This is a genomic window from Burkholderia sp. Tr-20390 (genome assembly GCF_017104595.1).
Lineage (GTDB): Bacteria > Pseudomonadota > Gammaproteobacteria > Burkholderiales > Burkholderiaceae > Burkholderia.
In genome coordinates, this window is sequence record NZ_JAAGPC010000010.1 from 1 (window position 1) to 56215 (window position 56215).

Annotated in this window: 56 protein-coding genes and 1 pseudogene (1 of these 57 cut by a window edge); 29 read left to right on the top strand and 28 right to left on the bottom strand. The window is 63.0% G+C overall.

All coding sequences use genetic code 11. The features are described from left to right. The 3 genes from G3N98_RS05065 to G3N98_RS05075 all read left to right on the top strand — a co-directional run. Window positions 1-886 (top strand): AAA family ATPase (locus tag G3N98_RS05065; RefSeq protein WP_206147469.1); only part of this gene is annotated, 886 nt, incomplete at its 5' end. Window positions 887-890: 4 nt separating this feature from the next. Beyond that, the gene (locus tag G3N98_RS05070; protein ID WP_206147470.1) at window positions 891-2606 is read left to right on the top strand and encodes a cobalamin biosynthesis protein CobT; all 1716 of its coding nucleotides are present in this window, start codon (window positions 891-893) and stop codon (window positions 2604-2606) included. Window positions 2607-2863: 257 nt separating this feature from the next. Then, window positions 2864-3985, top strand: coding sequence for an alpha/beta fold hydrolase (locus tag G3N98_RS05075; RefSeq protein WP_206147471.1), 1122 nt, complete (start codon window positions 2864-2866; stop codon window positions 3983-3985). Window positions 3986-4013: 28 nt separating this feature from the next. On the opposite strand, the gene G3N98_RS05080 is transcribed toward G3N98_RS05075, so the two are convergent. The 4 genes from G3N98_RS05080 to G3N98_RS05095 form a co-directional block, all read right to left on the bottom strand. Further along, window positions 4014-5783, bottom strand: coding sequence for a histidine kinase (locus G3N98_RS05080; RefSeq protein WP_206147472.1), 1770 nt, complete (start codon window positions 5781-5783; stop codon window positions 4014-4016). 80 nt (window positions 5784-5863) lie between these two features. Further along, a complete protein-coding gene (locus tag G3N98_RS05085) occupies window positions 5864-7285 on the bottom strand; it encodes an HD domain-containing phosphohydrolase (RefSeq protein ID WP_206147473.1) in 1422 nt (473 codons plus the stop codon). 112 nt (window positions 7286-7397) lie between these two features. Continuing rightward, window positions 7398-7847 (bottom strand): GNAT family N-acetyltransferase, encoded by a 450-nt coding sequence (locus tag G3N98_RS05090; RefSeq protein ID WP_175239701.1) that lies wholly within the window; start codon window positions 7845-7847, stop codon window positions 7398-7400. Between the two features lie 91 nt (window positions 7848-7938). Continuing rightward, window positions 7939-8490: a hypothetical protein gene (locus G3N98_RS05095; RefSeq protein ID WP_241025753.1), complete on the bottom strand. Its 552-nt coding sequence runs from the start codon at window positions 8488-8490 to the stop codon at window positions 7939-7941. Between the two features lie 191 nt (window positions 8491-8681). Here G3N98_RS05095 and G3N98_RS05100 point away from each other — a divergent pair, with 191 nt between their 5' ends. After that, window positions 8682-9305, top strand: a complete 624-nt coding sequence (locus G3N98_RS05100; RefSeq protein WP_206147474.1) for an ATP-binding cassette domain-containing protein — start codon at window positions 8682-8684, stop codon at window positions 9303-9305. Window positions 9306-9550: 245 nt separating this feature from the next. Here the strand turns inward: G3N98_RS05100 and pntB are convergent, their stop codons facing one another. From pntB to G3N98_RS05120, 4 genes are all read right to left on the bottom strand, one after another. Then, the gene (pntB, locus tag G3N98_RS05105) at window positions 9551-10963 is read right to left on the bottom strand and encodes a Re/Si-specific NAD(P)(+) transhydrogenase subunit beta (RefSeq protein WP_206147475.1); all 1413 of its coding nucleotides are present in this window, start codon (window positions 10961-10963) and stop codon (window positions 9551-9553) included. A 13-nt stretch (window positions 10964-10976) separates the two neighbouring features. Further along, on the bottom strand, window positions 10977-12569 hold the full coding sequence (locus G3N98_RS05110; protein ID WP_206147476.1) for a Re/Si-specific NAD(P)(+) transhydrogenase subunit alpha: 1593 nt from the start codon (window positions 12567-12569) through the stop codon (window positions 10977-10979). Between the two features lie 631 nt (window positions 12570-13200). Then, complete coding sequence (locus tag G3N98_RS05115; protein ID WP_206136773.1) at window positions 13201-14004, bottom strand: lipid II flippase Amj family protein; 804 nt, start codon at window positions 14002-14004, stop codon at window positions 13201-13203. A 99-nt stretch (window positions 14005-14103) separates the two neighbouring features. Continuing rightward, the gene (locus G3N98_RS05120) at window positions 14104-15009 is read right to left on the bottom strand and encodes a LysR substrate-binding domain-containing protein (RefSeq protein WP_206147477.1); all 906 of its coding nucleotides are present in this window, start codon (window positions 15007-15009) and stop codon (window positions 14104-14106) included. A 166-nt stretch (window positions 15010-15175) separates the two neighbouring features. On the opposite strand from G3N98_RS05120, the gene G3N98_RS05125 reads away from it, so the two are divergent. The 6 genes from G3N98_RS05125 to G3N98_RS05150 all read left to right on the top strand — a co-directional run bounded on the left by G3N98_RS05125 (window position 15176) and on the right by G3N98_RS05150 (window position 19492). Then, window positions 15176-15718: a sugar ABC transporter gene (locus tag G3N98_RS05125; RefSeq protein ID WP_206147478.1), complete on the top strand. Its 543-nt coding sequence runs from the start codon at window positions 15176-15178 to the stop codon at window positions 15716-15718. Window positions 15719-15724: 6 nt separating this feature from the next. Beyond that, window positions 15725-16051 (top strand): hypothetical protein, encoded by a 327-nt coding sequence (locus G3N98_RS05130; RefSeq protein ID WP_206147479.1) that lies wholly within the window; start codon window positions 15725-15727, stop codon window positions 16049-16051. A gap of 18 nt (window positions 16052-16069) precedes the next feature. Beyond that, window positions 16070-16915 carry an MBL fold metallo-hydrolase gene (locus tag G3N98_RS05135; RefSeq protein ID WP_175239710.1) on the top strand — a complete coding sequence of 282 codons (846 nt, stop codon included), beginning with the start codon at window positions 16070-16072 and terminating at the stop codon, window positions 16913-16915. A 215-nt stretch (window positions 16916-17130) separates the two neighbouring features. Further along, the gene (locus tag G3N98_RS05140; RefSeq protein WP_206147480.1) at window positions 17131-17877 is read left to right on the top strand and encodes a glucose 1-dehydrogenase; all 747 of its coding nucleotides are present in this window, start codon (window positions 17131-17133) and stop codon (window positions 17875-17877) included. Window positions 17878-18030: 153 nt separating this feature from the next. Next, complete coding sequence (locus tag G3N98_RS05145) at window positions 18031-18885, top strand: DJ-1/PfpI family protein (protein WP_175239712.1); 855 nt, start codon at window positions 18031-18033, stop codon at window positions 18883-18885. 124 nt (window positions 18886-19009) lie between these two features. After that, window positions 19010-19492, top strand: a complete 483-nt coding sequence (locus G3N98_RS05150) for an SgcJ/EcaC family oxidoreductase (protein WP_089429761.1) — start codon at window positions 19010-19012, stop codon at window positions 19490-19492. Window positions 19493-19592: 100 nt separating this feature from the next. Here the strand turns inward: G3N98_RS05150 and G3N98_RS05155 are convergent, their stop codons facing one another. Together G3N98_RS05155 and G3N98_RS05160 are read right to left on the bottom strand one after the other, a co-directional pair. Further along, window positions 19593-20540, bottom strand: coding sequence for a GlxA family transcriptional regulator (locus G3N98_RS05155; protein ID WP_206147481.1), 948 nt, complete (start codon window positions 20538-20540; stop codon window positions 19593-19595). A gap of 163 nt (window positions 20541-20703) precedes the next feature. Continuing rightward, window positions 20704-21687: an AraC family transcriptional regulator gene (locus G3N98_RS05160; RefSeq protein WP_206147482.1), complete on the bottom strand. Its 984-nt coding sequence runs from the start codon at window positions 21685-21687 to the stop codon at window positions 20704-20706. A 206-nt stretch (window positions 21688-21893) separates the two neighbouring features. Here G3N98_RS05160 and G3N98_RS05165 point away from each other — a divergent pair, with 206 nt between their 5' ends. After that, window positions 21894-22730: an alpha/beta hydrolase gene (locus tag G3N98_RS05165; RefSeq protein WP_206147483.1), complete on the top strand. Its 837-nt coding sequence runs from the start codon at window positions 21894-21896 to the stop codon at window positions 22728-22730. 381 nt (window positions 22731-23111) lie between these two features. Here G3N98_RS05165 and G3N98_RS05170 read toward each other — a convergent pair whose 3' ends face one another. The 4 genes from G3N98_RS05170 to G3N98_RS05185 all read right to left on the bottom strand — a co-directional run bounded on the left by G3N98_RS05170 (window position 23112) and on the right by G3N98_RS05185 (window position 25901). Next, a complete protein-coding gene (locus tag G3N98_RS05170) occupies window positions 23112-23660 on the bottom strand; it encodes a glutathione peroxidase (RefSeq protein ID WP_206147484.1) in 549 nt (182 codons plus the stop codon). A gap of 306 nt (window positions 23661-23966) precedes the next feature. Further along, complete coding sequence (locus G3N98_RS05175) at window positions 23967-24293, bottom strand: EthD family reductase (RefSeq protein ID WP_089430128.1); 327 nt, start codon at window positions 24291-24293, stop codon at window positions 23967-23969. Window positions 24294-24638: 345 nt separating this feature from the next. Next, window positions 24639-24971, bottom strand: coding sequence for a barstar family protein (locus G3N98_RS05180; protein WP_206147485.1), 333 nt, complete (start codon window positions 24969-24971; stop codon window positions 24639-24641). Window positions 24972-25601: 630 nt separating this feature from the next. Next, a complete protein-coding gene (locus G3N98_RS05185) occupies window positions 25602-25901 on the bottom strand; it encodes a hypothetical protein (protein WP_206147486.1) in 300 nt (99 codons plus the stop codon). A 671-nt stretch (window positions 25902-26572) separates the two neighbouring features. Between G3N98_RS05185 and G3N98_RS05190 the strand changes: the two genes are divergently transcribed. Further along, window positions 26573-27073, top strand: coding sequence for a hypothetical protein (locus tag G3N98_RS05190; RefSeq protein WP_206147487.1), 501 nt, complete (start codon window positions 26573-26575; stop codon window positions 27071-27073). Window positions 27074-27335: 262 nt separating this feature from the next. Here the strand turns inward: G3N98_RS05190 and G3N98_RS05195 are convergent, their stop codons facing one another. Together G3N98_RS05195 and G3N98_RS05200 are read right to left on the bottom strand one after the other, a co-directional pair. Then, window positions 27336-29060, bottom strand: a complete 1725-nt coding sequence (locus G3N98_RS05195) for an ABC-F family ATP-binding cassette domain-containing protein (protein WP_206147488.1) — start codon at window positions 29058-29060, stop codon at window positions 27336-27338. Between the two features lie 543 nt (window positions 29061-29603). Continuing rightward, window positions 29604-30068, bottom strand: a complete 465-nt coding sequence (locus G3N98_RS05200) for a GNAT family N-acetyltransferase (RefSeq protein ID WP_206147489.1) — start codon at window positions 30066-30068, stop codon at window positions 29604-29606. A gap of 150 nt (window positions 30069-30218) precedes the next feature. On the opposite strand from G3N98_RS05200, the gene G3N98_RS05205 reads away from it, so the two are divergent. The 3 genes from G3N98_RS05205 (at window position 30219) to G3N98_RS05215 (ending at window position 32685) form a co-directional block, all read left to right on the top strand. Beyond that, on the top strand, window positions 30219-30881 hold the full coding sequence (locus tag G3N98_RS05205) for a GntR family transcriptional regulator (protein ID WP_089429767.1): 663 nt from the start codon (window positions 30219-30221) through the stop codon (window positions 30879-30881). Then, window positions 30865-32106, top strand: a complete 1242-nt coding sequence (locus tag G3N98_RS05210; protein ID WP_175239722.1) for a dicarboxylate/amino acid:cation symporter — start codon at window positions 30865-30867, stop codon at window positions 32104-32106. Before G3N98_RS05205 ends, G3N98_RS05210 begins: the two co-directional genes overlap by 17 nt. Before the next feature lie 174 nt (window positions 32107-32280). Then, a complete protein-coding gene (locus tag G3N98_RS05215; protein ID WP_089476242.1) occupies window positions 32281-32685 on the top strand; it encodes a hypothetical protein in 405 nt (134 codons plus the stop codon). A 386-nt stretch (window positions 32686-33071) separates the two neighbouring features. On the opposite strand, the gene G3N98_RS05220 is transcribed toward G3N98_RS05215, so the two are convergent. Then, complete coding sequence (locus G3N98_RS05220) at window positions 33072-33386, bottom strand: hypothetical protein (protein WP_089476243.1); 315 nt, start codon at window positions 33384-33386, stop codon at window positions 33072-33074. Between the two features lie 202 nt (window positions 33387-33588). Between G3N98_RS05220 and G3N98_RS05225 the strand changes: the two genes are divergently transcribed. Next, a complete protein-coding gene (locus G3N98_RS05225) occupies window positions 33589-33804 on the top strand; it encodes a hypothetical protein (protein WP_089476521.1) in 216 nt (71 codons plus the stop codon). Window positions 33805-34355: 551 nt separating this feature from the next. Here the strand turns inward: G3N98_RS05225 and G3N98_RS05230 are convergent. Then, window positions 34356-34622: a hypothetical protein gene (locus G3N98_RS05230; protein ID WP_206147490.1), complete on the bottom strand. Its 267-nt coding sequence runs from the start codon at window positions 34620-34622 to the stop codon at window positions 34356-34358. A 140-nt stretch (window positions 34623-34762) separates the two neighbouring features. Here G3N98_RS05230 and G3N98_RS05235 point away from each other — a divergent pair, with 140 nt between their 5' ends. The 4 genes from G3N98_RS05235 to G3N98_RS05250 all read left to right on the top strand — a co-directional run bounded on the left by G3N98_RS05235 (window position 34763) and on the right by G3N98_RS05250 (window position 37598). Beyond that, a complete protein-coding gene (locus G3N98_RS05235; RefSeq protein ID WP_206147491.1) occupies window positions 34763-35059 on the top strand; it encodes a hypothetical protein in 297 nt (98 codons plus the stop codon). 167 nt (window positions 35060-35226) lie between these two features. Beyond that, a complete protein-coding gene (locus G3N98_RS05240) occupies window positions 35227-35751 on the top strand; it encodes a PAAR domain-containing protein (RefSeq protein ID WP_206147492.1) in 525 nt (174 codons plus the stop codon). Beyond that, a complete protein-coding gene (locus G3N98_RS05245; protein ID WP_206147493.1) occupies window positions 35748-36476 on the top strand; it encodes a VRR-NUC domain-containing protein in 729 nt (242 codons plus the stop codon). The genes G3N98_RS05240 and G3N98_RS05245 overlap by 4 nt, the downstream gene beginning before the upstream one ends. A gap of 9 nt (window positions 36477-36485) precedes the next feature. Then, on the top strand, window positions 36486-37598 hold the full coding sequence (locus G3N98_RS05250; protein ID WP_206147494.1) for a DUF3396 domain-containing protein: 1113 nt from the start codon (window positions 36486-36488) through the stop codon (window positions 37596-37598). A 170-nt stretch (window positions 37599-37768) separates the two neighbouring features. Here G3N98_RS05250 and G3N98_RS05255 read toward each other — a convergent pair whose 3' ends face one another. Further along, on the bottom strand, window positions 37769-38446 hold the full coding sequence (locus G3N98_RS05255) for a hypothetical protein (RefSeq protein ID WP_206147495.1): 678 nt from the start codon (window positions 38444-38446) through the stop codon (window positions 37769-37771). A 1319-nt stretch (window positions 38447-39765) separates the two neighbouring features. Between G3N98_RS05255 and pstS the strand changes: the two genes are divergently transcribed. Together pstS and G3N98_RS05265 are read left to right on the top strand one after the other, a co-directional pair. Then, window positions 39766-40773, top strand: a complete 1008-nt coding sequence (gene pstS, locus G3N98_RS05260; protein ID WP_206147520.1) for a phosphate ABC transporter substrate-binding protein PstS — start codon at window positions 39766-39768, stop codon at window positions 40771-40773. Window positions 40774-40928: 155 nt separating this feature from the next. Further along, window positions 40929-41357 carry a hypothetical protein gene (locus G3N98_RS05265; RefSeq protein ID WP_144025266.1) on the top strand — a complete coding sequence of 143 codons (429 nt, stop codon included), beginning with the start codon at window positions 40929-40931 and terminating at the stop codon, window positions 41355-41357. Here G3N98_RS05265 and G3N98_RS05270 read toward each other — a convergent pair. From G3N98_RS05270 to G3N98_RS05295, 6 genes are all read right to left on the bottom strand, one after another. Then, on the bottom strand, window positions 41338-41937 hold the full coding sequence (locus G3N98_RS05270) for a DJ-1/PfpI family protein (protein WP_089429772.1): 600 nt from the start codon (window positions 41935-41937) through the stop codon (window positions 41338-41340). The two genes, G3N98_RS05265 and G3N98_RS05270, sit on opposite strands and share 20 nt — an antisense overlap. Before the next feature lie 218 nt (window positions 41938-42155). Then, a complete protein-coding gene (locus tag G3N98_RS05275) occupies window positions 42156-42569 on the bottom strand; it encodes a hypothetical protein (protein WP_206147496.1) in 414 nt (137 codons plus the stop codon). Between the two features lie 457 nt (window positions 42570-43026). Then, window positions 43027-44763: a P-loop NTPase fold protein gene (locus tag G3N98_RS05280; protein WP_206147497.1), complete on the bottom strand. Its 1737-nt coding sequence runs from the start codon at window positions 44761-44763 to the stop codon at window positions 43027-43029. A gap of 436 nt (window positions 44764-45199) precedes the next feature. Continuing rightward, window positions 45200-45490, bottom strand: a complete 291-nt coding sequence (locus G3N98_RS05285; RefSeq protein WP_206147498.1) for a hypothetical protein — start codon at window positions 45488-45490, stop codon at window positions 45200-45202. Window positions 45491-45549: 59 nt separating this feature from the next. Beyond that, window positions 45550-45876 (bottom strand): hypothetical protein, encoded by a 327-nt coding sequence (locus G3N98_RS05290; protein WP_206147499.1) that lies wholly within the window; start codon window positions 45874-45876, stop codon window positions 45550-45552. Window positions 45877-46175: 299 nt separating this feature from the next. After that, window positions 46176-46559, bottom strand: coding sequence for an ATP-dependent protease (locus G3N98_RS05295; RefSeq protein WP_175240651.1), 384 nt, complete (start codon window positions 46557-46559; stop codon window positions 46176-46178). Between the two features lie 111 nt (window positions 46560-46670). Between G3N98_RS05295 and G3N98_RS05300 the strand changes: the two genes are divergently transcribed. After that, window positions 46671-47111 (top strand): hypothetical protein, encoded by a 441-nt coding sequence (locus tag G3N98_RS05300; protein ID WP_241025754.1) that lies wholly within the window; start codon window positions 46671-46673, stop codon window positions 47109-47111. A gap of 373 nt (window positions 47112-47484) precedes the next feature. On the opposite strand, the gene G3N98_RS05305 is transcribed toward G3N98_RS05300, so the two are convergent. Then, window positions 47485-48930 carry a DEAD/DEAH box helicase gene (locus G3N98_RS05305; RefSeq protein WP_175240650.1) on the bottom strand — a complete coding sequence of 482 codons (1446 nt, stop codon included), beginning with the start codon at window positions 48928-48930 and terminating at the stop codon, window positions 47485-47487. 380 nt (window positions 48931-49310) lie between these two features. Here G3N98_RS05305 and G3N98_RS05310 point away from each other — a divergent pair, with 380 nt between their 5' ends. After that, on the top strand, window positions 49311-50045 hold the full coding sequence (locus G3N98_RS05310; RefSeq protein ID WP_206147500.1) for an ABC transporter substrate-binding protein: 735 nt from the start codon (window positions 49311-49313) through the stop codon (window positions 50043-50045). 214 nt (window positions 50046-50259) lie between these two features. Here the strand turns inward: G3N98_RS05310 and G3N98_RS05315 are convergent, their stop codons facing one another. Then, window positions 50260-50904, bottom strand: a complete 645-nt coding sequence (locus G3N98_RS05315; RefSeq protein WP_089476248.1) for a carbonic anhydrase — start codon at window positions 50902-50904, stop codon at window positions 50260-50262. Window positions 50905-51268: 364 nt separating this feature from the next. On the opposite strand from G3N98_RS05315, the gene G3N98_RS05320 reads away from it, so the two are divergent. Continuing rightward, a complete protein-coding gene (locus G3N98_RS05320; RefSeq protein WP_089476249.1) occupies window positions 51269-52060 on the top strand; it encodes an MHYT domain-containing protein in 792 nt (263 codons plus the stop codon). A gap of 163 nt (window positions 52061-52223) precedes the next feature. Here the strand turns inward: G3N98_RS05320 and G3N98_RS05325 are convergent, their stop codons facing one another. Then, on the bottom strand, window positions 52224-53153 hold the full coding sequence (locus G3N98_RS05325) for a LysR substrate-binding domain-containing protein (RefSeq protein ID WP_175240648.1): 930 nt from the start codon (window positions 53151-53153) through the stop codon (window positions 52224-52226). Window positions 53154-53265: 112 nt separating this feature from the next. On the opposite strand from G3N98_RS05325, the gene G3N98_RS05330 reads away from it, so the two are divergent. From G3N98_RS05330 to G3N98_RS05345, 4 genes and pseudogenes are all read left to right on the top strand, one after another. Next, the gene (locus tag G3N98_RS05330) at window positions 53266-54438 is read left to right on the top strand and encodes an acyl-CoA dehydrogenase family protein (RefSeq protein WP_175240647.1); all 1173 of its coding nucleotides are present in this window, start codon (window positions 53266-53268) and stop codon (window positions 54436-54438) included. 39 nt (window positions 54439-54477) lie between these two features. After that, a pseudogene (locus G3N98_RS05335) lies at window positions 54478-54684 on the top strand (FAD-binding protein); the annotation flags it as partial. Window positions 54685-54760: 76 nt separating this feature from the next. After that, entirely contained in the window at window positions 54761-55624 is an 864-nt protein-coding gene (locus G3N98_RS05340; protein WP_206147501.1) for a MaoC family dehydratase N-terminal domain-containing protein, read from the top strand. Window positions 55625-55634: 10 nt separating this feature from the next. Next, window positions 55635-56215, top strand: the 5' portion of a protein-coding gene (locus G3N98_RS05345) for a CaiB/BaiF CoA-transferase family protein (protein ID WP_206147502.1). It continues 619 nt past the right edge of the window; only the first 581 of its 1200 coding nucleotides appear in the window; it begins with the start codon at window positions 55635-55637; the stop codon falls past the right edge of the window.

Here is a 56215-nt window from a genome sequence, read left to right on the forward strand (position 1 = left end):
TGGTGACGCGGCGCACGTCGTGCAGGTGGGCGGCGTGCCGATGCCGCGCGGCCCGGGCGGGCCGCTCGTGCCGCCGTTGAACCCGGCCTACCTGTTCACCGCACGCGTGACGAACGTGCTGGAAGACATCGTCGAGAACCGGCGCATCCTGCTGATCGGCCACACCGGCACGGGCAAGACCAGCCTCATCGAGCAGGCCGCCGCGCTGGCCGGCCATGGCGTGCTGCGCTCGAACATGAACGGGCAGACGACGGTCGGCGACTTCGTCGGGTTCTGGACCGTCAAGGGCGGCGAGACGATCTGGGTCGACGGCGTGCTGCCGACCGCGATGCGTGAAGGGCTGTGGCTCATCGTCGACGAGATCGACTTCGCGGAACCGGCGATCCTCGCGGTGCTGACCGCCGTGCTCGAACCGGCCGGCCGCTTGTTGCTGAAGGAGAAAGGCAACGAGATCGTCGTCCCGCATCCGTCGTTCCGCCTGTTCGCGACGGCCAATGCGGTGGGCGCGATGGGGCAGTTCCGCCATCTGTACCAGGGCGCCAACGTGATGAACGAGGCGTTTCTCGACCGCTGGCGCGTCTACCGCCTCGACTACCTGCCGCCGCCCGACGAGGCGCGCGTGCTGCAGCGCACGTTCGGCCCGGCCATGACCGCGGCGATGGCCGACACGCTCGCGGCCATCGCGGCCGACTGCCGCGCCGCGTTCGTCCGCGAGGATCTGGCCAGCGCGTTCTCGACGCGGCGCCTGATCGACTGGGCCGAGCTGATGCTGCGCACCGGCGATCCCGAATCGGCCGCCGGCCCGACGATCTATGCGAAGGTCGGCGCGGAAGACGCCGACCTGATCCGCAGCATCATTCGCCACTACATCGACGTCGAGGCCTGACGCGATGGACCGGGACGACGACGCGCGGTCGCTCCACCTGACCCGGCTGGCCCGCACGCTCACGCAACGGCACGGCATCGAGGTGCGGTTCGCGCGCCACGGGCCGGTCGCGCAGCACGACTTGCTGGTATTGCCCGACACGCTGCTCACCGGCGCCGGCGACGCCGATGTCGACGACGATGCGATCACCGGCCTCGTCGATCTCTATGCAGCGCGCACCCGCTTCGGTGCGATCGATGACATTGCCGCACTGTCGTCGCCCGCGGTGCGGGCCATCGCGCAGGCGATCGACGACCGGCGCGCGGCCGGCTGCCTCGCTGCGATCTATCCCGGCGCGACGACGTTCCTGCGGCGGATGCGCGCGGCGACGGCCGCCGACACGCTCCGCCGGTGGCCTCGCATGGCATGGCGCGACAGGCTGGTGTGGCGCATCGAACGGGCGCTGTGGGACGAACCGCCGCCTTCCATCGAGCGCATGCCGTCGCTCGACGCGACGATGGCTGCATCGGGCGATCTCGTCGACGCAGCGCGTGCAGCCACATCGACCGCCGACAGCATCCGCGCCGCGCACCGGATCGTCGAACGCGTGCGCGCGCTGGCGTCGGCCGGTGCGAACAACATGATGTTCACGGCCGATCCGGGCAGCACGATCGACAGCGACAGCATCGCCGCCGAATTCGAGTCGGACGGCCAGCACGCGCCGGACGACTCCCGTGCGCCCGTTTCCGCCGAATCGGGCGCCGGGGCGATCGCCGACACGGCATCGTCCACCGAAGCACCGACGCCGGCCGATGCGATGCCCGGCACGATCCGCCTGTCCGCGGACAACCGGCCGCTGCTGTCGGTCCCGCTGACCACCGCGTTCGACACGGTGACGGACTTCACCGGCAACGGCGAACCGGCGCGCTGGCACCGCCTGCGAAGCGCGGCCCGCGCGCAGACCGAGCCGCTCAAGCTGAAACTCGAACGCGCGTTGAAAGTGGACGAGCAGACGCGCTGGAAACGCGAACAGGAACGCGGCGAGCTCGACCGGATGTCGCTCGCCCGCCTCGTCACGTCGCCCGGCTATCGCACGCCATTCCGCGTCCGGCGCGCCGCACCCGGGCGCGACGCGGCTGTGAGCCTGCTGATCGATTGCAGCGGGTCGATGGCCGGCAGGAAGATCGAACTCGCCACACTGTGCGCGGCAGCGCTGTGCGATGCGCTGACGCAGCTCGGCTTCGCATGCGAAGTGCTCGGCTACAGCTCCGTCGAGGATGCCGCGATGCGCGCGCACTACCAGCGCTGGATCGACGCGGGCCGCGACACGTTCGGCTATAACCGGTTCGTCGAACGGCTCGACCTGCGCGTCTACAAGCGGTTCGATTCCGACAATCCGAGCGGCCTCGCGTGCATCGAATGCGGCCACGAGAATCCCGACGGCGAGGCGTTGAGCTGGGCCGCCGAGCGGCTGCTGGCGAAGCGGGCGCAGCGACGAATCCTGATGGTGCTGTCGGACGGCTATCCGGCCACCGGCGACGGCAACCCGGCGATCCTGCGCACCGACCTGCGCGCCCGCGTCGATGCGCTGCGCGAGCGGCGCGTCGAACTGATTGGTGTCGGGATCCTCGACGATGCGGTGGAAACCTTCTATCCGGTCAGCAGCGTGGTCGAGCATCTGCACGAGCTGCCGGGCGCGGCGTTCGGTGTATTGAGCGATACACTGCTGGATCGGCGCTAGCCTCGCACGCGACAGGGTCGAAGCACACTTCGATTCGCCGGCGCGTCACATCGGACGGTTAGCATCGCCGATGGCCGACTCGAATCGCCACGCTTACGCAGCATCCCGCGTTCCGTTGCATTCGACCGGCCGACCGGTTTCGATGTGCACGCGGCCGGCAGCACGATCCTTGCTCCGCGCCCCCTTTCGATTGTCAACGCGACGGCGGAGTCGGCCGCGTCTTCCTGCCACGGTCGGCCGCCGGCACGAAACTGCACATGCCCAGGAAAAAAACCAGCCTCTGGTTGCGTCCCCTCGAACTGCTCTCCGTCGCCGCCGGCGCGCGCCCGACGAAGCGCACGAGCAAGCCGCGACCGGCCGCCAAGCGAGCGGTCAAGCCGGTCGCCCGGCCAGCCGTCACCGTGCGTCCCGCCCGACGCACCGGCACCGGCACCGGCACCGGCACCGCGCATCCCGCTCGCGCCCCGGCGGACAAGGCGCCCGGCACGTGGCTCCGCTCGTTTCATTCCGCCGGCCCGAGCGCCGGCCGCTACGTGAACCACCTTGCCTACGCGCTATATCTCCCCGCCGCACCGGCGACCACAGCCGGCATGCCGGTCGTCGTCATGCTGCACGGCTGCAAGCAGAGTGCCGAATCGTTTGCCGCGGGCACGCGCATGTGCCGTCTCGCCGAACGCTCGGGGTTCGCCGTGCTGTTTCCCGAACAGGCCAAGACCGCGCATGCGCACCGCTGCTGGCACTGGCATGGCGACGCGACGGAGTCGGAAGCCGCGGCCGTCACGTCGCTGGTCGACGCCATCGTGCGACAGCACGGCTTCGACCGCGACCGGATCTACCTGGCCGGCATGTCCGCCGGAGCCGGGCTCGCCGCGGCACTGGCGATCCGGTATCCCGACCGCTTCGCGGCCGTCGGCCTGCACTCCGGCCCGGCCATCGCCCCGCCGTCGTCCGCGTTGGCGGCGATGAACCTGATGCGTCGCGGCCTGCGCGACGACCCGATACGCGCGGTCGATGCGTGCGCCGACGTCGCGTCCTATCCCGGCATGCCGGCCCTCGTCATGCACGGTGCACTCGATACGGTCGTGACCGACCGTAACGCGACGCAGCTCGGCATCGCGTTCGCGCGGCTCAACCGGCTCGTCGACGAGCACGGCGCGATACGGGTGGGCGAGCAGCGCACGTATGCGCGCGACGATGCCGACTACGTCGACTATCTCAAGGCCGGGCGTCTCGTCGTCCGGGTCTGCATCGTCCGCCGGCTGCCACATGCGTGGAGCGGCGGCGACCCGCGCGAACCGTTTCATTCCGCCACGGGGCCGGACGCCACCGCGATGTTCTGGCATTTCTTTCGTCGCCAACACCGCAAGCGGCTGCGCTGACGCGTAACCACCGCGCCGGCCCGTGGCATCACGCCCGGTGCGCCAACTCCGCCGTGTTCTCTCGATCGCCGGCGCGCCGTATCGGTATCCGGACGCAGAACGTCGTGCCCCGCCCGGGCTCGCTCGTCACGTCGATGGTGCCGCGATGGCGCTTGACGATGCCATGCGAGACCGACAAGCCCAGCCCCGTGCCCTGCCCGACCGGCTTCGTCGTGAAGAACGGATCGAAGATCCGCCGGACGACGTCGGGCGTCATCCCCGTCCCGGTGTCGCTGATCGCGATCGACACCTGCTCGCCGTCGCTCGACGTGCGGATCGTGATCACGCCGCGCTCGGGAATCGCGTGCGCCGCGTTCACCAGCAGGTTCATGAACACCTGGTTCAACTGCGACGGCAGGCATTCGACCTGCGGCACCTCACCGTAATCGCGCACGATGTCGGCCTTGTACTTGAGTTCGTTGTGGACGACGTTGAGCGTGCTTTCCAGGCCCGCGCGGAGATCGACCACGCTCCACTCGTCGCTGGCCGGACGCGAGAAATCGCGCAGGTCCTGCACGATGCGCCGCACGCGCAGCGCGCCGTCGATCGATTCGTCGATCAGCGTCCCGATCTCGCCGCGCACGTAGTCGAGGTCCGCCGCGCGACCCGTCGCCGCCAGCGCGTCGCGCGCGGCCGGGTCGAGCTGCGGCAGCGCGGCTTCATGCGCGGCGATCACGTCCAGAAGGCTACGCACCCATGTCTTCAACGTGTTGAGGTTCGCACTGACGAAGCCGATCGGATTGTTGATCTCGTGCGCGACACCGGCCGCGAGCTGACCGATCGACGCGAGCTTTTCCGACTGCAGCAGCTGCACGTGGGTTTCCTCGAGCACGTGCAGCAGGCGCCGCTGCTCGTCCTTCTCCTGTTCGAGCCGCGCCTGCGCGGCCTTGCGTTCGTCGATCTCGGTCGCCATGTTCTCGCGCGTGCGCTGCAGCATCGCCGTCGTCTGCTCGTAGCGGTGCAGCGCGCGTTCCAGTTCGACGGTGCGCAAGCGCACGAGCCGCTCGAGCGTGTCGGTCATCCCGCGCAGGAAGGTTGTGCGCGCATCGAATCGGGTCAGCAACAGCGTGACGACCAGGGTTCCCGTCGTGAACAGCGTGACCGTCGTCGCGAGCCAGGGCGTATCGACCCCGTTCGCGGCCCCGCACCGCGCGTCCGGCGCGAAATGCGCGGCCGCCATCGCCGTGTAGTGCATGCCGGTGATGCCGACACCCATGATGAAAGCCGCACCGACCCGCTGGGCGGTCGCATGGCGCGCCTGCTGCACGCGCAACGCCTGCGCGATCCAGAGCGCGGCCGTCGACGCGATCACCGCGATGCCGATCGACGCGGCGAACAGTGCGGCATCGTAGCGGATGCCGGGTTCCATGCGCATCGCGGCCATCCCCGCGTAATGCATGCCGGCGATCCCGGCGCCCATCAGCGCGCCGCCCACGAGCAGCCGCCGCCAGCCCAGCCGTGCGCGCGTGACGACCGTCAGCGCGAAGTACGACACGAGCACGGCAATCGCCAGCGACGCGCCCGTATCCGGCCATGCGTAGCCGAGCGGAATCGGCAGCGAAAACGCGAGCATGCCGACGAAATGCATCGACCAGATGCCGGTGCCCATGGCCACCGCGCCGCCGCCCAGCCACGCACGCTTGAGCTTCGGGTTGTCGAGCAGCGAAATGAAGGCGGCCAGGTCGAGTGTCGTATAGGACGCCAGCGTCGCGATCGCGAGCGACAGCAGGACGAGCGGGAGATGGTAGGTGCCGTACATGATCGAGCGCCCGGATCGAGGTGAGTGCGTTGCCGCGGCGCGCAGTCGTGCACCGCGGCCATCAGGCCGCGCGGCCGGGCTCAGGCCGGCGCCGCGCCTGCATTCGGCGCGCTCTGCGCCGGCTTCGCCGCAGTCTGGCCGGCCAGCACGAGGATGTCGAACGACGTGCCCTCGCGCGTCTCGAAGCGGCGCACGAGCTCGATCTGGTGCGCCGACATCACGCTGCCCTTGGTCATCAGCAGCACGCCGCGATGCGTGCGCAGATCGTCGGCGAGCTGCATCCCTTCGCGCAGCTGCGCGGACTTGATCTCCGCGACGGACGCCGCGATGCCGAGGCTCGCCGGGTCCCGCATCAGTTCGGTCAGGCCGTCGACGATCCGCGGGTCGTAACGCACGCCGGCCTGCGAGCGCAACGCGTCGAGCGCCTGCTCGACCGAATGCGGCGCGCCGATGTCGCCATTGCGCAGCCCTTCGAAGTCACGCGCGATCGCCAGGATTCGCGAGCCGAGCGGGATCGTGTCGCCCGCCAGGCCGTCCGGCGTGCCGCGTCCGTTGAAGCGCTCGTACTGGTGCAGCACGATCGACGCGACCTTGTGCAGTTGCGCGACCGGTGTCAGCACCATCTGCGCGCGCAGCGGATGCTGCAGGAACAGGCCGTGCTCTTCCGCCGTCATCTTCGCGAGCGGCTTGCGCAGCAATTCGTCCGGCAGCGACAACTTGCCGATGCCGTGCAGCAGCCCCGCGAAATAGACGTCCTGCGCATGCAGCTCGCTCATCCCGGACGCCAGCGCGAGCCGCCGCGCGATCTCGCCGACCCGCATCGCGTGACCGCTGGCCGACCCGCAGCGTATCTCGATCATGCTCGCGCAGACCTGGACCATCGCGGTGAAGCTGCTTTTCAGGTCGCGTTGCGCGGCTTCGAGGAACATCACGGTCTGGCCGAGCTCCTCCGTGCGTGCGCGCACCTGCGTTTCGAGTTCCGTGTTGAAACGGCGCAGCGCTTCGTTCTGCGCTTCCGTCAGCGCGGCCAGCCGGGCCGCTTCGCGCCGCAAGTGCCGCTGCTCCAGTGCGTGTTCGATGGTCAGCAGCAGGTCGTGATCGTCCCACGGCTTGTTCAGGTAGCGATAGACGCCGCCGTCGTTGACGGCCTGCACGACCGACGCGATCTCCGCATAGCCGGTCAGCAGGATGCGCATCGTGTCCGGGTAGAGCGCCCGTGCGCGGGCCAGGAACTCCGCGCCGCTCATGCCCGGCATCCGCATGTCGGACACGATCAGGTCGACTTCGGTCGACGCCAGGATCTCGAGGGCCGCCTCGCCGCTTTCCGCGGTCAGGATCGCGTAGCCGGCGGGACGGAACACGCGCCTGAGCGCCGACAGCACGCTCGGCTCGTCGTCGACCAGCAGGATCGTCGGTACGCCACCCGCATCGTCGGATGTCGCTGCCGCCCCGGTCGTTTCAGGCGATACCGCATTCGGTCCGTTTGTTGCAGATGTCGTCATGATTGGCCTCGGATCATGTATTTGTATTCTCTCTGCATCATCGGCATGCGCCGCGCATTCCGTATCCGGGAAAACGCTGACGCGCTCACCCGGATCACACCGCGGATGCGATCTACACCGTCGCCGAACCCGGTGCGCGCACGTAGTAGATGTCCCACTCCGCTTCGTCGGCCTGCACGAAGCCGTGCCGGGCATAGAAACGGTTCGAATCGCTGCCGCGCAGCGCGCCGACGCGAACGGGCACCTGCTGCGAATCGGCGTCGGCAAAGATCTTGCGCAGCACCGCCGCGCCGATCCCCTTTCCCTGATGCTCGGGCACGATGTACAGATGGTCGAGCAGCCAGTGATCCTCTTGCGGCCGGACCACGAAAAAGCCTGCGTTCTCGCCGTCGACTTCGATCAAGCGGCATCGCGCCGGATCGAACGACGCGAGAAACCGGTCGCGCGCACGCTGGGGATCGAAGCGGCCGATGCGCTCGAGGCTGTCGCGCATCGCGGCGATGCGGATGGCGACCAGCATCTCGGCGTCGGATCGGGTGGCGAGGGGAAAGGTCAGGTTCATTGGCAAGTTGTGCTCATGCGGAGAAACGCCCGGCATCCCGGCGTGGGCGTCGAAGCCTGCTCGCGACGCCGGCCGGCACGAACCACGCGCGTCAGGGCGTCTCGATGCCGTCTGCCCGCGTCGCCAGGAATCGCAGGTACTTGCCGTCCTCGTCCTCGAACAGTTCCGGCCCGCCGCTCGCATAGGCGCGCATCAGTTCGTCGGCCGCGCGATCGAGATCGCCCAGCTCGAACTGGCACTGACCGAGCCTCAGGTGCAGGAACGGGTTGCCGATCGCGTTGGGGAAATGCATCGACTGGGCGAGATTGTCGCGTCCGGCCGCGTAGTTCTCTTGATGGAAATTCACGTCGCCGATGGCGGCCATCAACCAGGTGCCGGCTTCCCAGTTGGTCTTGGGTTCGGGAAGCAGGTCGAATCCCGCCCAGAATTTCTCGAGCGCGCCTTCGTAGTCGCCGTCTTCCATCAACGCATCGCCCGCGTCGCTCAGCGCGCCGATCCGTTCGTACAGCGCGTTGTCCAGTTCTGCCATGTCGAGTCCCTGTTCCTGAGTTGAAGTCGGCCCGGTGCGGCCAGTGGTTGCGATACGATCGCGGTGATTGTTTGCAGTTTTGCCGCCCTGATCGCTGATCCGGCCGGCATTCATCCAGCATACTCGAGCTGCATGACGCGCGTGCCTCGACTTTCGGCGCACCGTCGTCTGCCCGGGCGCGTCGCTTGCCGCATTACACTATCTGCCGCCACGCTACGCGTCCCGACAATCCGTGTTGCCAGGCCTGCCGCTGACCATGATGTGGGTCGCGCTCACCTGGCGAATTTTCGTTTGACCATCGATCCATGCTCCGCTTCGACAATCTCGGCAAGCGCTACGACAAGCGCGTCATCTTCAAGGGACTCCACTACGCATCCGGCGCCGGATGCGTGGCGCTGTGCGACGAAACCGGCAGTGGCAAATCGACGTTGCTCGCCATTCTCGCCGGCACGCTCGACGCGGACGAGGGCGAGGTGTGGATCGGCGGCCATTCGCTGCGCACCGCGCCGCACGATGCGAAATCCGCGCTGGCGTACGTGCCTGACGATTGCCTGGCGTATCCGCTCCAGACGGGCCGCGCGTTTCTCGATCTCGTGGCGGCCGGCAGGAAGACCGTCGTCGACACCCGCACGCTCGAGCTGGCTGATCGATTCGGGCTCGGCCCGCATCTTGAGAAGCGCTTCGAGCAGATGTCGTTCGGCACGCGCAAGAAACTGTTCCTGACGGCCACGACGCTCGGCGCGCCCGCCGTCGTGATCGCCGACGATCCGGACAGCGGGCTCGATGCTGCGTCGCGTGCGGTGCTGATCGATCTGTTCAAGACACTGGCCGCAGACCGTGCCGTCTTTTTTTCGACTTACGATCCGGCGCTGGCGCGCGCCTGTGACGCAAGGGTCATCGCTTTTGCGGAGCTTGGATTCGCTGGATAGACGGCATCGTCGCCGGCGCAGTCGCCGGGAAGGATCGGGGGTGGCTGATGGTTGGAGGGAGAACGACGCAGAGACAATCGAACGCCGTCTTTTGCCGGAAGGAAGTGCGAAACGGCCCCTCCCGCCTCGCACTTCCGTGACCTTCGCGATACGCACGGCCGGCGCACCGGGCTTCGATCAACCGACTGTCCGATACCCCAGCCGGCGATCGCTCGACCCGCGCATGCGCCCGGCCGTGCGCGCCGTCAGGCCTTCAACGCCCCGAACACCTCGTCCAGCATCTTCTTCGCGTCGCCGAACAGCATCCGGTTGTTGTCCTTGTAAAACAGCGGATTGTCGACGCCCGCATAGCCGGACGCCATGCTGCGCTTCATCACGATCGAGGTCTTGGCCTTCCACACCTCGAGCACCGGCATGCCGGCGATCGGGCTGCCCGGATCTTCCTGCGCCGCCGGGTTCACGATGTCGTTCGCGCCGATCACCATCGACACGTCGGCTTCGGGGAAATCGCCGTTGATCTCGTCCATCTCCATCACGATGTCGTAAGGCACCTTCGCCTCGGCGAGCAGCACGTTCATGTGCCCCGGCATGCGGCCGGCCACCGGATGGATCGCGAAACGCACGTCGACGCCCTTCTCGCGCAGCACCTTCGTGAGTTCATGCACGGTGTGCTGGGCTTGCGCCACGGCCATCCCGTACCCCGGCACGATGATCACGCTCTTCGCATCGCGCAGCAGCTCGGCCGTCTCCAGCGCACTCACCGCCACCACTTCGCCGGCCGGCTGCGCACTGCCGCCGGCCGCCGCGGGCGCACCGCTGCCGGTGCCGAAGCCGCCGGCAATCACGCTGATGAAGTTGCGGTTCATCGCGCGGCACATGATGTACGACAGGATCGCGCCCGACGAGCCCACCAGCGCGCCGATCACGATCAGCAGGTCGTTGCCGAGCATGAAGCCGGTGGCCGCCGCCGCCCAGCCCGAGTAGCTGTTGAGCATCGACACCACGACGGGCATGTCCGCGCCGCCGATCGCCATCACCATGTGCACGCCGAACAGCAGCGACACCACCGTCATCACGATGAGCGGCGTCATGCCGTCCTGGACCGTCTCCGCATGCAGGAACGCGCGGCCGAACACGATCACCACCACCAGCGCGGCCAGGTTGAGCCAGTGCCGGGCCGGCAGCAGCAGCGGCTTGCCGCCGATCTTGCCGGAGAGCTTGCCGAATGCGATCACCGAGCCGGCGAAGGTCACCGCACCGATCAGGATGCCGACATAAATTTCCACTTCGTGGATCGCGTGCTCGGCGCCCGTGTACTGCACCGACGTATCGATGTAGCTCGCGAAGCCCACCAGGCACGCCGCCAGGCCGACCAGGCTGTGCATCAGCGCAACCAGCTCGGGCATCTGCGTCATCTGCACCTTCTTCGCGGCGTAGAGCCCCACCGCGCCGCCGACGACCAGCGCAGCCACGATGTACGGAATGCCCTCGGCCGACACGCGCGGGCCGAGTACCGTGGCGAGCACGGCGATCAGCATGCCGATCATGCCGAGCAGGTTGCCGCGCCGTGCGGTCTCGGGATTGGCCAGCCCGCCGAGGCTGAGGATGAAGAGGATGGCCGCGCCGATATAGGAGACGGTAGTCAGATTGGAAGTCATTGTTGTCGTCTCCTTACTTGCGGAACATCGCCAGCATGCGACGCGTCACCGCGAAGCCGCCGAACATGTTGACGGCCGTGAGCGTCAGCGCGCCCACCGCCAGGCCCAGGATCAGCCCGGACGGACGGCCCCCCGCCGCCGCGTCGCCCAACGGCGGCGCGACCTGCACCAGCGCGCCGATCGCGATGATCGACGAGATCGCATTGGTGACGCTCATCAGCGGCGTATGCAGCGACGGCGTGACGTTCCAGATCACCATGTAGCCGACGAAGCAGGCCAGCACGAACACCGTGAAGTGCGCGAGGAACGTGGCCGGCGCGAACTGGCCGACCAGCAGGAACAACAGTGCGCCGACGGCGAACGTGATGGCGAGCGACTTCGCCGACATCGGCGCGCCGCTGCCGTGGCCGTGGCCCTTGGACGCGGTTGCCGCGACCGGCGGCGTGGCGGGTTTCGGGGCGGCGGCCGGCTGCTGGATCGGCGGCGGCGGCCAGGTGACGTTGCCTTCCTTGATGACCGTGAGGCCACGGATCGCGTCGTCGCTGAAGTCGACGTTGATCGTGCCGTCCTTGCCCTTGCACAGCTCCTCGACCACGCGCAGCAGGTTGGTCGCATACAGCGTCGACGACTGTCGTGCCAGGCGCGACGCGAGATCCGTGTAGCCGACGATGGTCACGCCATGACGCACCACGGCTTCGCCCGGCACCGTCAGTTCGCAGTTGCCGCCTTGCTCGCCGGCCATGTCGACGATCACGCTGCCCGGCTTCATCGACTGCACCATCTCGGCCGTGATCAGCTTCGGCGCCGGCTTGCCGGGAATCAGCGCGGTGGTGATGATGATGTCCGCCTCCTTGGCCTGCTGCGCGTACATCGCGCGCTGCGCCTGCTGGAAGCCTTCGCTCATCACCTTCGCGTAACCGCCGCCGCCCGAGCCTTCCTCCTCGTAGTCGACCTTGACGAATTCGCCGCCGAGCGACTTGACCTGGTCGGCCACTTCCGCGCGCGTGTCGTTGGCGCGCACGATCGCGCCGAGGCCCGCGGCCGTGCCGATCGCCGCGAGGCCGGCGACGCCCGCGCCGGCGATGAACACCTTGGCCGGCGGCACCTTGCCCGCGGCCGTGATCTGGCCGTTGAAGTAGCGGCCGAACGCATGGGCCGCCTCGATGACGGCGCGGTAGCCGCTCACGCCGGCCATCGACGTGAGTGCGTCCATCTTCTGCGCGCGCGACAGCGTGCGCGGCAGCGAATCGATCGCCAGCACCGTGGCCCGCTTCGCGGCCAGCTGCTGCATCAGTTCAGGGTTCTGGGCCGGCCAGACGAAGCCGATCAGCGTGCCGCCCTCGCGCATCAGCGCGACTTCGTCGCTGCTCGGCGGGCGCACCTTGAGGACGATGTCGCTGCGGCCCCATAGATCGGCGGCCGTCGGCACGACTTCGGCGCCGGCCGTGCGGTAGTCGTCATCGCTGAAGTTCGCGCCGGTGCCGGCACCGCTTTGCACGGCCACCGAGAACCCGAGCTTGATCAACTTTTCGACCACGTCGGGAACGGTCGCTACGCGCCGCTCCTCGTGGGCCGTCTCCAGAGGGACCCCAATCAGTAATGTCATATCCTGAACTGTCAGTAGTGGCCGTCGCGAGGAATTACGGCCTGCGTTTCACGTCACCCAACTCAATCCGTGTACGACCTTGCTCCGCGCGCAGCTTGGCACTCCCGCGCAGATTTCACAAACGATCGATCCTCTAATCGATGGTCTTGTCAGGGCAAACCGGTTCATGCTTTTGCCTGATTATGCTGACGAATATCCGGCGCAGGTTCCGATCGGATAAAACCCGTCAAGCATATCCCGTGCCAGAGTCTTTCCAAAATTTATCTTTTGAATCGGCGCGCATTCAATCCATGAATCCCCTGTCTGGACACGACGGGCTGGCACCCTCCCGCTCACCGGCCGGAACCGCGCCGCACGGGCCGCCGGCACGTGAATCCGTTTGAAACGTGAATAATCGGCGATCGGCACACGAGCACCGGAATCGGTTTCATCGAGAATGCCCTTGCTTACCGGAACAATGCCATTTGTCGCGCGCCAACGACATAATCCGTGTGGCCGACGCGCTTCAGCGCCGGCGAGTTTAATGGAGAATGCTGACTGACTGCCGGGCCCCCTCCGGTGACGATCATTTACGCAGCGCGTCGACGAGGGCACGTATGCGGCGCCGGTACCCAATTCTCTCGTTGCCGCGCTAGATCAGCTCGGCGACGCGCACGATGACGAGCGCGGCCGGAACGAGCACCGCTTGCGCACACAACGTGCCGAGCACGCGCGCGCCCGCGAGCGTCGTGATGGCGCGCCGAAAGCTGTTCTCCGAGATCCGCCCTTCGATGACGTCGTCGGTCATGACAGAAACCTGCGGGTCGATGACGACTGCCAGCACGACGGTCGCGAAACCGTTGATGACGGACGACAGGTTCGCGCACGTCACTCTCAGGTCGGGCTTCAGGTAACCCGCATAGAGCGACGCGAACACGCCGACCGTCCAGATCGCCATCGCGGCGACGTTCAGCGCAATGACGCCCCATGACACACCGGTGTTCGCGGTCAGTTGCGTGACGTTCTGGCTGGAAGGCAGTCGTGCGCCGACGCGCAGATAGTTGATCCCCGCGCGACTGCACGCATCCAGCAGCAAGCGGGGAATCGAGCGGTTCACCTGGAAGTGTTCGACGGCGCGACTGAAATAACGCTGGAACGTGGGGATCAGGAACGACCCGACGATGGTCGCCACGGTGGCGGACAGCAGGAACCACCGGAAATCGGCCAGCAACCCGCTCCCCATCCGGTGCGCGATATCCATTTCAACGCGTTTCGCGATGAACGGCCCCTGAAAGGAATTGGCCGTTCGCGACACGAGCGCGATGATCCCGAACAACGAGAACGACAACGCGATGCGTCGCGTGCGCACGCCGGCGATCCGCACGGCATACGCCAGCGTCGCGATCACATGGATGACGAAGGTGAGTCCGCAGATGATCCAAAGCTGACTGTCCATGCTGGTGCCGCGTGCGTGACGGGATCACGAGTGTACCCGAGCACGACGCATCAGCCTGGCGATGCCGCCTTCACAAGCGTAACGGTTGGACGATGAGCATCACGCGCTACCGCGCGGCGCCAATCCCCGCGCTTCATCCAGCATCCAGGTCGCGAAGGCCCGCAACGGCCCGTCGGCCAGCTCGATCGGTTCGGGCAGGACGAGGCAGAAGTTTTTCGTCACCGTCTTGCCCTCCGGCCAAGGCGCAACCAGCCGCCCCTGCTCGAGCTCCGCGTCGATGTACAGGCGCGGCACCAGCGCGACACCCAGGCCGGCCAGCGCCGCTTCGATCAGCATCGAATGGAGGTCGTAGCGCGCGCCCACCGCCGAATTGGTCAGCACGATGCCGGCCGCCTGCGCATAGGCTTGCCACGCGTCGGGATTCTGTCGCCGATGAAGACGCGGCAGCGCATCCAGTGACGGCTTCGCGCCGGCGCCGGCGAGCAGCGCCGGACTGCAGACGGGCACCAGCACTTCCTCCAGCAGCGGATGCAGATGCATCCCCGCCCATGCCGGATGCTCGAAATGAATCGCTGCGTCGAAACCGCTCCCGGCCAGCAGGAACGGTTCCATCCGCTCGGCGATATGCACGGTGATGTTCGGATGCCGGTCCTGAAAGTGTTTCAGCCGGGGGATCAGCCAGCGGGTGGCGAAGGTTGGGATGGCGGCGATATCGAGGCTCGCGCCTTCGATCGGCTGCCCCATCAGGTACAGGCTGTCCCGTTCGAGCCGATCCAGAATCTCGCGAACCTGCACCGCATAGCGCGCACCGTTCGGCGCCAGCCGCACCCGGTTGCCGATCCGCTCGAACAGCGTGACGCCCAGGAACGCCTCCAACCGGCCGATCTGACGACTGACGGCACCCTCCGTCCGTGCCAGCTCCTCGGCGGCTCGGGCAAAGCTGCCGTGTCGGGCCGCGGCTTCAAACGCCTGGAGCGCGGAATTGCTCGGGATCTTGCGGGACATGGGCGTCTCGTTGGTCGGAGTGTGTTCATCGTCAGCTTGATCAAATGTCACTGAAGGCTGACTTTATTTCGTTTTATCGCGCGGAATGGCGAGCTTAGCATTACGTTACCGCACTGAACATCACACTTCCCCAGATGAATGTGCAGCCTGCCCAAAGGACGATCCCATGATCTACACCGTGGAATGCAGCTTCGCCGACCTCGACAGCGAAGCCGAATGGAACGACTTCTACAGCCTTGAAAAGCTGCCCGCGCTGATCTCGGTCACGGGGTTTCACACGTCGCAGCGGTTCAAGGCGATCACCGGCGGTTGCCCGGTTTATCTGGCGATCCACACGATCGACGGCCTCGATGTCCTGACCGGCGACGAATATCGCCGCAAAGGCGGCGGCAATTTCGCGAAGTGGCAACGACACATCACCGACTGGCACCGGAATCTCTACAGCGATATCGGCTTCGCGCCGGCCGTAAAGGACGGTGAGCATCTCGCACTGAGCGCCGGCGGCCCTGATTCGCTGATTCGATTGGGCCTCCAACCGCTGGCCATGCAGGCCGCTGCGCTCGAGAAGTGTCCCGCGCGCCGTTGGCTCGCCGTCGTGCCACGGAACAGCGCGCGGCTTGTCGAGGCGCTTCCGGAAGGCATTCACCTTTACGCGCCGCTGACGGAGCAGTTGACGAGCACACGCGCCCTTTCGATTGCACAGGAGTAGACCGCGATGCCGAACGTCACTTTCTCGATCGATACGACGCGGATGCCGGCTGACGAAAGCGTTGCCGCGCTGTCGCGCGATTGCGTCGAACTCTGCACGCAGGTGCTCGGGGCTGAACTCAAGAACGTCCATGTCATTTTCCTGGCGGTTCGGCACGGGCATGGACATCCCGTCTTCGCCGACATCCGGTATCGCGTCAGCACGCCTCGCACGCCGGAGGTCATGAACCGGTTCATGGACGCGCTGGATCAGGCGATCGTTCGCCACACTGGCCTTACCGCGCGCATTCGGTGCTTTGGTTACACCGCGTCGAGCATTCACGCCCGCAACTAGCCGATTCGGAGCAACACGATGTCCACCCTTACCTTTCCTGTTCAGCCAGTCGGGGATTTCACGATCACCGCCATCAGTGATGGCTATCTCACCGCCAGTCTCGACTTCCTGTCGAATATCGATTCGGATGACGCATCAAGAATGCAACGTGCTGCCGGACAGAAAGAACCGGCGGCCGTTCATATCAATTGCTACGTCGTACGCGGAGCGGGCCGCACCGTTCTCATCGACGGTGGGGCTGGCGGGTTCAGGCAATGGGGTGGCCAGCTCAAAACGAACCTGATACTTGCCGGCATCGAACCCGCTGCGATCGACACCATCCTGCTGACCCATGCGCATCCCGATCACGTCGGTGGGCTGGTGAACGGTGCGGGACAGGCCGCGTTTCCACATGCGGAACTGGTCGTGCATCAGCGAGAGGTCAGGTTCTGGCAGGACGACGGAAATCTCAGTCGCGCCAGTGAGCGGGCTCGCGGCAACTTTGCGAAGGCGCGTCAGGTGTTCGATGCCTATGACGACCGGCTTCGCCTGTTCGACGACGGACATGTGCTCCCCGGCATCAGCGCGCTGCCGCTGCCGGGACACACCGATGGGCACACCGGATATGTTCTCGAATCCCGCGATCAAGGCCTGCTTGTGTGGGGGGACGTGGTGCATTTCCCGCATATCCAGATTCAGCGGCCGGACGTCTCCATTGCGTTCGATCACGATGCGTCGCTGGCGGCTGCTACGCGGTCACGCCTTCTCGATCAGGTCAGCGCGGACGGCCTTCTGATCGCCGGCATGCATCTGGGGGAACTCGGGTTCGCACGTATCAAGCGAACGAGCGACGGGTATGGGTTGCTTTACGAAGACAAAGGCTGAAGCCACACGTGTACCGATGTGGGATGCCGCCACCTCACGCCGACATGCATGAGTCACTCGTTTGATCCATGCGTCTTTTTTTGAGGGTTATACGACCTTTGCGCCATCCGCTTCGCGTTCCATACTGCACGTGAAGATCGAGCAGGGAAAGGCACAAACGCCATCGCGTCTTGCGCTTTCGGCCCGATCAATCACGACGTAGAAAGGAGCAGAAGATGAGGCTTAAAGACAAGTCGGCGTTAATCACCGGTGGTACCAGTGGCATCGGTCTTGCGACCGCGAAGCGGTTCATTGCGGAAGGCGCCCGCGTCGCGGTGACGGGTCGCGACGAGGCGGTGTTCGAGCGAGTGAGGGCCGAACTCGGCGAGCATGCGCTCGTTCTCAAGGGCGACGTCCGTTCGCTCAACGACATGCGGGCGATTGCCGCTGAAGTCGGCGAGCAGTTCGGCGGCGTGGATATCGTATTCGCGAACGCCGGCTGGGCGTTCCCGTCCGCAGTCAACGATATCGACGATGTGCTCTACGACGAGATCATGGACATCAACGTCAAAGGCGTGGTGTTCACGCTTCAAGCGGTGCTGCCGCAATTGCGAGAGGGCTCGTCCTTCATTCTCAACACCTCGTTCGTCGCGCAGACCGGCAAGCATGGCATCTCGTTGACGGCAGCCGCGAAGGCCGCCGTGCGATCGCTTGCCCGCAGTTGGTCCTACGAGTTTCTCGACCGGAAAATCCGCTTCAACGCGATCGCGCCCGGCGCGATCGACACGCCGCTGCTGACCAAGTGGGGCATGACGGACGAATGGGTTCGCGACCGCAAGGCCGAGTTTGCCGACACCATTCCGGTGGGCCGCATGGGTACGGCCGAGGACATCGCCAACGCCGCGCTCTATCTCGCCAGCGACGAATCCGCGTACGTCGTCGGCACCGAACTGGTCGTCGACGGCGGCGCCTCGCAGCTTTGAGCGCGCGGCGCCCGATTCCGGCGCCCTGCGTGTCATCGCGGCTCATCCACCTATCCGACCTCACGTCCGCCACGCTTGGAGTCACGGCGGCTATTTCATCCGGCCCAGCCTGGTAACGCTCGCAGCAGGGCCGACCTGCAAGGAGAAATGATCTTGACCGACAGTAGCGAAAACAATGCTTCCGGACCGCCGCTCACCCGAGCCGGTCGTTCACGCCGCGATGTGCTCAAGTTCGGCAGCATCGCGACGCTCGGTGCCGTCCTCGGTGGCGGCACCCTGCGTGGACACGCCGCCCCTGTGCTTGCCCAGACCGGCAGCGACGGAGCACTTGCTCCGAACGACCCGCTCAATATCCTGATCGTCAATTACGACGGCGGCACGCTGCTCGACTTCGCCGGCCCCAGCGAAGTCTTCCATCGGCTACCGAATACGAACGTTCGCTACGCGAGCCTCGATGGCGGCAACGTGACGCTCGAATTCGGCGTCGTGTACGGCAAGACCGAGCGGCTGGCCGATATCGACAAGACGGACGTGCTGCTGGTCCCCGGCGGGTCCGACCTGTCGGCGCCGATGCGCCCCGCGTATCAAGCGCAGATCCGGCGCCTGGCAGAAAGTGCCCAGCATGTGACGTCCGTCTGCAACGGATCGCTCGTGCTAGCCGCAACGGGAATTCTCAACGGCAAGCGAAGCGCCTGCCATTGGGCCTTCGTCAACAAGCTGGCCGAATACGGCGCCATTCCCGTGCCCGATCGCTTCGTCGAAGACGACAACGGCCGGTTCATGAGCGGCGGCGGCGTGACGGCGGGCATCGACTTCGCCCTTCGCGTGGCGGCGAAGCTGCGCGGTCGACAGGCCGCCGAACTCACGCAGCTCGTGATCGAATATGATCCCGCGCCGCCGTTCCATTCCGGCCATCCGAGAGATGCACGGCCGGAAGTCATCGCGATGGTCGACAAGAAACTGCCCGGTGCATCCAGGGGGCTCGCACGCGTCCCGGGCGTTCGTTGAATCGCTTGCAGGCAATGTGAGCCAACCCATCGACAGACTGCGATGAACACCGCGACCGACATTGCCTGCTTCATCCTCCACTTTCGCAGTCCTTTCCATTCAAACCATGCACGAAAATCACTCGATGCAACAGACCCGTGTTTTCACCGCTGCTCTTGCAGCCTGCTTCACCTTTTTTGCGTTTGCCGCGCCCGCGACTGCCGCTGGTTCGCCACGTCCGCCCGAAGCGGCCATCAAGGCCGAGAATGCGCGCTGGGCGGATGCCTTTGCGCGAGGGGATTACGAGGCGATCGGCCGCCTCTACACCCGCGACGGCACGCTCTTGCCGCCCGGAGGCAACAAGATCACGGGACGCAACGCGATCATCGGGTACTTCACCAAGGGGTATGCCGGATCAAAGCCCGCCACCGTATCGTTCAGCAATGACGAGTTCTACGGTAACGACCGGGTCGTGACAGAGGTGTCGGATGTGGAGGTCCGCGACCACGACGGACAACTCAAATTCCGCGGCAAGCAGACGCTCGTCTTTCTGAAAGAGGACGGCGCGTGGAAGTTGCATCGCGACATGTGGAACGATGACGGCCCGCTGACGGCGGATGGCCATTGAGCGTCTGGTGAAACGCATGGCGATCTACCCAACGCGCCGCTAGTCCGCGAGAGGGACCTCGGCCAGGCAGCGCGCGGATCGGCCGGCAGACGATGGTCGATCAGCGCGCTCCGTTCGATCGGCTCTCGCGTCGAATCGCTTGCGGCGGGTGCCCATGCAGTTTGATGAAGGCCCGCCGCATCCGCTCCGGGTCGGTGAACCCGACCGCCAGCGCAATCTGTTCGATCGGTTCGCTGCCCCCCTGCAGGCGCAGCCGCGCCGCTTCGACACGCAAGCGCTCGACCGCCTTCGCTGGTGTCTCTCCGGTTTCCCGGCGAAATGCGCGCCCGAACTGCCGCGGACTCAAACTTGCGGCTTCGGCGAGCCGCTCGACAGGCAACGCTTCCGCCAGATGTTCCCGCGCAAAATTCAGCGCGATGCGGATGCGATCCGATTCCGGCTCCATCTGCGACATCGCCGAGAATTGGGACTGGCCGCCTGGCCGGCGATACGGAACTACCAAAAGCCGGGAGACAGCGCGCGCAACCTCCGCGCCCATATCTTTTTCAATCAAGCCGAGCGCCAGGTCGATGCCGGATGCGATGCCCGCCGACGTCCAGATGCGGCCCGCCTCGATATAAATGCTATCGCCCTCGACCCTGGCGCGCGGGAAGCGCGACTGCAATTGGGCCGCGTATCGCCAGTGCGTCGTCACGCTCACGCCGTCCAGCAAGCCGGTTTCCGCAAGCAGAAACGCCCCCGTACACACGCTTGCGACCCGCGCAGCCCTGGCACCCAGTTTTCTGGCGGCGGCGATGTTCTCCGGCGTCTGCATCGGCTCGATGTCACCGCCCACGAAAATGACGGTGTCGAACGTGCGCCTTCCGATCGGCTTCGTGTCAACCGACAGGCCCGTATTGCCCGGCACCGGGCCGCCGGACTGCGAGATGACGTGGAGATCATAGGGCGCGTGGCCCGCCGCCGTGGCGACCTGATTGAAGGCCGACAGCGGCCCGCCCAGATCGAGCGCATCGTAGCCACGGCAAACGAAGAATCCGATTCGATGCATGACGAAGTCGTTAACTGAAAATCCCGTAAAGTCGCATTTTACGAGGAACCCTCAAATAGCGCCATTCGGCCGGAAATGAGGGAAATAGGTCGTTTACGTCGTGATCGATTGTCTGTATGTCTAACCGCAGGCGTCGACCAGACCAGGATGGCAGTCATGCCCCCTACTCCGCATTCACCTTCCGCCACTGCATCGGCGACATCTCGTACCGTCCTCGAAACGCGCGACTGAACGCCGCTTCCGACGTATACCCAACCCGACCGGCAATATCCGAAATCGGCGCGCGGCTGTACCGCAACAACTCCGCCGCCCGGTCGAGGCGCCAGGTCGTGAGGTAGCTCAGCGGCGCCTGCCCCACGACACGCTGGAACCGGTCCGCAAAAGCCGACCGCGACAGATTCGACAACTCGGCAAGATCACTCACGCTCCACGCCCGCCCGGGATCCGCATGAATGGCCGACATCGCCGGGTTGATCCGGCTGTCGATCGCGCCGGACAGCCACCCGTGCCCTGCCGAGCCCTCCGTCGCCCAGGTGCGCAGCAACTGGACGAAGATGACGTCCAGCAATCGGGAGATCATCGCGGCGGCGCCCGCGCGCGGACTCAACGCCTCGTCGAGGATGAAATGGCAGCTCAGCTCCAGCCACTCGAACGGCCGTTCCCGCAACCCTTTCAGCACCAGCACCGGCGGCAGCACGGACAGCAACCGTTGCGACAGCACACCGTCGAATCCGAAGTCGCCGCACAGCCAGGTAGTGTCGCCGCTCCCGATCGTCAGGCGCTCGCGATCGTAGTACTGTGGCGCGAGATCCGTGACGAGACGCGCGGAGCGGCCCGGCCGGTCGGAGATGACATGGCCATGACCATGCATCAGCATGACCAGGTCTCCCTGCGACGCGTGATACCGCTCGTCGAGCCCCTCCACTTCGATCGCCACGCTGCCGCTGCGGATGATGTGCAGCCGATACTTGCCGGCAGGAAAACGCAATCCGAAAGGCGCCGATGCCGCGCACGTGAAGACCGTGTTGCCGCGGATGCGGATCAGCTCCAGCACGTCGGAAAAGGCATCCCGCTTGAAGGCGAACGGATCTGCGTCATCGTCCAGCGCCGTCGGCGTTTGAGCAAAGAATTCCGGCTTTTTGGCCATGTCGCGTACCCGGATGGTCTTTATGATGGACACATCATTCACGCTGAACGACGCTGGTGTCAAAGACTATTCTCAAGGTGCGTGGCATTCGGCAATCGCGTAGTACCCCTTGTTTCGTTGCTGGCGAACACGGGGCAGACGGCTCCGGAGATACCGAGGTCTCATGGGCGTGATGTTCGTCATTCAGCGATTACAGGAGCAGGGATATGAATCCGGAAACGCGTACCGACACGGTTGTACTGATTCACGGCCTGTGGATGACGCCGTTGTCGTGGGAACATTGGGTCACGCGCTACGAGCAGCGCGGCATGCGCGTCATCACGCCGGGATATCCGGGCGTCCAGCCGGGCACGGCCGGCGTCGAGGCGCTCCGCCGCGACCCGTCGCCGCTGGTGAATCTCGGCGTGCGCGAGATCTTCGACCACCTGGCCCGAACGATCGCCGCGCTCGACACCAAGCCGATCATCATGGGGCATTCGTTCGGCGGCGCGTTCGCCCAGCTTCTTCTCGACGCAGGCTACGGCTCGGCCGGTGTCTCGATCGACGGCGCCGGGGTGAAGGGTGTATGGGCGCTGCCGTTCAGCCAGATCAAGGCGGCGTTCCCGGTCCTGCGCAATCCGGCCAATCTGCATCGTGCGGTGCCCATCACCGAGCACGAGTTTCACTATGCGTTCACGAACAACCTGAGCCTCGAGGAATCGAAGAAGGTCTATGACCGCTACGCGGTGCCCGTGTCGGGGCGGATCCTGTTTCAAGGCGCGTTCGCGAACGTCAACCCGAATGCCCCGACGCGCTACAACTTCGCGAACGACGATCGCGCACCGCTGCTCTTTATCGCCGGCGGCAACGACAACATCCTGCCGCCTGCTGTACAGCGCGAGAATTTCGAAAGGAATACGAAGGGTTCGCGGGCAATCTCGGCGTACAAGCTGTTCGACGGCCGCAGCCACTACACCTGTGGCGAGAAAGGCTGGGAGGAGGTTGCCGACTTCGCACTCGACTGGGCGCAGGCGCCTGCGGCGGGGGATCTCGGCAAGGGTTGAGTTGTTGGTCAATGGCCCATAAACGGCCGTGGCCGTGAACCCGCCTACGCTCGTTCAACAACTCGACCGGGCGACCGATCCAGCCTGACACGTCGATTCTTTTATCGCTCGTGCATGAGGCGAGGCGCGCACGATTGGCCGGGGAACAAGTGAACCCCGTGGAATCCTGAACGACGTCTTGTAGCGTCAACAGACCGTTGAACGACTTGTCGGCCTGACGCATTCTCCGGTTCGCCAGTCGAGGCTGGCACCCCGTCGCGTTCCGTTTTCAATGCGCGAGCGGCACGTCGGCGGACATGGTGTTGGATTGCCCCGTCCTGGCACCCTCGACCACGGGTGCAGGTCAGGCAATCCATCCTGGCACGCGTCACGTGCGCCGGCTTACGCGGCCTTGGCCAGCTCCGCGTCGATGGCGGCGACCAGCTTCGGGTCGTCCGCGGTCGTATCGGGCGAGAAACGCGCGACCACTTCACCCGTGCGGCTCACGAGAAACTTCTCGAAGTTCCACAGCACCTCGGGCGCCGGGTTCGGTTGAATGCCGTAGCCTTCGAGGCGCGCACGGAACGGGCCGTCGCCGGTCGCCTGCGGCTGCGCCTGGGTGAGCGAGCGATAGAGCGGATGCTTGTCGTCGCCGATCACGGAGATTTTCGAGAACAACGGAAACTTCACGCCGAAGGTGCCGGTGCAGAACGACTGGATTTCCGCATCGGTGCCCGGCTCCTGGCCCTTGAAGTTGTTGGCGGGGAACGCCAGCACTTCGAGACCTTCCGCGCGCTTGCCTTCGTAGAGCGCCTCCAGACCCTCGTATTGCGGCGTCAGCCCGCATTTGGACGCCACGTTCACCACCAGCAGCACTTTGCCTTCGAAGGAACGCAGGGTTGTTTGCGCGCCGTCGATGGCGTTGACAGGAATATCGTAAATCGTGCTCATGTCTGCATCCTTCAATTGATCAAATCGGTTGGCGAGCCGCGGGAATCGCGGTGTATCGCGTTCATTGGAAAACCTTGGACGTCGGTCATCAAAGGCGCGTTGTCGACGCTCGTGATCTGCGCGTGGCAGAGCCCTATCCTACTTCGATCGGTCAACTTCCTGCTTGCAGCCGCGGGCCGTGGGGTCCAACAGGCGACCTGGAAAGGCCCAGGCTTCGATACAACGGCAGAATGGCTGTATAAGCATCGCTCCGTTGCCGGGGTACGCCATCCGCGGATGCGGTGCGTGGCAATATCCGAACCTTGGTCAGACTTCGGAACGCTCTACGACCACCTCGCTGATTTGAAGCACGGGCTGTATATCCGTGTAATTGGCGATGTCGGCCATGATCTCCTGCGCATGCGGGTCGCGCGCCGCCTGGAAAGCTTCGATAGACGTGCAGACGAAGTCGCACTTGGCTACGTAGACAGGATCTGTGCCCGGAGCACCGCCTGCGATGCCCTTGTCCACCGTGTAGTACAGACATGCCGCACCGAGCCGCTGCTTCACCATTGGCATGTGCTTGTCGCGGTAGTAAGCATGATCGAATCGCGCGCCTGCGGCGTACGGGTACATGACACTGACTTTGATCATCGGGTTCTCCTGTTGCTGCATGGGGATCGAGGCGCCAACGCTCGCGAGATGGCGTCGAGGCCGCTGATACAGAGCGTGGCGAAGGCTTCTTGCAGAATCGGCGTACCGACTCTTCTGATTTTAAGCACGGGCGAACCCGTCTTGCCAGTTCGGTGGCGCCGGGTGTCCAACGATGCGGGCGCAGTTCGGCGAGGTCGGACGCTTTGAGGGGCGGCAGTCAGGTGGGTACTCTTTCAGATAGCTGCCGATCGTCATCACCCACACCCTCCAAAACAGCCATTCGTAGCCGCAGAAGATCACCGTGTCCCAGCAGAATTTGCGTGGCAGAAGTCGATCAATGTCAATTCAGTCATGGTACGACAGTGCGACCAACGGAGCGCCCTGCTCGCCGGTGCGGCGCCAGTTCACAAAAGCACATGCGTCTTGACGAGCCGCGAACTGCTCTGGGCAACGCACCTTGAAATTGTTCACGGCACCGAGTTGTATCGCCAATGTACGCCCCGGTAGAACGTGCACATTAGTCATCTCGGCATCCGGCTCATCGAGATAACTGAAACAGTCGATCAATGCGTCCATGTTGTTGCCATAGAACGACGGAAAGCCAAAGCTTTTTGACAGGACCCGATGAAAGGATGGCCAATCCGTGATTTCAGTCGTGTCTACAACCACAATTGTCATTGCGTTCCACCTCACGTCTGCGTCCGGTCCATTGATGAACCAATATGAAAATTGTCAATGCACTTGAAGCTAACGTCAAATGGTCCTTTTGACCGGATGTCGGCGTTCGTTTGCAACCAAGCAGGAGCGTGGCGTCGTCGCTACCGTCCCAAGAGACCGACCCACCGTAGATCTATGGACTACTTGACTCCCCGGTTCCTTGCGAAATTTACGTGTAGCGTAAATGCACGGTGCCGAAGGATCTGCGGATAGCGCCGACTCTGGGAAATATCTCGCAGTATTTCGTCTATCTCGACATCTACCGCTAGACCTTGTTCCAACCACCCGATCGCGAGGTCACACCAATATGGAGTTGGCCATCGTAATCCAGCGACAGCGACGTCGCGAGCACAATCGATGTTCGACGAGAATGCAGCCAAGGGACGTTCAAGCGGCTTGACTATTGAGGGCGATTTCATCTCGGATCTTGTTCAACTGGGTAGGGGATGTCGCGTGCAAGGTGAGTCTGATCGATTGTCGCCAATATAGGCCTCCACGTCGACTGTCCGTTCCTGGCGGTCATCCAACTCTCGCCAAATCAGTCGTTGAGTCACAGCAAATGGCGCGCGAGTGACGTCAATGTTGCGCTACTTAGGCCGGTGGCAGTAGGCACGGCCTCCATTCCATACTCGTCTGCGGATGAAGTGCAGCATTCTGCTCGACGGGGCAAACGACACCGAGCTCGCGCAGATCCTCAAGAATGTCAGCGATGTATTGCTTCGCGCTGCGGCCACCGACGATCAGCCAGTCGTCGTAGTAGAAATATTCTGACTTGGCGAGCCAACCAGCGATCGCATCGAGCGTCGTCGGGCGATCCTCAGCGCTCAGAATGTGTAGCGCCTTCATTACGCCAATTGCCACACTTCCGGAACGCGATTTACCTTCAATCATTCTTCACCTTCATTCAAAGAGTGCATGAGCCGTCGGGGCATCAGACATGGCGACAGTTTCGTAATGGCTGAGCCAGCGGTTGCCGCTAGTCGTCTGGAGAGGCCCATATCCGGCTGCGGTCGACCAATTCCGCTCATCGTAACGAGATCAGGGCGAGCGGTATTGCGCTAGCAATGTCCGGTAGTCCCAGCCTCGTGCTTCCGTTAGTCGTTGGTCGTGCATCCTCCGTCGATCAACTAACCCCATACTCAATGCGGCCATGGCCATATACTCGGGTACGCGCCAGTTCGCGCTGTCCCCTTTGCTGCAAGCGGGCTCGATGGCGTCCAATGCCAATTCGAGTACGTTGTGCATCAGGAACTCGTCAAATATTTAGATCGTACGCTTGGGGCGCTCAACAGTTCGGCCGGCGCAGCAATCGATATACTGTTGTCGCGGCAGGGGGAAGGACACCCCGTTAAGGGGCACCAGTGGGTAAGGCCGACCGCGCCCAGGATCTTGGGCACCGTCTGCGTAATAGTCAGGCGCAGACCATGCCTCGCCGCGCACATTACACATGAGTTGGATCTCGAATTTCCCGATATCGGTCGACCACATTGCAGTCAAATTGCACCGTCATGGCGACGCGTCGGGAGAACACAAACAATCAGAACACTCAAGTTGGGGTGATATTGAAGACCAAATTTTTGATTGCGGCACTGCTTACCTGGGCACCCTTGACCATCTCGAATGTTGCCCGTGCAGACAGTACTGGAAGTCCGTCATTTTCTCCTGACCCGACGATCGAAAAGGTGGCTGAAGCGTATGCGCAAGACGCCGTCGACTTCTCCGCAAAGCAGTTTTCCATCAAACTGGATTGGTCGGATGCAAGCATGGCGGACGTCGAAAGAGCCTTGTCGAAAATGCATGCATCTTATGCCGACACGAATCCCAAGCCGTCTGACGAGCAAGTCATGTCGTTTGCAAAAGGCTTTGGAAGTTACGTAGGTGAGGTGTTTCGCCGTAATCATGGAGGAGAATGGGGAATGGTCACGCTCGGTGACCATCGATTCCCTGGACTTCGAACCACTTCGGGTACGAATTTTTGGCCGTGGGCGCGAGCATTCGATCGAATTACAAAAGGCCCTGAAGCAAACATTTCCGACTACTACAATGTGCTACTGAAGAAATGAAACGGCTAGCGCTGGCATCGACGTGTTGAATCCGCAACCGAACTCCGCCGGCCACCGCCCGACCACGCGCAACCGACACCGATCGCCCAGAAAGGGACACTCGAGCTTCTCGATATCGGCCATTCGTTCGAGCAGAAAGTGAAGCGGGTGCGGAATCGCAGGATACTGGCGGCAGACGGCACCAAGAGGCACCAAACCAGTCCCTGCATATGGCCAGCCAGACGTCGCCGCGCTGCTGCGAACCGCACCCGTCACATACGCCTTAAAGCCCAAGCTCCTGTTCCAGTCGCCGCATTTCTTCCCGCCACTGTTCCTGTCGTTGCGGCTTCTGATGTTTCGGTTTGCGTGCGATTTCTGCCGCCAGTAGCGCCTCCAACTGACACCACCGCCGCCACTGTGCCTCAGCGTCACGGCTTGCGGACTGAACGCCGGTGTTGTTCGGTGTAACCGGAATCTGCTCAGGCACCGCGGGAGCACGAGATGCGAACAAATTTCGATACGCGCTTTCAGCATCGGGCAATTCCTGCAAGCGCCCGTTGCGGATTGCCCAGAAGCGATTGCAACTGTGCTCGATCAATTCGCGGTCGTGCGAAACCAGGATGAAACCGCCATCGAACGCCGCCAGCGCGGCAGCAAGTTCGCGCTTGCCTTCCATATCCAGGTGATTGGTCGGTTCGTCCAGCCACAATAGGTGGTAGCTGGCCATGGACAGCGCGAGAAATAGCAGACGAGCCCGCTCGCCGCCACTCAGTGTGGCCACGATCTGACCATGGCGTACGTACGCAAACCCGGCAGAAATCAAAGCCTGTCGTCGCTCCTTGTCGCCGACTGGCGCGAATTTATATAACGCGTCCGACAAAGTGGCGTCGTCGGCCAGTTGATGCAATGACTGATCGTAGTAGGCGATGCGCGCCGCCGGATGATAACGCCAACCCATGGGCGTTTCTCCCTGCTGCAGATCGCTCCAGCACTGGCGCAGCAACGAGGATTTGCCCGTGCCATTGCTGCCCAGGAGTGCGATCTTGTCACCTGGCCGCACCCACAAATCGTGAACGTCAAACAGGATCGGCTCTTCTGCCTGGGCGCGTACATGCAGGCCTTCGAATGCCATCAGACGGTCCGCCGCTAATGGTCGTCCTTGTAGCTTCAAGCGCCATGGGCTGCCACGACTAACAAAGGTCTGGTCTTCCTTGAGCTTTTCGACACGCCTTTGCATGGACTTGGCTTGGCGCGCCAATTTCTCATTGTCGTGCTCGCGCCCCCAGATGGCCAGGCGTTTGCTGCTGGCGGCCAGCCGGTCGATCTCGTTTTGCTCGCCTGCATGACGCGCTTGTGCCGTTGCGTCGGCCTCGGCCAACGCGACCAGGGCCCGGCTGCACGGCATATCGAAACTGTACAAGCGCTGGTCGCGCAGAATCCAGCTCGTGTCGCTGAGACTGTCCAGAAGTCGCGCGTCGTGCGATACCAAGATGAAGCCACCCTGCCAGCGGCGCAGGAAATCTTCCAGCCACAATAACGAGGGGAGATCCAGATGATTGCTTGGTTCATCAAGCAACAGGAAATTCGGCTGCGCAAGTACTGCGCGCCCCAGCAGCAAACGAGTGTGTTGACCGCCGCTCAGGTCGGAAACGGGTGTGTCCGCCGCAATGGCCAGCTCCAAATCGTCCAGTAGGCTGTCTACCCGCCAATGCTCGGCCCGTTGCTCGCCGACGCTTGCCAGCAACGCCTCTCGCGTCGTCAGGTCGGCCAGTCTTGACGGTAGATGCTGCTCGACGTGTTGCAGACGGCACATTGCCGCATATTGCACGCTACCGGCGCTGGGTTCGCGGCTGCCCGCCAATACATCAAGCAGACTGCTCTTGCCGCAACCGTTGTGGCCGATCAGGCCGATGCGGTCGCCCAGTTTTACAGTAAAGGAAAGGTCCTGGAATAGCGGGCCGTGGCCGGTTTCCAGTTTCAGGGAAAGTGCGGAAATCAGGGTTGTCATGCTCTTGCTCTCGTTTTTTCGGGACGTGTTTATCCCTGTCAACAGGAGCGCTGGCGACAACCTTGGAGTCGAGAAAGGACTCGGGAGGAGAAGGCTTTGCTCTGACCGGGTTATCGCAGCGCGATGGAACTCAGGCAAGAGCGGGCGAATGTGCTGAACCAATGTGCCAACATCAGTTGGCGCACTAACAAAACCATATTTACCTCCTTTTTAAAAAAGAGTTGAATGTCGCGGCGGAGTTTATCTCGGCTCACGTCGGTTATACAAGCCGCTGGCGTTGCGGCTCGCAATTCCTTCCAAGAAAGATCGCCGAACGCTTCGCGACAACTCGACGCCTGCTTTGAAGAATGTGTTCCGAGTGACTGCTCCTGGCCATCGGCGGCCCTATCCCGGCAGGCCAGGTCACCTTCGATCGCCGATGTTTCCAGGTTGATCGCAGAAATCCACGGACATCAGACGCAATCGGAGACGACTTGGCGCAGAAACGCCGGACTAGACCACGCAGACACCATCTGGTCGTCTGACGTCAGTAGCAAACGAAAATCAGCCCCCGATCTGGCGCTGCATGAGATAGAACCTCATGTCGTCGCGCCCCTGCATTGAAACCGGTTTCGGATCGCGATTAAAGCCGAGCATTTCATAAAATGGGTATGCTGATTCGCGCGCCGTACACCAGAGCAATAATCCACGCTGTTCGCGGACATGGCGAATGGATAGATTGACCAGAAGGCGTCCGAATCCCAGACCACGCACCGACGGATGGACGGCCATGCCGCGAAGGCGCCAGGCTTCAGCGTTCAAAACACCGGATTGTCCTTCTTGACACACCGACGCCACCGCCACAATGCCGTCGTTATCACGCACGGCAAAGTGCCTTGTCGTCGAGGCGAGGTCTCCGGGTAGCGCACTCCCTTCTTCATCTCCGGCCATCAAGATTGCGGCCCTGAGGGGATAGGTTTCTTCCGCGCGAACGGCGCAGATGGTAAAGCGCACATCTTGTGAAGTCATCTAATTGTCGGCTCGCTTCATCACGCAGATAGTCTTCCGGTTCGCTTTCAGCATACCCACTCGCAAAATTATCAGTTGCCGGGCGTTACCAGTAAGGGTAATTTCCTATCCGTTATCTCTTTTTCAATCATACGCTAACTGCGATCACAGATGACGTCGAAAGTCTCGACAGATGCAGAGCTTGCCTACGATGAAATCCGATCGAGGATCTTTGACGGCCGCCTTGCGCCTGGGCAGAAAGTATCCCATCGAGGACTATCGGACGAACTCGGTTTCGGCCAAATGCCCGTGCGCAGCGCATTGCATTTGCTCGAGTCCGAAGGGCTGGTCGTGGTGATCGAAAAGAGTGGGACCTATGTCGCTTCGCCAACTACGAGTGATCTCCGCGAAATTTTTGAAATGCGGCTGGCCCTCGAGAGTACAGCTGCGTTTCTTGCAGCCAGGTCGGGCGTAACGGCAGACCTTCGCGACGCGGCAGAGAAAATGCAGGTGCTGATTGATCAGGACGTCGCGGACATCATGCTCGAGCAACGTGTCGGTTGGGTGTTTCATCAAGCGTTGTTTGCCGCCGCAAGGAACGTGCGAATCTCATCCGCGTATAGTCTATTGCGAGCCCAAACCTTGGCGCTAAACGAACTCCCGCGTAGCGACGCCGAAACCGTTCGGCGCGGCACGATCGAGCACCTGAAAATCTTTCACGCAATCGAAGCAAACGACGGCGAGCTTGCGCGTCAGCATATGTGGAATCACATCGTTGACGGCACGCCCGCACGGATAAAACTATTAAAGGCGCGGCATGAACACGAAAAATAAGGGCCTTTCCCTCCCGCTGCAAATGCTTGGCGGGCTTGTCCTGGGCGTCGCTTGCGGCGTATTTGCTCCTGGCTTTGCCGGGAAGCTGGGCTTTCTCAGCGCGATGTTCGGCCATGCGATCAAGATGGTCGTCATGCCGTTGATCTTCCTGTCGGTCACGGTCGGTGTCTTTCGTGCGGGCCGACTGCGCGAACGGCTCGGCAAGGTCGCACTATCCAGCATCGTCTTCTTCGTTTTGATGACTGGCCTGGCTGCGTCGCTCGGCCTGCTGCTCAACTTCGCATTTCGGCCGGGTCTCGGTGCGAGCCTCACGCACTCCGGATCGATGCCTGCAGCACTCGCATCCAGCATCGACTGGACGAAATTTCTCGTTGATTTGATCCCCGCGAACATCGTCGCCGCGCTCGCCGCAGGGAATTCTCTCCCGGTACTCGTTTTCGGCGTCATTTTCGGTGCGGCATTGGCGGCTGCCCCGGAGCGTGCCGAGCCTGCGATTGCCGTTTTCGAGGCACTGCTGTCCGGCCTGTTCAAGATGACCCAGTGGGTGATCGCATGGTCGCCGCTCGCGATCTTCGCCGCGATCGCGCAGCTGTTGTCGGCCAAGGGCTTTGCCGGCGTGCACTCGCTCGTCGAGCTTCTGGGCGTGGCCTATCTCGGCATGGCGATTCTGGCGGTGGTACTCACCGTCGTCATTCGCGTCGCCGGTCAATCGCCTCTCGCCGTTCTCAGGAAAGTGAAGGAACCGCTGATCCTGGGTTTCACGACGCGGTCGTCCGAAATTACCTACCCGTTGCACCTGAAGAAGCTGGTTGAATTCGGCGTTCCCCACGGCGTGGCGTCCACGATCTTGCCGCTCGCCTATATTTTCAATCGCGACGGCGCGGTCCTCTACACGGCCCTCGCGGTCGGCTATCTGGCCGACGCCTATCATCTCGCCTGGTCCTGGCCGCTGGTGATCACGATTTTGATTTTGACGATCATCACCATCGACGGCGCAGCCAATGTGCCCTCCGGAGCGATCGTCGCCATCACCATCGTGCTGACGTCGATCGGGTTGCCGGCCGATGCGGTGCTGCTGCTGTTGGGCGTCGACGCCTTTTTCGACATGGGGAGAACCGCCCTGAACGTCTACGGGAGCACGGCGGCGGCGGCTGTCGCGGTGAGACTTTCCGGTTCGGAGGACGGTATCGCCGCCGAAACCGTGACGCGTCAGGCGAGCGTGTGAGTGATTCGGAAGGGACGGGCGCAGGGCGCTTCACTGTTGCGCCCGCCCATTGCAAGGCGCCGGGGCACATCCACTCGGGCATCCAGATACGGCGACGAGAACAGGATTGGATGATCGTTCGTTTCCATTGATCTTCGGTTAGCAGAACGACGGATCTTTTGCAGGAGAAACAGTATGGTTGGTTCAGAGTCCGCAGATTATTTCATGCTGCGCCTAGGCACGCCGCATCCGACATGGGCGTTGACCGATGACAGCAACATGATTGGCATCGGCAATCGTGACGGCGTGGTGAGTGCCCTGTTCGAGCTGGATCGCAACCAGATCGCACGGATTAGAGCATTGGGCCAATCGGTGGAGAGAATCAGGTGTATTTGCGACCGCGCGGGCCGGGAGCTGCACTTTTATCTCCACGGCAGACAGGTGTCTCCCGGCGTGTGGGCCGGAGTCGCGTCGGCCGATCCCGACTATCTGCCGACCGCCGCGATGATCGCAACATGGACAGTACCGAAGAAGCCCTGCGATGCCTTCAAGTTTCCGAGCGTGAGTGCACGTGTGGTCGCATCCGTTAGCCTAGCCTAAACTGCGATCACAGATTGTTGCGCGAGGTCGAGCCGGATAAGCCCCGACTTTCGGGGGCCGATCGTTTGACATGTTCGTCCGGCTGCGCGCGCACGCCGTTCAGTGCCTTTGGTTCTGGCACACTCAACCTCGGATCGCCAGGACCATTTTGCTGGCCAGTTCACCGGCCAGCACTTTTCATTCATGGGTATTCGGTCATCGAGCGACGCCCTTTCGTCGCGAAGCTCAAGCACGAGACTACGCGAAAGCCCGCAAAAAACATCCCGCCAACCCTGCAGCAGAGCCTGCGCCGCACGTGACGAGACGCCACGCGTGACGCTCGCCAAGCCCCACGCCCGCCCGCTCCAAGACCGAAAACTCCGCGCCCCTCAACCGCCCTACGGCGCTCACCGCATCGCAGCCCAGGCCCCTTGCTCGCCCCGAGCGCTCCCCGTTCGAACAAAATCCGAAACATTCAGCGAAACCGTATCGGCCTTCGCCTTCGAGCGCGTCTTTCGCGCGACTGCCAGGATCGGTGTCAAATGCTCGTAAAAGCATTCGAGCTGTCGTGCGTCAGAGGCCAGTCGCTCAAGATCGCACGCCCGCTCGAGAATCAATCGCGCAATATGAAAACGCTGAAGTCCGGGGCCAACCCGAATCTGAAACACGACGCCATCGCTGCTATGCGGCACCCCCGCCCACACAAGCGAACTGCGATCCATAAAGCCTCCGAAAAATCCCAATCGTCACACCAATATGCCAGCCATCTCCGACATTGCATATTTGTATTTCAAAATTGTGGCGTTTCACACATGGGCATTTTCGTAAAACTCGAATATTGCGCCGCAGCAAAAGTATCCGTAGACTGGGTTTGCGCGTCCGATGTAGTTGCCCCGCAGTCGTCCCATGACGGGAGAGCACGCGATGACGACTTCTTCACCAGCACTGAACCAGGCACCTCCTGCGCTCCACGTGTTCCAGCAAGATGGCGGCTGGCACTGGGGCATCACGGTTCCTCGCTCCGCGGGATCCGGCTTCAAGCTGATCGCCTTCAGTACCGACATCTTTTCCACGGAAGACACCGCACAACGCGACGGCGATCGGGCGTTGGCCTCCATCGTCGACAGTGACGTGCATTGATTCTGGCGGATCGGGCAATTGGTTTCTACCATACGCGCCGGCGTGCGCTATCGGGGCGCTCCTATCGAATGTGCTCCGGCCGGCGGGGAGCGTCGGCCGGAACCCGCTCCGAAGTCGCGCAAGACGCGCGGCGGCGAAGCAGCGCAGCAGTTCTGAACGCGCCCGGAAAATCCAACATTCCCGGCAATACCGACCCTGCTACGATGCGTGCTCAGTGATTACGATGCAGTCGCCCCTTCACCCGAAGGCATTCGGCTGCAGTCGGTGGACGCGACTGCATCCTGAGAACGCTTGGATATACCACCACATACGCTGCCTTATGGAAGCGTCGAGTGTTTTGGACGGGAGGATGAATGCGCAAGTTGATGCGCGCGGGCTGGCCGTTCGTGATGGGCTAAAAATTAAGCTGACACCGAATCGAATGCCGGAAGGATGCAACACCGTCCGCCCTCGCCCCTTCACACGTGGCGATCACAGGGACGTGCGCCCCTAACCGCGCACAGTCCGAATCGAGTAGGACGCGGAGCCGTTGCCATGCTTGCGGTAGGCAACTAATCGCGGATATCGTTTCCGCGTTCGTCTTCGAAATACAGGTTCTCGTACGAGATGCCGGCCGCCCTCAAATGCTGCTCTACCTGGCGTCGCAGCCACTTCCACAGATCAGTGCCCTGGTCCGCGCAAGTCGTGATCTCAACGCAAGCGGCCGTCGCGTCTGAGCATTCCTGTTCTTCGCCATCATCGTCGTATGTGTAGATCGACTCGACGGACATATAGTCCTTGCCGTCGTACTGGGTCACAACGTAAAGATCGCTATACAAGGTGGTCTCCCTCTGGTCTGGTGGTTCGCGCCGGCGAATCTATCACGGAAAAGCGCCGTTCCGGATCGATCGTTAGAAACAGGCTGGTCTCGATTTCCCTATACTGGTGAGCCAATCAATTCCATACGGGGAAAATAAAAATGCCGCCGACCAACACGCTCGACGTTCGACTCGATCCCAAGGCCATCCGCCTGATCATGGACATGCCCCGTGATCTCCTGGCAGGCCGGATCCCGATGCCATCGGGATTGAGCTTGAACCGCCGCGCAGTTCTCGAAAACGCAGAGGAGCGTTCCAAGATCCTGCGCACAATCTTCTTGGGACTGAATGCAATCGGCGATCCGACCGAATTCAGCAAGCTTCGCGACGATGTTGCGGACTTCGGTATCTGGGTCAAAGCGCAACTCGACGAGCTCAACGCTGAAGAAGCAAAGTGACCTGCGAGGGGCGCTGGCCGCCGACGATACGCTTGAAGCAATCTGCGGCGCGCGCCTCTTACCCCCTCCTCCCGCTTGACAATCCCTAACCCGTCAACCCTAACAGGATAGTGTCGCCTGAATGGCGCATGCTAAATTCCGCTCGGGTTTACCTGAGAGGATCGAGCATGAGCTCATCATTTATTCGAGAGGGCGACACAACGTCCCACGGCGGCCGCGTGCTCGCGTGCACATCGACCAACGTCGTATTCGGCAAACCGCTCGCGCTCGAGGGCGACATGGTGTCGTGCCCGAAGTGCAGCGGCGTCTACCCGATCGTCGCCGTTCGCGTTCGCAGCATGACGTTCGGCGGGCGAGCGGTCGCCACCGAAGGCGACAAGACGGCTTGCGGCGCGACGCTGATCGCATCGCAAAGCCAGGCGACGGTAGAACCGACGTCCGGCGGCGGCTCGATCGGCGCGGGGAAAAGCGTCCTGGCGCAGAACGTAGCCCAGAACGATGGCGAGTACCGTGGCCGCTTCCAGCTCGTCGACGACAAGACGCGTAAACCGATCGCGAATCACCCGTACACTGTTACGTCCTCGGACGGCAAGTCGATTCAGGGCACGACCGACGCAGACGGCTACACCGACTGGCTCAGCAGCCACCAGGCATCGTCACTGTCGTTCCAGCAGCCCGGGAGCAGTTCTTGAGCGGCGACTACGCCCCCAGCTCGTCGTCCGGGGGCACGGGCTCGGGCGGCCGGACGACGCAGGTCGGGATGAGCGCGCCCAAGCTCTCACCGAAAGACCGCGCGGTTCTGTGTCACACGTTCTGCGAGTGCCGACGCATTGGCGTCGCGACGAAGGCCGGCACCATCCAGCGGCAGCGTTGCGTCGAGATGCGCCTCGGGCTGCCGAACGAAGTCTCGAAGATGCAGACAGGCGTTCCGACCGAGTATCGCCCCGAACAGCCCTACGACATGACGACGACCCCGCCTGAACCAATCATGGACTATGACGACCCGCTTGAGCCCAATACGGGGATTCGCAAGTGGATCAAGGACAATTGGCCGAGCAAGGGTAAGAAGTACGAGAAGGGCGACGTGCGCCGCCCCGACGTCGTCATCGTGAACGATCCTGCAAAACCGCCCGTGCAATCGAACATCAAGACCGTCGTGGAGATGAAGTTTCCCGGGGACACGTACGGCCCCGACCAGGAAGACGACTACATCGAAATCGCCGGCGGCCCGTCCAAGTTCGTTCACCTCGGCGCGGCCGACTGCGGATGCGGCGACGACGACGGGCAGAAGAAAACTTCGCGCGCACGACAAACCGCCTCACAATCTGACCTGGACGAACTGTACGGGACCAGCACCAATGCGCCCGGAGCACCGCCGCTTCCGCCGCCGCATATCTCGCCGATCCCGGCTTTGTAAGCTGACGCCATGACAAACGACGAAATCGTAGCCTGGGCCAAGGATCCGCGCCGCGCGGACACGATGCCATACGGCCTGTACGAACCCGCGCACCAGAAGGGCATCACGGGTGCCGCCCTCGTGGTGCGGGGCGTGCTCTACTTCAGGAACGGCTTCACACCCGCTGTCCGGCAAGCCCTAGTGCGCTGCTTCACGCAATACAACGCGGCGATCGAGGAATATCACCACGCGCTCGAGGAAGCTGCCGGCAAGCAGCCGTCGAAATTCGGGCCGCTTCGCTGGTTCTACGCGGAGGGCGAAGAGCCAGCGCCGTACGACAAGGCCCCGGGTTTCGCGAGCCTTGCGGCAAGCGTGCCCGCCGACGAAACCCTCGCAGTCGCAATGACGAGCGCCGAGCACAAGCTCGCCACCGGGTTCTACGAATTCACGGTGTTCGCGCTCAGCGAAGGAAAGGCAGCGCGCAAGCGCGGGCTCGACGGTCTCGCCTTCTCGGTGCCGCGCGCGTTCCTCATCCAGCGTCCAGGCGTGTTCGAAGCGCTGTTCAACGCCTTTGCCAAGGACCTTCCTACCGTCCACGGGCACGGCGGCCTGGCTGTGAACGTGCCTCCGATGGGCCGGCGGCCAAACGAAGCCAGCGAGTACTTCTACGCGCGCCGCTTCGGGCCGGGCATCGACGTCGGAGATCCGATGCGATCGACGGTCCGCAAGCTCTACACGAAGATCAAGACTGTCGACTGGCTGAACGCGCTCGACGGAGATCTCATCCGCAAAGTTGGCAATCCATCGACCCTAATGCTGCCGCCGGACTGGTTCGCCCGTCAGCCGCTCGGCGACGGCGGCCTGCTGATCAAGGCCGGCGTGGCGCCAGAGTCTGGCGTGTCGAACGGACCGGGAATCCCGGTCTCACCGCCGGCCGCTTACGTTATCCTGAATCGCGCGTTGCAACCCGTCGTCGCTGAGTCGGTCGACACCCTCCAAGATGGGACGCTCGATAGCACCGCGCCGTTACTCAACACGGTCGTTGCGACCGAAGTGTGGCTGCGCCGCTTCAACGTGACCGATGACGAACTCAATCACTACTGGGCCGAGCTGCACAAGACGCCGCCCCTGCCAGCGACCTAATGCGTTGCGATTCTCGCATCGAATCGCGCGAGCGCCACGGCGCGCTCGTGCGTCACGCTGCCCGACTTGCTCCGGGAATAGCGCCCGTCGGGCGTCGCAAGTTCGACGCCCTTCCACTCGGTGCTGACGGGCATGCAGATGCGCGCAATACGGAAAGGATTCGTCTTGGTTCAGCCATTCAAGTTATTGTTTTCAACCCAATATGGTGCGGGCCCACATGGAACTGTCCATTCATAGCCGGTCTTCGCCTTCAGCCGGGCTAGAATTTTTTGAAGGCGCTCGTGCATATGCGCATCGATAAACGTGACAAGTTCCTTCCACTCGTTTTTACCCCCCACATAAAATCCCGAGTTCAGTTGCAAGCTGACTCGGACTTCTGCGCCATGAACGACCATTTGGACGCCACTGCCTACCGTTTCATGTCCGCCGTTATGGGCATAACGCTTGTGGCGAAAGTCCATGAGGTCGTCGTGAACACCCCTCAAATGGGCAGGCAACTGGCTCCGTGAAACGCCGCAACCGCCGTTTCCACTAACGAACAAGCGTGCGTAGGTAACGACAAACGCGGTGGTCAGCATCTCCTGCTCCAGAACCCCCTCCGTTGTCATTTCAAATTCGGTGCTCCTCAAGCGGTGGAAGATGTAGCCCAAGCTCACGGTCGTCGGAAAGGCATTGGCTAGCCGGATCAGGTTTTTTATGTCCTCATCCGCAACCCGCAGCAATCTGTTGCCCTGTTCTCGACACCTTTCAGCAGCTTCGCGATATTCGGCCGGCAGCAGCTCTATCAATTCTTCTGGGATGTACACGTAGTCGTCATCTTCCCAAATCGTTGTGGCTGGATTGTCCATACCGGCTAGCCTTCCGCTTGGTCAAACTGGGGATACCCAATTTAACCGATATCTCACGCCTACCCAAAAATGAAAAGACCCGGCTTAAACTGGCCGGGCCCGTTGTGGTGATTGAAATTGGCTACCGGACACCGCGGCGCGGTCCCTTGATGCGCAAGATTGCGTTCCGGCGCATCTGCTGCTCGCGCGCAAGGAACGCAAACACTTCCCGAGCGCCGGCTTCACCCGCTCACCATCGAAATCTACCGCATCTCCACACGAGGTTTCGCCGCGCTCGGTCCATCCGTTGTCAAGCGTGATCTCGCATCCCGATGTGCGGCCGCCGTGCGAGGCGCTGTCGGACTTGCTCGATCGCCGTACGCTGCTCGACTTTGGGATCGAACCCGCCGCGCGTGTCGCATCAGCAGCCGACCTCCACCGAGCCATCTGGCAGCAACGCGAAACAGTGCGTCGTGCGACCGACCGTCGTGTATTCAACGGACAGGATCAGACGTTCGACCGCGGCGATGCTCAGGACCCGTTTACGCGTGGCATGCGTACGCTCGTTGATTCGCCTCGATCTACGCGTCGTGAGCAGTGCGCAGGTCCGCCAGCGCGCTTTCCAGCTTCGATCAGCACGTATCCGCGCTCCGTGGTGCTCGCCAGCCCGTGTCGGCTAGCTTAGCCATGGTCTACGGCTTGAACCGCCCCCCCCTGCTTGAACCGCGCGCACTCGCGCAGCGCCCGCTGTTACGTTGCTGTGAGCGTCGAAACGTCAAAGGTCATTTGCGCGTCGCCGGATGCACCTATCGAGGCCTCAATATGCGGGGTGCGACAGCCGCCCCCGCCTCTCGTTTCCTTCGGCCACTCAGATCCGCTACAGCGACCCACGCTCGCACACCACGTTCGTGACGACCAGTTCGAGAAATTGCGCCTTCCTTGAATTTTCACAGCCAACTGCAATACTCCTATCACCCTTCGTTGCGGGACCCTTTACCGCGCGCGATGACGATCTTCGCCCCTCGTCTGACCTACCCGATCGTCGGTGACGATCCAGGCCAGCCGGTCGCTGCCTGCGGCCTCGGTTGCGGTACGTTGCAATCCAGCTCCCGGCGAACGTCATACGAGAAAAACACGGCACAGCGGCGGCTGCAACCACGCAATGACGCACCGTGCTCGAAAGCAATCGAGAGACGATCACTGCCGCGGTCAATCGACAGGCGTTGCCGAAAGGCGGCCGACAGCCCCCACCCAACCCGTCAGACTGCTCAACCGAGGCCCGCTTGCGGGCCGGCATGCCGATAGCAGACAGGAGACGTTACGTGAACATCCGGATCTTGATGGCCTGCACCCTGGTTCTTGTTGCCCTCCATGCTCACGCGGCAGATATCACCGGAGCAGGCAGCACGTTTGCAGCACCGATCTACGCAAAGTGGGCAGACGCGTACAAGAAAGCGGGCGGCGGCAAGGTCAACTATCAAGGCATCGGCTCGTCGGGCGGCCTGAAGCAGATCAACGCGAAGACGGTCGACTTTGCCGGTTCGGACGCTCCGCTGAAGGATGACGAGCTCGCGAAGGCAGGTCTGTTCCAGTTCCCGACGGTGGTCGGCGGCGTGGTGCCGGTCGTCAACGTGCCGGGCGTGAAGGCCGGCGAACTGACACTGTCGGGCCCGGTGCTCGGCGACATCTACCTCGGCAAGATCAAGAAGTGGAACGACCCGGCGATCGCCGCGCTGAATCCGAAGGTCAAGCTGCCGGACACGGACATCGCCGTGGTTCGTCGTGCTGACGGCTCGGGCACGAGCTTCATCTGGACGAACTACCTGTCGAAGGTCAACGGCGAATGGAAGTCGAAGGTCGGCGAAGGCACGACGGTCAACTGGCCGACGGGCACGGGCGGCAAGGGCAACGACGGCGTCGCAGCGTTCGTGCAGCGCCTGCCGGGCGCAGTCGGCTACGTCGAATGGGCGTACGCGAAGAAGAACAACATGGTCTACACGGCCCTGAAGAACTCGACGGGCACGGTGGTCGAGCCGAAGACGGAAACGTTCAAGGCCGCCGCTGCAGGCGCGAACTGGTCGAAGTCGTTCTACCAGATCCTGACGAACCAGCCGGGCAAGGACGCGTGGCCGGTCGTCGGCGCGACGTTCGTGCTGCTGCACGCAACGCAAGAGAAGCCGGCACAAGGTGCGGAAACGCTGAAGTTCTTCGACTGGGCGTTCCACAACGGCAACCAGGCCGCCACGGAGTTGGACTACATCTCGCTTCCCGAATCGGTGGTGTCCGAGATCCGCACGCAATGGAAAGCGAAAATCAAGGATGCGTCCGGTAAGCCGGTTACAAACTGAGGATTCCGGATGAGACGCGCAATCGCCCGCATTCGCCTCGCAGCGCAGGAGGACGCAACCGCCGATCGACGCACACCGCGATGGTGAGCGGCCCTGATTGAAGCATGAGACGGACGCACTGCCGATTACATTGCAATCACAGGACGATTTGAGCCATGCGCGAAGAAAGCGCTTCACCGAACCAACGCGCTCCTGAAAAGCTGACCCCCATGCCTTGCGAAGCCTGCACGACCATGCACGCGACTTCCGATCCTGTCGCCCATCGGGAACTGGTGGAATTGCACAAGCCAACGAAACTGCGGCCGCTAGGACGGCCCGCAATCGTCGTGCGACAGTATCGCTGCCGTCTTTGTCATACGAACTGGCTGGTGGAGTCCGATCCGTTGCAAGCCGGCGTCACTGAATGGCTCTGCCTGAACGGGTCAGCGAACATTCTCGCGCCCTCTTCCACACCGCAGCCGGATGACGTGGCAACCGGGCGCGCCGAAGAAGCCGCTATCGGGAACACGACGTTGCGGCTGAACCCGGCGCCTTGCGATGGAGGCAGCGCCATCTTTTTGCGCGCTACGGCAGGTAAGGCGTGATGTTCGTCAACGCGCGAGAAACGTACTCCTCCTTCTCCCCCACCGGCGCCACGTAGTGCAGTGCGCTCCGTGCGGCTTCCTCGCCTTCCAGGCGCGCGATGATCCACGCGGCCAGATACTGCGAAGCAAAACAGCCACCTGCCGTTGCGACGTTGCCTTGTGCGAAGAATGGCTGATTGAGGACTTCGACGCCCGCCTCGACGACCCAGGGTTTGGTCGTGAGATCCGTGCATGCCGGGATGTTGTCGAGAAGGCCCAGCTTTGCCAGCACCAGCGTGCCCGAACATTGGGCGCCAATCAGTTGCCGGGTCGGATCGAGATTGAGCTGCTCCATCAGCGTCGCGTCGTTGACGACATCCCGGGTTTGAATACCGCTCCCGACGATGACGGCATCCGCCGCGCGTGCGTCCGCCAACGTCGACTGCGCCTGCACGGTCACCCCGTTCATCGATGTGACGAAATGCTCCGGGCATGACAGCGTCACCCGCCAGTCGGGCTTCTTGATTCGGTTGAGGACGCCCAGCGCGATGAGGGAATCGAGTTCGTTGAAGCCCTGGAAGGTCAGAATGGCGATGTGCATGGGGTGCCCTGGCTGAGGTCTGTCGATGCATATTGCCAGATCGGCGCAATGCCCGGATTCACGTTGGCGAAAACTGACGGTTGCTGTTTCGGCCACGGGGGCCTGGTCGGAAGGTGCACGTCGCGTTCTCACATCAGCGCGGCTTTCCGGGGCGGCAGTTCATGAAGCGTAGCCTCACCGGGGAATCGCTTTCCGTTTGGCCCCGTGGGTTCGGAAAGTCAGCGGATAGGCTGTCCGACAACCCGGGCCCACATCGCCCGAACGCGTCGCGCGCGGTCTTCGAAGAGATATGACGCCGCAAGCGTCAAGACACCTGAAATGGCACCCGTCACGATGTGCTCGACGTAGGGGATGCGGTAGTGACTCGTGTGCGAGTAAGCGTCGCCCAACGTGGTCAGGACGCCAACGACCAGCGCATTGCCGTATCGATGCGCGTAGAGTTTTGACACAGGCGTGAACGTCAGAAGTACGGCCAGGAGTCCGGTCAGCAGACCCGTATGAAATGCGATAGTCCAGTGGGCAAGGCTCGTGATATTTCCCCAGCTCCCCGGCATGCACGTCATGCACGCACTGGTCGGCTGCCAGAAACGCTGGACAAACAGTCTGACGCGGCGATTCCACTCGGTTGACATGATGCATTCCCATCCATGCCGTCGCCGCGGCCGGAGCCGCCATACGTATCGTTGAAGCAGTTTTCGAACTTTTCGGCGAGCTCGCCGCCGTCGTCACGGATGGGTCGGCTGTGTGCCGTGGAGACTTGGCAATGCCGGACATGGGGGAATACTACTCCACGATTAGACGGCCGCTGTCTCGATCGAGACCGAAATTTCAACGCTCGAGTCTATCGGGGCGGCCCCGTCCGTGATGCGTGTCGAACGAGGTGCTTGCGCGCGAAGTCGCCGGCCGGCATCGACCCATACCCGACATCGGCAGTACGGGTTGGGGTGCCCAGACGCTGACGCTCGTACAGTCGCGTAACGAAGGCGATGTCACCTCAGGCCCGTGCTCTCGATGGAGGTTGGCTGGCCCGTAGAGATCCGGGGACAGTCGCCCTAGTACCGCTGCATTGCAGTCGACCGTTGTCTACACCTAGGGCTTGGCTTCAATACCGCCGTCGGCCAAAAGCGCTGGAACTTTGCTCTCCGCGAACAACGTTCGCAACAACCGTCCGAAACGGTTCTCTTTCTCGGCTCTGGCGATGCGCCGGCATGCTTCCAAGAAATTCATCCCAGCCTGGCCGAAGTGGTTCTCGTACATTTGGTTCTGCTCGAGAATGTCCAAACCTTTAAGTACGAAAAGCTTGAAATCACGACCTTTCAACGTCCGCATCGCAGTCTCGAAATCGTCAATCGTAGCGGCTCTCATCGCCGCTACTTCCCGATGGCCCCAACCGCTGTTCTCAACAAGGTACCTGATGGCATCGACGACGGTCGCACTTTGAATTCGGGCATCGCGCGCATTGTCGACTGCTGCCTTAAGTTTTGGGTGTAGCGGCTGATGGAACGGTGATTCCCCGAATTCGGTCTTGTCGGCGATGGTCGCGAAGTGAGCCAACCAACCATCAATCAAATCTTCTTCAAGTTTGGCGCCGCCAGGTAGATCGGCCATCTGTTTTCCGAGCGCCGTGACAGTGTAGGCATCAAGGTCGGCGACTCTGTCTATGAGCTTGACCGCATCAGCTACAAGATCGTCGTCGCAGTCTGTGACGTCCCAATTGAAACGTTCAGTGAATGCATACGCGAGATTTCTAGATTCGGTGCGATTCTCGTTGTGTTGGTAGCCTTGGACGATGGCCTCAATCGCCTTTGCGTCGTGCCTTCCGTCGCAAACGAAGGCGACAACCAGTTCTTCAAATTCGTCCGAAGAATTGATCCCTAGCTTTGACAACAGAACTTTCCATGCGGCCGGCGTAGAGTCCTCGGTTTTCTCCTTTGACGCATCGCCTTCCCGCCCGAGGTAGCGGCTAAGAAAGTCGCTAGGACCTCGGTTGTAGCCTGCGACATACTCCAGAGTCGGCCCGTCCTTGATGGCTTTGTTTGCAAGAGCAGATATGAGCACAATCGAGGGAACAGTTCGTGCCTGTATCGCGAGAGGCATATCCCCAGTCGCACCGAGGAGCCGAGCCACAAGACGGTAAGCCTGACGGATGACCCGGATATTCGTTATCCCGCACGCGTCCACCGCAGTCCTGGCCGTCGCACGGTAAGGGCTATTCAAGTCCGGAACCGCGATGTCAAACGCCTCTCCAGGTGTCGGCGTGAAACGAAGTTCTTCTTCGATCACCTTCTCTCGGAACGCCGCCCAGAGCGCGCTATCAATCGGCGCGGAGAACTGGTCCGAGTTGAGAATCAAGAGGAATCGCGTACCAAAATTCTGAGAGTATTCGTCGACGAAGCCTAGGACCTCGTCAACTGACAACGAGGCGTGCTTGCGCTCGATGTCGTCGACGACTACGAATCGGTTGCGCAAGGCGACAGGAACCGCTACCAGCGCAAGCTCGTCGAGCGCCGAAAAACCCTCGTGGACCTTCTTCAAGGCGTCGACGCTGACCTTCCAAGTCTTCATCAGACCTTCTGTCAACGAGCTGCTCTCACCGCCTACAGGGAGCGCGCTTTGGACCACCTTAAGCTTGAGCTGATTGATATCTTTCAAGCCGAAGAGGGACACGTAGCGCGCGCCTTCGACAATCGGGTCCTGCGACTCTTTGCGAATCTCGTTCCAGAGGTGGGTTTTGCCGGTGCCCCATGCGCCTGTCAGCGCGATGACTTTTAGGTCGGTGTTGTCGATGAGCGAGATCAACTGCGTTTTAGATTGTTCGATCGTCATTTGCTTTATTCGATGTTGAGCCCAGCCGGCGCTCCCGCCCGTACGACGTTTGGGTTGCATCACTGGCGCACTCTACCAGCCAGCTCCTGCGAAGATTTTTCGAGATTCGAGAAAAACGCGTCGTCGCATCTCAACTCTAAGCCAGCACCAGCCACGGCGAGTTTATGGGTCGCTCCAAGGCTGCCGTTCTTGACCGGCAACAAATGGCCGATAGTCGCCACCCGCCATCGCCGACACCTGGCCGGATAGCGAACTTCGACCGATCCCGTGCAGGCCGCTGGTAAACTCGGGCAGCCGAAGCTACTTTTCCCGGTCACATGAGCGCACCCCACTGCAGCACCGACACTCATCACCCCAATGATGCAGCAGTACGTGCGTCCTATTTGACAAGGCCCAGCGCAGAAACCTACGCCGCCAATTTCGAGATCGACGTCACTCACACCTCTCGTCGCCCTTCAGCGTCCCAATACGTCCAGTCCCCTGATTCAGTTCCGTGATCGTAGTCCCCAAGCGCAGCTAGCTGCCCGTTTGGGTGAAAATCCTTCCAAACCCCGTGCTCGACGCCGTGCTCGTACGTTCCTTCAGACGCGACAGTGCCGTCCTCTCTGTATTCAACAAAGAGGCCGTGCCGAATCCATCGTTGCTTATCGGCAGCCAAGTATCTGCAATAGCGATATCTAAGCGAACCGCTTGGATAAAAGACTTCCGCGATATCCAATTCCGCCATTGCGGTATCCCATTCGCTTGCAATTCACCGTGACATCATGATGTCATTCGTCTTGTAATCTATCGTGGTAGAACTGTCTTGTACTTCCAGCCTCGCGCTTGTGATAGCCATTGGTCGTACATCACTTGGCGATCTACCAGTTCCATGCTCAGCGCTGCCATGGCCATGTACTCCAGCACGCGCCAGTTCGCGTCGTCCCCCTCCCTGAAAGTGGCGTCGATTGCGTCCAACGCCAGTTCCAACTCGTTGTGCTTCAAGAACTCCTCAAATTCGGCGATCTCATCCGCGCAAACGCCCTCGGCAGCTTCCGACAGGTGGGCTCGCGCCTCGCGAAGATACTCCGAGATCCTGCTCCGGTTGGAGTGGGGGTCGCGATCAGCCAGCATATGATTTCTCTTTAAGTCGGACGTGCCAATTGTCGGCAACTTCAACCCAAGTGTCGACTGACCGTTCGTGACCGGCCGCTATCCAATGCGGCCGCCCAAGCCCGCCCCATTGCTGCAGATCGAGCCGTTGCACCTCGGCGGCAAGTGTCAGAGCACAATAATCACGCGTTCCGAAGCTCCGAGCGCTTGCCCTCCCTCGACGGGTCGGCTTCAGCAACCGAATGCCTGGCGCATCTCGCGATTGACCTGACTCCAGCCCCGCACGCAGCACGACTTGCGCCCCCAATGGCAAGCAACGATCAGAGATCTCCGCGCACCTCACCGGTTCCCAGCGCGCTCCGCTGCCGGTTGACTTCCGCCCAAAGCTCGTCGCTGTCGTCGTTGCGCAGCACGACCATCCAGTCCAGTTGATCGTCGGTCACGCCGAAGTATTCCAGGATTTCCCGCCGAGCCGCGTCGATGAACTGCGCGTATTCCGGAGTTGCCTGCGCCCGCGCGTGCAAGGCGTCATATTCGGCATCGTCCGCGCCGCCGCCGTGCTCGTCGATATAGCGCGAGATCCACTGGTCCCGTTCGTGGTCGTAGTCCGCCTCGGCGCGCATCGCCTGCAAAGCCGTGTAAAGATCCAATTGGGCAAACGCGGCGATCGCCGCCGTTGTCGCCTCGTCGAATGGTGTCGTCATTTCATCTCTCAAGTCAGTCATCGCACATCATCGCACGGGCCGCACCCGGGCCAGCCCCTCGAATACGAACCGCGCGCACATGCCATAATTCGCCCGTTCCCGAGCTACCGGATGCATCGTGTCATACGCGAAATGATTTTGATCAGATCACTTGCCGCCTGTCTGTTGCTGGCTGGATGTCTTGCTGCAGCGCACGCCGAGACGTATCCACCCGAAGTATCGAGAAACATCGACAAGCTTCAGTCCCAATGTGCCCGCAAGTCCAACGATCCCAAGGCGCCCGCCTGCATCGAATACAAGGCGACGTTGGCCCGCACCATTCCCCCTGCCGTCCAGGCATTGATGCATCAGGAAGAAGTCGCCAATGACCAATGCCGGAACGGTCCGGCACCGAAGTTGTTGCCTGACGGGCAATATGCGCCGGGAAGCGCGTGCGCACAACGCGAACAACTGATGAAGACCCTTCACCAGCACAACTGGTGCTGGGGTCACACGGACATGGATAGCTACCTTCCGGGTTGGGTGATCTGTCATCCCGGTGAATGGCAGTAAGGCCGCACCGATAGCGGGACAGCATTCCGGCAAGGCTGCGGCGGCGGATTGCAGATCCCAGCCTTCGCCGGCGAAGCTCGCACCCGCTGTTGCCGCAGCAAAGAGTCGAACAGGTTTCCCGGCCATCCGTACAGTCGCTCGATCTGCCTTTGCAGCGCTAATCCTCGCCGCCGTCCTGGCATCAGCAACGGGCGCTTGTCCCGGCGGACTTTCCTGTACCTCCCGTTTCAGCCTGAAACGGTGGTCCTGAAACTTGCGTCGACGGATCGCAATGGGCTGCAGATTCAACCCGACGACGCCACGCACTCGAAGTTGCCTTCAGCCGCCGAACCGCCGGCCATATTCAATGGCTGGCGAGCCGCATCCCCACGAATCAGGACGGACGTTTCCCGCGGGCACCCGCGGGTTTGCCAGCCGGCTTGCGCGCGCCCGCCGCCGGCTTGCCGGCAGATTTGCCACGCGGCTTCTGCACGCTGAACGGGCTGCCGATGGTGTAGTCCGGTCCGTTACCGGCCGGCTTCGCATGCGGCGCCGCAGCCTTGTGCTTGTTCTCGCCACCTTGCGGACGCGGCTTTTTACCCGGCACCGGCATGGCAGCCGACGCAGCGTGCGGCACTTTCGGCTTCTTGGGCTTTTTGGGTTTCTTGATGATCTCGCCCGTCGCGCTGGTTTCCGGCACGCGATGTTCGGCCTCGAAACCCGGCTCTTCTTCACGGCGCAGCGTTTGCTTGATCAGCGCTTCGATCGCGGCCAGTTGCGGCGCCTCATCCGCGCACACCAGGGACACCGCCACGCCGCTGGCGCCCGCGCGGCCGGTACGGCCGATGCGGTGCACGTAGTCTTGCGCCACGATCGGCAGGTCGACGTTGATCACCAGCGGCAAGTCGTCGATATCCAGCCCGCGCGCCGCCACATCGGTGGCCACCAGCATCTGGACTTCGCCCGTCTTGAAGCGCTCCAGCGCACGCAGGCGCGCCGGTTGCGGCTTGTCGCCGTGAATGGTGTCGACGGCGTAGCCCGCTTCGTCCAGCATCGCCGCCAGGTAATCCACGCCGTTGCGCGTCTTGACGAACACCAGCGCATGCTCCCACTTGTTCTCGGCCACGAGGTGCATGAAAAGATCGGGCTTGTTCCGCTTGTCCACCGTCACCACCCACTGCTTGATCTTGCTGGCCGTGGCATTGGGCGGACTGACGCTGATGTTGACCGGATTACGCAGAATCGTCGCCGCCATCGCACGGATATCGTCGGTAAACGTGGCCGAGAACAGCAGCGTCTGACGCTGCGCGGGCAGCGCGGCAAAGACGGCGTTGAGTTCGCGCGCAAAGCCGAGATCCAGCATGCGGTCGGCTTCGTCCAGCACCAGCGTCTGCACCTGATCGAACTGCACCGCGTTCTGGCGATTGAGGTCCAGCAACCGGCCCGGCGTCGCCACGAGCACATCCACGCCCTTGCGCAACTTCATCATCTGCGGATTGATGCTCACGCCGCCGTAAGCGGCCAGAAACCGCAAATCGAGACCCTTGCCGTACGCGATGAAGCTTTGCAGCACCTGTTCGGCCAGTTCCCGCGTGGGCACCAGCACCAGCACACGTGCGCGGTTGCTGGATACTGCCGGGCCGTGTTGCACCAGCCGCTGCAGCAGCGGCAGCGCAAAACCCGCCGTCTTGCCCGTGCCGGTCTGGGCGCCCGCCATCACGTCCTTGCCACCGAGCACGGCAGGAATCGCCTTGGCCTGCACCGGCGTGGGGGCCTGGTAATTGAGGTCCTGCAGGTTACGCAGCAAGGGATCGATCAGGCCGAGCGAGGCAAAAGACATGGACGTATTCCGGACTAAAACCGCAATTCTAGCGGTTGCCGGGCGAATCAAGGCCCACTGCGCCCGGCTGGACGGCGTCGACGGGGAGCGACGCCACGGCCAACCGACAACCGCCGCTGGCGCGAAGCAAGCAAATCAAACCCCTCTTCCCGCATCAAATCGCCTCACGCAGCCACGCAATCCCTTTGCGCGCTCATCCCTGTTGGGGTCAGAGGATGAGGGGAACGCATCTGGCTCGCGTCGCCCGATTGGCGCCGAAGGTGGGCTTGCGCCGCTCGACGTCGCTCGATGGCGAAAGCCAGGTGATAAGCTCGATGCCGACGCGCGGTCGCACATCGCCGCGCGCCAAACCCTGCCCCTACGACCGTCACGAGCCTCCCATGCCCCTCGCCCACTCCGTCCTCTCCGCGTTCACGCCGACCGGCAAGCTGCGCGCGTCGATCAACCTCGGCAACCCGATCCTCGCGAACCGCGACCCGGCGACGGGCGAACCGTTCGGCGTGTCGATCGACCTTGCGCGCGCGTTCGCCGAGCGCCTGTCGGCCGAGCTGGAACTGGTCGTGTTCGACACTGCCGGCAAATCGGTGCAGGCGCTGACCGACGAGCGCGCCGACTTCGGCTTCTTCGCGGTCGATCCGCTGCGCGGCGAAACGGTCGCGTTCACGGCGCCGTACGTGCTGATCGAAGGGTTCTATCTGGTGCGTGACGCGTCACCGATCCGCACGAACGCGGACGTCGACCAGCCCGACAACCGCGTGACCGTCGGCAAGGGCAGCGCCTACGACCTGTTTCTCACGCGCGAACTGAAGGCCGCGCAGATCGTGCGTGCGCCGACGTCGCAAGCCGTCGTGCAGACCTTCGTCGAACAGCAACTGGAAGTGGCCGCAGGCGTGAAGCAGCAGCTCGAGGCCGACGCCGCCAAAGCGCCCGGCCTGCGCCTGCTCGACGCGCGGTTCATGGTGATCCGGCAGGCCATGGGCGTGCCGAAGAGCCGCGGCGAAGCGGCCGCGGCGGCACTGAATGGGTTTGTCGAGGAAATGAAGGCGTCAGGCTTCGTCGCGGATTCGCTGCGGCGGCATGGCATCTCTGGGGCATCCGTCGCGCCGCAAGCGTGACGGCACGGGGCGTGACGCAGCGATCCCCCCGCTTTGCGGCCGCCCGACTTCGCGCGGCCGCGTCGGGTGCAGGAAGCCGCGATCGAGATGAAGACGTCGGGCATGGGCGGAACCGGCCTTCGCGACTGCCGCTACAGATCGGACCGCAGATCGGCGCTTTCGCTTGTCCGACTCGGCACGGCGGATACGACCGGCCGGAACAAGGCCCCTTCGCTCAGTACGACTTGACCGCCACCGTGGCCGGCGACTCGCTCAACGGGACAAATTGGCGCGTCGCGCCGTCGAGTGCGTCGATGCGCCCCATCTCGATGTCGTAGACCCAACCGTGCAGATTCATGCGTCCTTGCTCGAGCGCGAGCGCAACCGACGGATGCGTGCGCAGGTTGGCGAGCTGCGCGATCACGTTCTCGCGCACCAGACCGTCGAGCTTGTCCCGAGGGGAGTCGAACTGATGCGCGGCATTGATCGCTTTCGCGGCATCGGAATGGCGCAACCAGTTCGCGACAGCCGGCATATGGTCGAGACACGTACACCGTGAGATCGCGCCCATCGCGCCGCAATCCGAGTGCCCGCAAATGACGATATCCCGCACGCCAAGCACGGCGACCGCATACTCGACCGTGGCCGACACGCCGCCCGGTTCCGGTCCGTACGACGGGACGATGTTGCCCGCGTTGCGAATCACGAACAGTTCGCCGGGCTCGCGCTGCGTCAGCAGCTCGGGCACCACGCGGCTGTCCGAGCACGTCACGAACAGCGCCTTGGGATTTTGGGCGGTGGCGAGCTGCTTGAACAGCTCGACACGTTGCGGATAGACCTCGCGCTGAAAGCGCAGGAAGCCGTCGATGATGTCGCGCACGGGACTCTCCTGATACGAATTCACGGCGGGCGGGCAACGAGATCGTACGCTGCCGTCCGCCAAGGCGGCCGACATTATCGCAGATCGGCGACGTCGTGATGAGGCTGGCGCGGACGTCGGCCAGCCGGTCTACCTCGGCGCACGCCCATGCGCGCACGGCACATTCGATCCGGTCCGACCGGGACCGAAAAACCGGCACGATCCGGGGACCTCCGTCGCACCGACGCACCACCCCAAGTGGGCGGCGGCGCCCTTGATTCGATTCCGGGTTTCGGTATATTTGCGGGACACACGAGGGGACGGCGCACTCGCAAAAACAGGGCGCCCTCAAACGACCAAAAGCCTATAACCGAGAATAACGATCATGTCCGGCACCTACGACCCTACGCTCGTCGTACTTTCCTGCTTTCTTTCGATCCTCGCATCGTTCACGGCACTCAATATCTCCGATCGCCTGAATCTCATCGGGAATCGTTCGATCTGGCCCTGGATCGCGTTCGGCGGGTGCATCATGGGGCTCGGCATCTGGTCGATGCATTTCGTCGCCATGCTGGCATTTCATCTGCCGGTGGCTGTTGGATACGATATTCCCACCACCGTCGCTTCCTTGCTGATTGCGATTGCGGCTTCGGCCGTCGGCTTCGTCCCGCTCGCCCGCTTCGCGCTGCACTGGCCGCAACTCATTGTCAGCGCAATCGTCATGGGACTGGGCGTCGCCGGCATGCACTATCTCGGCATGCAGGCAATGAGCATCTGCTCCGGTATCCGATACCAGCCCTGGTTGGTCGTGCTGTCCGTCATCATCGCGATCCTGGCAAGCGGCGCCGCCTTGTTGCTGGCCTTCGACCTGCGCCGGCCGAGCACATTCGGCAGAACACGCCAGATCGGTTCGGCCATCGTCATGGGCGTGGCCGTGTGCGGGATGCACTATTGCGGCATGGCAGCGGCCAGTTTCGAACGAGGCAGCGACGCGACGGCAACCCTCTCCAACCTACCCGCACCGTGGCTGGCCGGTATCGTCGTGACAGTCAGCCTGGTGATTTTCCTGGTCGCCGCCGTGATCATGGTGCTGGACGCCAGGATCAACACCCAGGCGCGAGAACGCGTTCAGGCGACATTGAGCACCCATCTCGATCGACGGAATCCGACTCGCTGACAGCGCACGCTCGGCTTCATCCGGGCACGTCAAAACGGGCTTTTCCCCGCTCTCCCGGCCCGGCACACCGAGTGCACGGGTGGACCGGCCGCTTCGGCGTGCCGGCCTGTCCCGCCGGGGTAAGACCGCACGTGAGGCGGCTCACCCCGACAACACGCTCGCCCTAGCCCAGCCAGCGCGCATCGGGCCAGTCGCCTTGGTCAAACGTCGCCTTCACGCAATCGAGCAGCACACCGACCACGCAGCGCACCGGCGCCGTGGCCTGTCGGCTGCTGGGCGCCGCGAGCACGATCGTGCGCCGGACGCCCGGCGACGCGAGCGGCGCCGCGCTCAGGGTGCCCTGTTCAACCTCCTGCGTCACGCCGACCGCCGGCAGGATCGTCCAGCCGTGGCCTTGCGCGACCAGTTCCTTCTGCACGCTCAACGCATTGGTTTCGGCGAACACCTGCAACGTGACGCCCGCCTCGGCCGCCGCGTGCTCGATCGCCGCGCGCAGGCCCTGCGGCGCGGAAGGCAGGATGAACGGCTCGCGCGCGACCCGATCCAGCGACACCGGCCGCTTGCGCGACAACCCGGCCGACGGCGCCGCGACGGCCCACAGACTCTCGTCGATCAACGCCTTGACGTGCAGCGCGGGCGTCTCCTTCTGCCCGTACAGCAGCGCCGCATCGACGTCCCCCGCTTCGAGCCAGTCCTGCAAGTGGCCCGCGTAGCCGATCGTGAGCCGCAGCCGGATGTGCGGGTAGCGCCGCGCCACCTCGCCCGCCAGCCGCGTGGCCAGCAGGTCCGACGTGCTGGCCAGCAGCCCGATGCTCACGATGCCCGCCACCGGCCCGTCGGTCGGCTGGATCTCGGCCTTGGCGCGCGCCACCTCGTTGAGGATGCGGCGTGCGTATTCGAGCATCGTCTTGCCCGACGACGTGAGCTGCATGCCGTGGCGGCTGCGGTCGAACAATTCCGTCCCCATGTCCTCCTCGAGCAGCCGCAGCTGGCGTGACACGGCCGGCTGCACCAGATTCAACAGGCTCGATGCCCGGGTGACGTTGCCGGTTTCGGCCACGGTGACGAACGCGCGCAATTGCTTGAGATCCATCGCGGATACCTCGATACCAAAAACTGATTCGACGATCAGTAAATTCTATTGTTTAAGAAATCCATCAAAACTTATTATGGACTCGACCCATGCCAATGACGAGACACGATTCATGAGCGCCTCCGTTTTTTCCGCCCCCGACCAGTACCAGGCAATCCGCGACGCCGTACGCAGCCTGTGCAATCAGTTTCCGGCCGACTACCACCGCAAGATCGACGAGGCGCGCGGCTACCCCGAAGCGTTCGTCACGGCCCTCACGCAGGCCGGCTGGCTGGCCGCGCTGATTCCGCAGGAATACGGCGGCCCGGGGCTGTCGATGGCCGAGGCGTCGGTCATCATGGAAGAGATCAACCGCTCCGGCGGCAATTCGGGCGCGTGCCACGGCCAGATGTACGTGATGAACACCATCGTGTTCAGCGGCACCGAAGCACAGAAGCAGCGCTACCTGCCGCGCATCGCGGCGGGCGAGCTGCGCGTGCAGTCGATGGGCGTGACCGAGCCCACCACCGGCAGCGACACCACCAAGCTCAAGACCACGGCGGTGAAAAAGGACGGCCGCTGGGTCATCAACGGCCAGAAGGTGTGGATCTCGCGGGTCCAGCACAGCGACCTGCTGATCCTGCTCGCGCGCACGACGCCGCTCGACCAGGTGCAGAAGAAGAGCGACGGGTTGTCGTGCTTCATCGTCGAGCTGGACAAGGCGATCGGCAACGGCCTCACGGTGCGCCCCATCCTCAACATGGTCAATCACGAGACCAACGAGCTGTTCTTCGACAACCTGGAGCTGCCGGAAGACGCACTGCTCGGCACTGAAGGCAAGGGGTTGAAGGTGATCTTCGACGGCCTGAACGCCGAGCGCACGCTGATCGCGGCCGAGTGCATCGGCGACGGCTACTGGTTCCTCGAGAAAGCGCGCGACTACGCGAGCGAGCGCAAGGTGTTCGGCCGCCCGATCGGGCAGAACCAGGGCATCCAGTTTCCGCTCGCCGAATCGTTCATCGAGCTGGAGGCCGCGAACCTGATGCGCTGGCGCGCGTGCGAGAAGATCGACGCGCGCGAGAACGCCGGCGTCGAGGCCAACATGGCCAAGTACCTGGCCGCGAAGGCCAGCTGGGAAGCGGCCAATGCTTGCCTGCAGACGCACGGCGGCTTCGGCTTCGCGTGCGAATACGACGTGGAACGCAAGTTCCGCGAAACGCGCCTGTACCAGGTCGCGCCGATTTCCACCAACATGATCCTGGGGCATGTGGCCGAGCACGTGCTGCAGCTCCCGCGCTCCTACTGATTCCGGAAGGATTCCTCTCCATGAAGATGCTCGTACCCGATCGGCCAGACCGGCAAGATCGTCGCGCCGCAGCTGCACATCGCGGTCGGTATCTCGGGGGCGATCCAGTATTTGGCCGGCATGATGGATTCGACGGTAATCGTCGCGATCAACAAGGATTCCGAAGCACCGATCTTCATCGTGACCGACTGCACCCTCGAAGCCGACCTGTTCGCGGCCATGCCCGAACGGGTCAACGCACGCTGACGGCACGGGCGACCGGCACCCGACATGCTGGCGCCGGCTGCCTGCCTGACGCTTCAATCATCGAGCACCCAACACCATGAGTGTCGAGCCTTCCGAATCCTTCGACGCGTGGGTCGGCCGGAGCGTGGACAGCGCGGACCGGATTACCCAGGCACCCATCCGCCTGCTGCAGGCAACACTGGACTACGCGAACCCATCCGAACTCCCCGCGACGCTGCCGCCGCTGTGGCACTGGCTGTACTTCCTGCCGGGCGAGCGGCAGTCGGACATCGGTGTCGACGGTCACCCGCGGCGCGGCGGCTTCCTGCCGCCCGTCACGCTGCCGCGCCGCATGTGGGCCGGCGGACGGTTGCAGTTCCTCCGCCCGCTGGCCGTCGATGCGCCCGTGCAGCGCCGGTCGACGATCCTGAGCGTGCAGAGCAAGTCCGGCCGCAGCGGCCAGCTGGTGTTCGTCACCGTACTGCACGAAACGAGCGATGCCGAGGGCGTGGCCATCCGCGAGGAACAGGACATCGTGTACCGCGACGCGCCGCCTCCTGCCACTGCCGGCGCGCCGGCACCCCAGCCGGCACCGGCACCGGCGCCGACGGACGAACAGTATTCGCGCATCGTCACGCCCGATCCGGTGCTGCTGATGCGCTTTTCCGCCCTCACCTTCAACGGCCACCGGATTCACTACGACCGGCCTTACGCGATGCAGGAAGAAGGCTATCCGGGCCTCGTGGTGCACGGCCCGCTGATCGCGATGCTGCTGCTGGAGGAACTGCGCCGCACGCACCCCGGCAAGACCATTCGCCGCTTCGAGTTCAAGGCCGTCAGCCCGCTGTTCGACACCGCGCCGTTCACGGTGAACGGCAAGCTCGAAGGACATGCCGCCCGCCTGTGGGCGCGCGGCCCGCAAAGGCAGCTGGCCATGCAGGCCAGCGCCGAACTGGAATAACGATCCGACCATGCAAGCTCGCAAAGCTCAACCCGGCCCGCTCAGCGGGATGACCGTCGTCACGCTCGAACACGCGATTGCCGCGCCGTTCTGCACGCGCCAGCTCGCCGATCTCGGCGCCCGCGTCATCAAGGTGGAGCGCCCCGACGTGGGCGATTTCGCGCGGGCGTACGATCACCGCACCCGCGGTCTCGCGTCGCATTTCGTGTGGACCAACCGGTCGAAGGAAAGCCTCACGCTGGACCTGAAGCAACCGGCCGCGCAGGAGGTGCTGGGCGAACTCGTGGCCCAGGCCGACGTGCTGGTGCAGAACCTCGCGCCCGGCGCGGCCGCGCGCATGGGCCTGTCGTTCGATGCGCTGCACGCGAAGCACCCGCGGCTGATCGTCTGCGACATCTCGGGCTATGGCGCCGATGGCCCCTACCGCGACAAGAAAGCGTACGACCTGCTGATCCAGAGCGAGGCGGCATTCCTGTCGATCACGGGCACGGCCGATGAACCCTGCAAGGCCGGCAACTCGATCGCCGACATCGCGGCAGGCATGTATGCATACACGGGCATCCTCAGCGCGCTCCTGCAGCGCGGCGTCAC

Excerpts from the sequence above, each read along its gene's own strand:
- G3N98_RS05070 (WP_206147470.1), top strand. The coding sequence starts at position 891 with ATGGACCGGGACGACGACGCGCGGTCGCTCCACCTGACCCGGCTGGCC.
- G3N98_RS05075 (WP_206147471.1), top strand. The coding sequence starts at position 2,864 with ATGCCCAGGAAAAAAACCAGCCTCTGGTTGCGTCCCCTCGAACTGCTC.
- G3N98_RS05080 (WP_206147472.1), bottom strand. The coding sequence starts at position 5,783 with ATGTACGGCACCTACCATCTCCCGCTCGTCCTGCTGTCGCTCGCGATC.
- G3N98_RS05085 (WP_206147473.1), bottom strand. The coding sequence starts at position 7,285 with ATGACGACATCTGCAACAAACGGACCGAATGCGGTATCGCCTGAAACG.
- G3N98_RS05090 (WP_175239701.1), bottom strand. The coding sequence starts at position 7,847 with ATGAACCTGACCTTTCCCCTCGCCACCCGATCCGACGCCGAGATGCTG.
- G3N98_RS05095 (WP_241025753.1), bottom strand. The coding sequence starts at position 8,490 with ATGAATGCCGGCCGGATCAGCGATCAGGGCGGCAAAACTGCAAACAAT.
- G3N98_RS05100 (WP_206147474.1), top strand. The coding sequence starts at position 8,682 with ATGCTCCGCTTCGACAATCTCGGCAAGCGCTACGACAAGCGCGTCATC.
- pntB (WP_206147475.1), bottom strand. The coding sequence starts at position 10,963 with ATGACTTCCAATCTGACTACCGTCTCCTATATCGGCGCGGCCATCCTC.
- G3N98_RS05110 (WP_206147476.1), bottom strand. The coding sequence starts at position 12,569 with ATGACATTACTGATTGGGGTCCCTCTGGAGACGGCCCACGAGGAGCGG.
- G3N98_RS05115 (WP_206136773.1), bottom strand. The coding sequence starts at position 14,004 with ATGGACAGTCAGCTTTGGATCATCTGCGGACTCACCTTCGTCATCCAT.
- G3N98_RS05120 (WP_206147477.1), bottom strand. The coding sequence starts at position 15,009 with ATGTCCCGCAAGATCCCGAGCAATTCCGCGCTCCAGGCGTTTGAAGCC.
- G3N98_RS05125 (WP_206147478.1), top strand. The coding sequence starts at position 15,176 with ATGATCTACACCGTGGAATGCAGCTTCGCCGACCTCGACAGCGAAGCC.
- G3N98_RS05130 (WP_206147479.1), top strand. The coding sequence starts at position 15,725 with ATGCCGAACGTCACTTTCTCGATCGATACGACGCGGATGCCGGCTGAC.
- G3N98_RS05135 (WP_175239710.1), top strand. The coding sequence starts at position 16,070 with ATGTCCACCCTTACCTTTCCTGTTCAGCCAGTCGGGGATTTCACGATC.
- G3N98_RS05140 (WP_206147480.1), top strand. The coding sequence starts at position 17,131 with ATGAGGCTTAAAGACAAGTCGGCGTTAATCACCGGTGGTACCAGTGGC.
- G3N98_RS05150 (WP_089429761.1), top strand. The coding sequence starts at position 19,010 with ATGCAACAGACCCGTGTTTTCACCGCTGCTCTTGCAGCCTGCTTCACC.
- G3N98_RS05155 (WP_206147481.1), bottom strand. The coding sequence starts at position 20,540 with ATGCATCGAATCGGATTCTTCGTTTGCCGTGGCTACGATGCGCTCGAT.
- G3N98_RS05160 (WP_206147482.1), bottom strand. The coding sequence starts at position 21,687 with ATGGCCAAAAAGCCGGAATTCTTTGCTCAAACGCCGACGGCGCTGGAC.
- G3N98_RS05165 (WP_206147483.1), top strand. The coding sequence starts at position 21,894 with ATGAATCCGGAAACGCGTACCGACACGGTTGTACTGATTCACGGCCTG.
- G3N98_RS05170 (WP_206147484.1), bottom strand. The coding sequence starts at position 23,660 with ATGAGCACGATTTACGATATTCCTGTCAACGCCATCGACGGCGCGCAA.
- G3N98_RS05175 (WP_089430128.1), bottom strand. The coding sequence starts at position 24,293 with ATGATCAAAGTCAGTGTCATGTACCCGTACGCCGCAGGCGCGCGATTC.
- G3N98_RS05180 (WP_206147485.1), bottom strand. The coding sequence starts at position 24,971 with ATGACAATTGTGGTTGTAGACACGACTGAAATCACGGATTGGCCATCC.
- G3N98_RS05185 (WP_206147486.1), bottom strand. The coding sequence starts at position 25,901 with ATGATTGAAGGTAAATCGCGTTCCGGAAGTGTGGCAATTGGCGTAATG.
- G3N98_RS05195 (WP_206147488.1), bottom strand. The coding sequence starts at position 29,060 with ATGACAACCCTGATTTCCGCACTTTCCCTGAAACTGGAAACCGGCCAC.
- G3N98_RS05200 (WP_206147489.1), bottom strand. The coding sequence starts at position 30,068 with ATGACTTCACAAGATGTGCGCTTTACCATCTGCGCCGTTCGCGCGGAA.
- G3N98_RS05205 (WP_089429767.1), top strand. The coding sequence starts at position 30,219 with ATGACGTCGAAAGTCTCGACAGATGCAGAGCTTGCCTACGATGAAATC.
- G3N98_RS05210 (WP_175239722.1), top strand. The coding sequence starts at position 30,865 with ATGAACACGAAAAATAAGGGCCTTTCCCTCCCGCTGCAAATGCTTGGC.
- G3N98_RS05215 (WP_089476242.1), top strand. The coding sequence starts at position 32,281 with ATGGTTGGTTCAGAGTCCGCAGATTATTTCATGCTGCGCCTAGGCACG.
- G3N98_RS05220 (WP_089476243.1), bottom strand. The coding sequence starts at position 33,386 with ATGGATCGCAGTTCGCTTGTGTGGGCGGGGGTGCCGCATAGCAGCGAT.
- G3N98_RS05225 (WP_089476521.1), top strand. The coding sequence starts at position 33,589 with ATGACGACTTCTTCACCAGCACTGAACCAGGCACCTCCTGCGCTCCAC.
- G3N98_RS05235 (WP_206147491.1), top strand. The coding sequence starts at position 34,763 with ATGCCGCCGACCAACACGCTCGACGTTCGACTCGATCCCAAGGCCATC.
- G3N98_RS05240 (WP_206147492.1), top strand. The coding sequence starts at position 35,227 with ATGAGCTCATCATTTATTCGAGAGGGCGACACAACGTCCCACGGCGGC.
- G3N98_RS05250 (WP_206147494.1), top strand. The coding sequence starts at position 36,486 with ATGACAAACGACGAAATCGTAGCCTGGGCCAAGGATCCGCGCCGCGCG.
- G3N98_RS05255 (WP_206147495.1), bottom strand. The coding sequence starts at position 38,446 with ATGGACAATCCAGCCACAACGATTTGGGAAGATGACGACTACGTGTAC.
- pstS (WP_206147520.1), top strand. The coding sequence starts at position 39,766 with ATGGCCTGCACCCTGGTTCTTGTTGCCCTCCATGCTCACGCGGCAGAT.
- G3N98_RS05265 (WP_144025266.1), top strand. The coding sequence starts at position 40,929 with ATGCGCGAAGAAAGCGCTTCACCGAACCAACGCGCTCCTGAAAAGCTG.
- G3N98_RS05270 (WP_089429772.1), bottom strand. The coding sequence starts at position 41,937 with ATGCACATCGCCATTCTGACCTTCCAGGGCTTCAACGAACTCGATTCC.
- G3N98_RS05275 (WP_206147496.1), bottom strand. The coding sequence starts at position 42,569 with ATGTCAACCGAGTGGAATCGCCGCGTCAGACTGTTTGTCCAGCGTTTC.
- G3N98_RS05280 (WP_206147497.1), bottom strand. The coding sequence starts at position 44,763 with ATGACGATCGAACAATCTAAAACGCAGTTGATCTCGCTCATCGACAAC.
- G3N98_RS05285 (WP_206147498.1), bottom strand. The coding sequence starts at position 45,490 with ATGGCGGAATTGGATATCGCGGAAGTCTTTTATCCAAGCGGTTCGCTT.
- G3N98_RS05290 (WP_206147499.1), bottom strand. The coding sequence starts at position 45,876 with ATGCTGGCTGATCGCGACCCCCACTCCAACCGGAGCAGGATCTCGGAG.
- G3N98_RS05295 (WP_175240651.1), bottom strand. The coding sequence starts at position 46,559 with ATGACGACACCATTCGACGAGGCGACAACGGCGGCGATCGCCGCGTTT.
- G3N98_RS05300 (WP_241025754.1), top strand. The coding sequence starts at position 46,671 with ATGCATCGTGTCATACGCGAAATGATTTTGATCAGATCACTTGCCGCC.
- G3N98_RS05305 (WP_175240650.1), bottom strand. The coding sequence starts at position 48,930 with ATGTCTTTTGCCTCGCTCGGCCTGATCGATCCCTTGCTGCGTAACCTG.
- G3N98_RS05310 (WP_206147500.1), top strand. The coding sequence starts at position 49,311 with ATGCCCCTCGCCCACTCCGTCCTCTCCGCGTTCACGCCGACCGGCAAG.
- G3N98_RS05320 (WP_089476249.1), top strand. The coding sequence starts at position 51,269 with ATGTCCGGCACCTACGACCCTACGCTCGTCGTACTTTCCTGCTTTCTT.
- G3N98_RS05325 (WP_175240648.1), bottom strand. The coding sequence starts at position 53,153 with ATGGATCTCAAGCAATTGCGCGCGTTCGTCACCGTGGCCGAAACCGGC.
- G3N98_RS05330 (WP_175240647.1), top strand. The coding sequence starts at position 53,266 with ATGAGCGCCTCCGTTTTTTCCGCCCCCGACCAGTACCAGGCAATCCGC.
- G3N98_RS05340 (WP_206147501.1), top strand. The coding sequence starts at position 54,761 with ATGAGTGTCGAGCCTTCCGAATCCTTCGACGCGTGGGTCGGCCGGAGC.